48 protein-coding genes and 1 pseudogene (2 of these 49 cut by a window edge) are annotated in these 57,671 nt (G+C 61.5%); 21 read left to right on the top strand and 28 right to left on the bottom strand.

The window, feature by feature from the left end; all coding sequences use genetic code 11:
- Together AC0J5Z_RS07960 and AC0J5Z_RS07955 are read left to right on the top strand one after the other, a co-directional pair.
- Positions 1 to 765: the 3' portion of a sugar phosphate isomerase/epimerase family protein gene (locus tag AC0J5Z_RS07960; RefSeq protein WP_475038594.1), read on the top strand. 96 nt of this gene lie to the left of the window's left edge; 765 of the gene's 861 nt are visible here — the last part of the coding sequence; its start codon lies beyond the left edge, outside the window; its stop codon occupies positions 763 to 765.
- Positions 762 to 1,547 carry a sulfotransferase family protein gene (locus tag AC0J5Z_RS07955; protein WP_475038593.1) on the top strand — a complete coding sequence of 262 codons (786 nt, stop codon included), beginning with the start codon at positions 762 to 764 and terminating at the stop codon, positions 1,545 to 1,547. Before AC0J5Z_RS07960 ends, AC0J5Z_RS07955 begins: the two co-directional genes overlap by 4 nt.
- On the opposite strand, the gene AC0J5Z_RS07950 is transcribed toward AC0J5Z_RS07955, so the two are convergent.
- Positions 1,525 to 2,781, bottom strand: a complete 1,257-nt coding sequence (locus tag AC0J5Z_RS07950) for an ATP-grasp domain-containing protein (RefSeq protein ID WP_475038592.1) — start codon at positions 2,779 to 2,781, stop codon at positions 1,525 to 1,527. The two genes, AC0J5Z_RS07955 and AC0J5Z_RS07950, sit on opposite strands and share 23 nt — an antisense overlap.
- A 98-nt stretch (positions 2,782 to 2,879) precedes the next feature.
- Between AC0J5Z_RS07950 and AC0J5Z_RS07945 the strand changes: the two genes are divergently transcribed.
- The 3 genes from AC0J5Z_RS07945 to AC0J5Z_RS07935 all read left to right on the top strand — a co-directional run bounded on the left by AC0J5Z_RS07945 (position 2,880) and on the right by AC0J5Z_RS07935 (position 6,775).
- Positions 2,880 to 4,151, top strand: a complete 1,272-nt coding sequence (locus AC0J5Z_RS07945; RefSeq protein WP_475038591.1) for an ATP-grasp domain-containing protein — start codon at positions 2,880 to 2,882, stop codon at positions 4,149 to 4,151.
- Positions 4,144 to 5,394 (top strand): MFS transporter, encoded by a 1,251-nt coding sequence (locus tag AC0J5Z_RS07940; RefSeq protein ID WP_475038590.1) that lies wholly within the window; start codon positions 4,144 to 4,146, stop codon positions 5,392 to 5,394. Before AC0J5Z_RS07945 ends, AC0J5Z_RS07940 begins: the two co-directional genes overlap by 8 nt.
- Positions 5,395 to 5,509: 115 nt before the next feature.
- Positions 5,510 to 6,775 (top strand): nucleotide sugar dehydrogenase, encoded by a 1,266-nt coding sequence (locus AC0J5Z_RS07935; protein WP_475038589.1) that lies wholly within the window; start codon positions 5,510 to 5,512, stop codon positions 6,773 to 6,775.
- Positions 6,776 to 6,878: 103 nt separating this feature from the next.
- Here AC0J5Z_RS07935 and AC0J5Z_RS07930 read toward each other — a convergent pair whose 3' ends face one another.
- The 9 genes from AC0J5Z_RS07930 to AC0J5Z_RS07890 form a co-directional block, all read right to left on the bottom strand.
- Complete coding sequence (locus tag AC0J5Z_RS07930) at positions 6,879 to 7,823, bottom strand: ABC transporter permease (RefSeq protein WP_475038588.1); 945 nt, start codon at positions 7,821 to 7,823, stop codon at positions 6,879 to 6,881.
- A complete protein-coding gene (locus tag AC0J5Z_RS07925; protein WP_089595922.1) occupies positions 7,813 to 8,544 on the bottom strand; it encodes an ABC transporter ATP-binding protein in 732 nt (243 codons plus the stop codon). Before AC0J5Z_RS07925 ends, AC0J5Z_RS07930 begins: the two co-directional genes overlap by 11 nt.
- A gap of 95 nt (positions 8,545 to 8,639) precedes the next feature.
- A complete protein-coding gene (locus AC0J5Z_RS07920) occupies positions 8,640 to 9,791 on the bottom strand; it encodes an ABC transporter substrate-binding protein (protein WP_475038587.1) in 1,152 nt (383 codons plus the stop codon).
- 155 nt (positions 9,792 to 9,946) lie between these two features.
- On the bottom strand, positions 9,947 to 10,900 hold the full coding sequence (mmuM, locus tag AC0J5Z_RS07915; protein ID WP_475038586.1) for a homocysteine S-methyltransferase: 954 nt from the start codon (positions 10,898 to 10,900) through the stop codon (positions 9,947 to 9,949).
- Positions 10,901 to 10,999: 99 nt separating this feature from the next.
- On the bottom strand, positions 11,000 to 12,403 hold the full coding sequence (locus AC0J5Z_RS07910) for a sulfate adenylyltransferase subunit 1 (protein ID WP_475038585.1): 1,404 nt from the start codon (positions 12,401 to 12,403) through the stop codon (positions 11,000 to 11,002).
- Entirely contained in the window at positions 12,404 to 13,447 is a 1,044-nt protein-coding gene (gene cysD / locus AC0J5Z_RS07905; RefSeq protein ID WP_475038584.1) for a sulfate adenylyltransferase subunit CysD, read from the bottom strand. It lies immediately after the preceding gene.
- Positions 13,444 to 14,196, bottom strand: a complete 753-nt coding sequence (locus tag AC0J5Z_RS07900; RefSeq protein WP_475038583.1) for a phosphoadenylyl-sulfate reductase — start codon at positions 14,194 to 14,196, stop codon at positions 13,444 to 13,446. Before AC0J5Z_RS07900 ends, cysD begins: the two co-directional genes overlap by 4 nt.
- A complete protein-coding gene (locus tag AC0J5Z_RS07895; RefSeq protein WP_475038582.1) occupies positions 14,193 to 15,935 on the bottom strand; it encodes a nitrite/sulfite reductase in 1,743 nt (580 codons plus the stop codon). The genes AC0J5Z_RS07900 and AC0J5Z_RS07895 overlap by 4 nt, the downstream gene beginning before the upstream one ends.
- A gap of 153 nt (positions 15,936 to 16,088) precedes the next feature.
- Positions 16,089 to 16,856 (bottom strand): sirohydrochlorin chelatase, encoded by a 768-nt coding sequence (locus tag AC0J5Z_RS07890; protein WP_475038581.1) that lies wholly within the window; start codon positions 16,854 to 16,856, stop codon positions 16,089 to 16,091.
- Between AC0J5Z_RS07890 and AC0J5Z_RS07885 the strand changes: the two genes are divergently transcribed.
- The gene (locus AC0J5Z_RS07885; RefSeq protein WP_475038580.1) at positions 16,857 to 17,528 is read left to right on the top strand and encodes a trimeric intracellular cation channel family protein; all 672 of its coding nucleotides are present in this window, start codon (positions 16,857 to 16,859) and stop codon (positions 17,526 to 17,528) included.
- A 13-nt stretch (positions 17,529 to 17,541) separates the two neighbouring features.
- Positions 17,542 to 17,964 carry a hypothetical protein gene (locus tag AC0J5Z_RS07880; protein WP_475038579.1) on the top strand — a complete coding sequence of 141 codons (423 nt, stop codon included), beginning with the start codon at positions 17,542 to 17,544 and terminating at the stop codon, positions 17,962 to 17,964.
- A 135-nt stretch (positions 17,965 to 18,099) separates the two neighbouring features.
- Here AC0J5Z_RS07880 and AC0J5Z_RS07875 read toward each other — a convergent pair whose 3' ends face one another.
- The 5 genes from AC0J5Z_RS07875 to AC0J5Z_RS07855 all read right to left on the bottom strand — a co-directional run bounded on the left by AC0J5Z_RS07875 (position 18,100) and on the right by AC0J5Z_RS07855 (position 22,368).
- On the bottom strand, positions 18,100 to 18,501 hold the full coding sequence (locus AC0J5Z_RS07875; RefSeq protein ID WP_475038578.1) for an endonuclease domain-containing protein: 402 nt from the start codon (positions 18,499 to 18,501) through the stop codon (positions 18,100 to 18,102).
- The gene (locus AC0J5Z_RS07870; protein ID WP_475039624.1) at positions 18,431 to 18,649 is read right to left on the bottom strand and encodes a hypothetical protein; all 219 of its coding nucleotides are present in this window, start codon (positions 18,647 to 18,649) and stop codon (positions 18,431 to 18,433) included. Before AC0J5Z_RS07870 ends, AC0J5Z_RS07875 begins: the two co-directional genes overlap by 71 nt.
- A 472-nt stretch (positions 18,650 to 19,121) precedes the next feature.
- Positions 19,122 to 20,225 carry a polyprenyl synthetase family protein gene (locus tag AC0J5Z_RS07865; protein ID WP_475038577.1) on the bottom strand — a complete coding sequence of 368 codons (1,104 nt, stop codon included), beginning with the start codon at positions 20,223 to 20,225 and terminating at the stop codon, positions 19,122 to 19,124.
- Positions 20,226 to 20,234: 9 nt separating this feature from the next.
- Positions 20,235 to 21,578 (bottom strand): geranylgeranyl reductase family protein, encoded by a 1,344-nt coding sequence (locus AC0J5Z_RS07860; protein WP_475038576.1) that lies wholly within the window; start codon positions 21,576 to 21,578, stop codon positions 20,235 to 20,237.
- Between the two features lie 28 nt (positions 21,579 to 21,606).
- Positions 21,607 to 22,368: a demethylmenaquinone methyltransferase gene (locus tag AC0J5Z_RS07855; protein ID WP_475038575.1), complete on the bottom strand. Its 762-nt coding sequence runs from the start codon at positions 22,366 to 22,368 to the stop codon at positions 21,607 to 21,609.
- Positions 22,369 to 22,459: 91 nt separating this feature from the next.
- Here AC0J5Z_RS07855 and AC0J5Z_RS07850 point away from each other — a divergent pair, with 91 nt between their 5' ends.
- From AC0J5Z_RS07850 to AC0J5Z_RS07835, 4 genes are all read left to right on the top strand, one after another.
- On the top strand, positions 22,460 to 23,815 hold the full coding sequence (locus AC0J5Z_RS07850) for an isochorismate synthase (RefSeq protein WP_475038574.1): 1,356 nt from the start codon (positions 22,460 to 22,462) through the stop codon (positions 23,813 to 23,815).
- Between the two features lie 158 nt (positions 23,816 to 23,973).
- Complete coding sequence (locus AC0J5Z_RS07845) at positions 23,974 to 24,771, top strand: ABC transporter substrate-binding protein (protein WP_475038573.1); 798 nt, start codon at positions 23,974 to 23,976, stop codon at positions 24,769 to 24,771.
- Positions 24,772 to 24,871: 100 nt separating this feature from the next.
- Entirely contained in the window at positions 24,872 to 25,663 is a 792-nt protein-coding gene (locus AC0J5Z_RS07840) for an amino acid ABC transporter permease (protein ID WP_017197162.1), read from the top strand.
- 11 nt (positions 25,664 to 25,674) lie between these two features.
- On the top strand, positions 25,675 to 26,469 hold the full coding sequence (locus AC0J5Z_RS07835) for an amino acid ABC transporter ATP-binding protein (protein ID WP_475038572.1): 795 nt from the start codon (positions 25,675 to 25,677) through the stop codon (positions 26,467 to 26,469).
- Between the two features lie 80 nt (positions 26,470 to 26,549).
- On the opposite strand, the gene AC0J5Z_RS07830 is transcribed toward AC0J5Z_RS07835, so the two are convergent.
- Both AC0J5Z_RS07830 and menD read right to left on the bottom strand, forming a co-directional pair.
- Complete coding sequence (locus AC0J5Z_RS07830; protein WP_475038571.1) at positions 26,550 to 27,485, bottom strand: hypothetical protein; 936 nt, start codon at positions 27,483 to 27,485, stop codon at positions 26,550 to 26,552.
- Positions 27,486 to 27,773: 288 nt separating this feature from the next.
- Positions 27,774 to 29,483 carry a 2-succinyl-5-enolpyruvyl-6-hydroxy-3-cyclohexene-1-carboxylic-acid synthase gene (gene menD / locus AC0J5Z_RS07825; protein WP_475038570.1) on the bottom strand — a complete coding sequence of 570 codons (1,710 nt, stop codon included), beginning with the start codon at positions 29,481 to 29,483 and terminating at the stop codon, positions 27,774 to 27,776.
- Between the two features lie 88 nt (positions 29,484 to 29,571).
- Here menD and AC0J5Z_RS07820 point away from each other — a divergent pair, with 88 nt between their 5' ends.
- The 5 genes from AC0J5Z_RS07820 to AC0J5Z_RS07800 all read left to right on the top strand — a co-directional run bounded on the left by AC0J5Z_RS07820 (position 29,572) and on the right by AC0J5Z_RS07800 (position 35,949).
- The gene (locus tag AC0J5Z_RS07820) at positions 29,572 to 30,663 is read left to right on the top strand and encodes a LacI family DNA-binding transcriptional regulator (protein WP_475038569.1); all 1,092 of its coding nucleotides are present in this window, start codon (positions 29,572 to 29,574) and stop codon (positions 30,661 to 30,663) included.
- Between the two features lie 228 nt (positions 30,664 to 30,891).
- A complete protein-coding gene (locus AC0J5Z_RS07815) occupies positions 30,892 to 32,166 on the top strand; it encodes a sugar ABC transporter substrate-binding protein (protein ID WP_475039622.1) in 1,275 nt (424 codons plus the stop codon).
- Between the two features lie 2 nt (positions 32,167 to 32,168).
- Complete coding sequence (locus AC0J5Z_RS07810) at positions 32,169 to 33,116, top strand: carbohydrate ABC transporter permease (protein WP_475038568.1); 948 nt, start codon at positions 32,169 to 32,171, stop codon at positions 33,114 to 33,116.
- Positions 33,117 to 33,123: 7 nt separating this feature from the next.
- The gene (locus AC0J5Z_RS07805) at positions 33,124 to 33,978 is read left to right on the top strand and encodes a carbohydrate ABC transporter permease (RefSeq protein WP_475038567.1); all 855 of its coding nucleotides are present in this window, start codon (positions 33,124 to 33,126) and stop codon (positions 33,976 to 33,978) included.
- Between the two features lie 60 nt (positions 33,979 to 34,038).
- Positions 34,039 to 35,949, top strand: a complete 1,911-nt coding sequence (locus tag AC0J5Z_RS07800) for a glycoside hydrolase family 3 protein (protein ID WP_475038566.1) — start codon at positions 34,039 to 34,041, stop codon at positions 35,947 to 35,949.
- 105 nt (positions 35,950 to 36,054) lie between these two features.
- Here the strand turns inward: AC0J5Z_RS07800 and AC0J5Z_RS07795 are convergent, their stop codons facing one another.
- From AC0J5Z_RS07795 to AC0J5Z_RS07785, 3 genes are all read right to left on the bottom strand, one after another.
- Positions 36,055 to 38,142 (bottom strand): PhoX family protein, encoded by a 2,088-nt coding sequence (locus AC0J5Z_RS07795; protein ID WP_475038565.1) that lies wholly within the window; start codon positions 38,140 to 38,142, stop codon positions 36,055 to 36,057.
- Positions 38,143 to 38,218: 76 nt separating this feature from the next.
- On the bottom strand, positions 38,219 to 39,235 hold the full coding sequence (locus AC0J5Z_RS07790) for an o-succinylbenzoate synthase (RefSeq protein WP_475038564.1): 1,017 nt from the start codon (positions 39,233 to 39,235) through the stop codon (positions 38,219 to 38,221).
- Between the two features lie 61 nt (positions 39,236 to 39,296).
- Positions 39,297 to 39,470, bottom strand: a complete 174-nt coding sequence (locus AC0J5Z_RS07785) for a hypothetical protein (RefSeq protein WP_475038563.1) — start codon at positions 39,468 to 39,470, stop codon at positions 39,297 to 39,299.
- Between the two features lie 40 nt (positions 39,471 to 39,510).
- On the opposite strand from AC0J5Z_RS07785, the pseudogene AC0J5Z_RS07780 reads away from it, so the two are divergent.
- The 3 genes and pseudogenes from AC0J5Z_RS07780 to AC0J5Z_RS07770 all read left to right on the top strand — a co-directional run.
- A pseudogene (locus AC0J5Z_RS07780) lies at positions 39,511 to 39,630 on the top strand (DUF2510 domain-containing protein); the annotation flags it as partial.
- 69 nt (positions 39,631 to 39,699) lie between these two features.
- Complete coding sequence (locus AC0J5Z_RS07775; protein ID WP_475039864.1) at positions 39,700 to 40,152, top strand: DUF2510 domain-containing protein; 453 nt, start codon at positions 39,700 to 39,702, stop codon at positions 40,150 to 40,152.
- A 67-nt stretch (positions 40,153 to 40,219) separates the two neighbouring features.
- Positions 40,220 to 41,272, top strand: coding sequence for a LacI family DNA-binding transcriptional regulator (locus tag AC0J5Z_RS07770; RefSeq protein ID WP_475038562.1), 1,053 nt, complete (start codon positions 40,220 to 40,222; stop codon positions 41,270 to 41,272).
- Positions 41,273 to 41,880: 608 nt separating this feature from the next.
- Here the strand turns inward: AC0J5Z_RS07770 and AC0J5Z_RS07765 are convergent.
- The 4 genes from AC0J5Z_RS07765 to AC0J5Z_RS07750 are packed head-to-tail and all read right to left on the bottom strand — an operon-like array spanning position 41,881 to position 46,527.
- Positions 41,881 to 43,245: a glycoside hydrolase family 32 protein gene (locus AC0J5Z_RS07765; protein ID WP_475038561.1), complete on the bottom strand. Its 1,365-nt coding sequence runs from the start codon at positions 43,243 to 43,245 to the stop codon at positions 41,881 to 41,883.
- Positions 43,246 to 43,265: 20 nt separating this feature from the next.
- On the bottom strand, positions 43,266 to 44,138 hold the full coding sequence (locus tag AC0J5Z_RS07760; protein ID WP_475038560.1) for a carbohydrate ABC transporter permease: 873 nt from the start codon (positions 44,136 to 44,138) through the stop codon (positions 43,266 to 43,268).
- A gap of 8 nt (positions 44,139 to 44,146) precedes the next feature.
- Complete coding sequence (locus tag AC0J5Z_RS07755; protein ID WP_475038559.1) at positions 44,147 to 45,112, bottom strand: carbohydrate ABC transporter permease; 966 nt, start codon at positions 45,110 to 45,112, stop codon at positions 44,147 to 44,149.
- Entirely contained in the window at positions 45,109 to 46,527 is a 1,419-nt protein-coding gene (locus AC0J5Z_RS07750; RefSeq protein WP_475038558.1) for an extracellular solute-binding protein, read from the bottom strand. Before AC0J5Z_RS07750 ends, AC0J5Z_RS07755 begins: the two co-directional genes overlap by 4 nt.
- A 154-nt stretch (positions 46,528 to 46,681) precedes the next feature.
- Between AC0J5Z_RS07750 and AC0J5Z_RS07745 the strand changes: the two genes are divergently transcribed.
- The gene (locus AC0J5Z_RS07745; protein ID WP_475038557.1) at positions 46,682 to 47,590 is read left to right on the top strand and encodes a phosphatase PAP2 family protein; all 909 of its coding nucleotides are present in this window, start codon (positions 46,682 to 46,684) and stop codon (positions 47,588 to 47,590) included.
- A gap of 127 nt (positions 47,591 to 47,717) precedes the next feature.
- Here AC0J5Z_RS07745 and AC0J5Z_RS07740 read toward each other — a convergent pair whose 3' ends face one another.
- Positions 47,718 to 47,990, bottom strand: coding sequence for a hypothetical protein (locus AC0J5Z_RS07740; RefSeq protein ID WP_475038556.1), 273 nt, complete (start codon positions 47,988 to 47,990; stop codon positions 47,718 to 47,720).
- Between the two features lie 205 nt (positions 47,991 to 48,195).
- On the opposite strand from AC0J5Z_RS07740, the gene AC0J5Z_RS07735 reads away from it, so the two are divergent.
- Positions 48,196 to 49,551 carry an acyltransferase family protein gene (locus AC0J5Z_RS07735; RefSeq protein ID WP_475038555.1) on the top strand — a complete coding sequence of 452 codons (1,356 nt, stop codon included), beginning with the start codon at positions 48,196 to 48,198 and terminating at the stop codon, positions 49,549 to 49,551.
- A 101-nt stretch (positions 49,552 to 49,652) separates the two neighbouring features.
- On the opposite strand, the gene AC0J5Z_RS07730 is transcribed toward AC0J5Z_RS07735, so the two are convergent.
- The 3 genes from AC0J5Z_RS07730 to AC0J5Z_RS07720 form a co-directional block, all read right to left on the bottom strand.
- On the bottom strand, positions 49,653 to 52,400 hold the full coding sequence (locus AC0J5Z_RS07730) for a S8 family serine peptidase (RefSeq protein ID WP_475038554.1): 2,748 nt from the start codon (positions 52,398 to 52,400) through the stop codon (positions 49,653 to 49,655).
- A gap of 302 nt (positions 52,401 to 52,702) precedes the next feature.
- The gene (locus AC0J5Z_RS07725; protein WP_475038553.1) at positions 52,703 to 55,465 is read right to left on the bottom strand and encodes a S8 family serine peptidase; all 2,763 of its coding nucleotides are present in this window, start codon (positions 55,463 to 55,465) and stop codon (positions 52,703 to 52,705) included.
- A 257-nt stretch (positions 55,466 to 55,722) separates the two neighbouring features.
- Positions 55,723 to 57,671, bottom strand: the 3' portion of a protein-coding gene (locus AC0J5Z_RS07720; RefSeq protein WP_475038552.1) for a S8 family serine peptidase. 868 nt of this gene lie beyond the right edge of the window; 1,949 of the gene's 2,817 nt are visible here — the last part of the coding sequence; the start codon falls outside the window, past its right edge; the stop codon is at positions 55,723 to 55,725.

Raw genomic sequence — 57,671 nt, 5'->3', positions numbered from 1 at the left:
TCTGTCTGGGACACGCCACCGCATCTTCTTAGCGATGAGCAGATCGACCGGATAGGTCGAGACTGTAGAGCCGCGGGAGTCCAGATCATCGGAGTTGATTCACCTGTGGGCAAGAGGTCAGTCGAACTCACCGTGGGCGACATCGCTGAAGAGCGACAGAGATTGCAGCGTGCCATCGATACCGCTGTAGCTCTAGATGCGGCATTTGTTCGATGTTTCACTTTTTACCGCGAGAAGCTTCCCCAACCAGAGCATGCAGCAAACTCTTTTGCAAAAGTCAGTAGTGGCATCGACTTCAGAAATCGAAGAGTTCTGATTGAAACCGGAATGCGGACCAATACGCCAACAATTGCTACCCTCCTTCAATTCCTTGAAAAACTTGAACGGAGCGATCTTGGTATTCTATGGGATCCGGGAAACTCTCTATACAGCGGCATGGAGAAACAGCCTTTTCCCAAAGACTGGGAACTTGGCAAGCACAAAATTGAGCACATTCATGTCAAAGACCCAGACGGAGGCCGAGAATACGTGCGATTGGGCGACGGCGACATCGGATGGCAATCGGTCATAGAAAAACTTGCAGCAGAAGGCTACGAAGGATGGCTTTCGCTGGAGACGCACTGGCGCTCCAACCGTATTCTGACCCAAGACATCCGTGACGAGCCTTGGGGACAGTCCTTCTCCGAGGGTGGCAAAGGTGCCAGCTCGGAGTGTATGCAGATCCTGGCCCGGATGGTCGAGTTCGCCTCAGGTCGTTCATCATGAAAGCCCCCCTACTGCTACTAGGTAGTCAACGCTCCGGAACAACTGCTTTAGGCTCCGTACTCGCGGACGCTTACGACTCGTCAAACGGAATTTTCACCGCTAATGGCAAACTTCCGTACTACCTTTGTCGATGGATAACCGACCGGGACATAGAAGCACGGCATTTGCGAGTTGATGAGATCCTTTACTCCATCCGCCGAAAGACCCCGATAGGCCCCCGGGCAGGCGAATGGGTGCTACGCGTAGAGTCAGCCCTGCGCGAGGTGGCCTCTCTCGTAGCAAATGGGCAATGGTCAAGTGGGGCTCTGGCCCTCCGACGGGAAGTGATAGTAAGGACCTATCGCGGATGTGACCGGTGGGGAGACAAGTACAACGAGTACCTCTTGGACTTGGCTGATGTCTTGGAGATGCTGCCAGAAGCACGGATCATCATGCTGTTTAGGCACCCGGAGGCCGTGGCATCTTCAATGCTCAGCTGGTCGGGCGACAGGCCGTGGCGCCCAACCAGCCGCGAAGGCTGCTGGGAAAAATGGCGATACTGGAATCAACAGTGGTTGGATTTATCGGACACAGTTCCGCCGACGAGACGAATGGTGGTTGAATACACAACCGTCTGTGACTCCCCCCAAACTCAGTCCGAGCTGGCCGACTTCGCGGAAATCCCAGTGTCACTTCTCAGGACAAGACTCCGGAGTGTGCGTCCGACTGCAGGCATCGACATCCCGAAGTCCTTGGTTCAAACGTGGGATTCCTTGGTAGCTATGACTGCCGACCGCCCGTGACAATCGTCCACCGAAGCTGTGCCAGTGCACCCTTGGCAAGTTCATAGGCTTCTTTGCTCGTTTCACCACGAGCCCTCACCCATGCCAGCCTGCTTCTACTGTCAGTGGTCAATTTCAGTGTGTCGCCAACTTCGGCCAGCATTTCCACCTTTCGAACACCTTCGAGCTCCAGGACTTTTTCCATCCCTTGGATAGCCTCAAGTTCACCGCTGGCGGGGACCAAGGAATAGGCAATCGCTTCGTAGGAGGCCGGATTCTCGAGCAACGCTGAGTCCAGTTCCTCGAGGACAGGGATGCCCACGCTTTGCCTTGCAGAAGCCAGGACAAGGTCCACCCCCAGGGCATCCTTGACCATCTCAGGTATCTCATCGCCGGCGGGACGCAGGTGCAGCTCGACAATGTGGGCAGTGCCTGTCCGGGGGGCAAAAATTACCTCAGTGTGCGTGATCCCGTCCTCCACACCCAGTGCGTCCAGGCAGCTCTTCACGAGCTGGGTTATGGCCTCTTCGATGTCCGGATCAAGTTTGGCCGGAAGGACGTGCCCGACCTCCACGAACGACTCAGGATCCTTGAATTTCTGAACGATACAAAAGATGCGATGAGTGCCCATTTCCGAAAAGGCCTCAACACTGTACTCATCTCCCTCGATGAACTGCTCCATTAGAACCCTCGGTTCATCGAGCCCCTTCGTGGCCGCAATGCACGCCTTCAACCCCATCCTCAATTCCGTTGAGTCCGCAGCCTTGAATATGCCCAGGCTGGCTACGCCGCGGACGGGCTTGATAATCAACGGATAACCCAGCTTCTTGGATGCCTCCACGACCGAGGCGTCGTCCACTGCTTCGACCGCCCTCGTACTATCTACACCGGTGGCAGACAGCACTTGCCGCATGGCGTGCTTATCGTGAACGAATCGGACCGTATCCGGCGATGGAGCACGCAGCTTCAAAGCTGCACCAATAGCGGCGGCCTTGTCTTGATCTTTCTCACTGTACGTCGCCACGTAGTCGATGGGGTCGAAACTATGAATCCACTCAGCAGCGTCTACCCACTCTTCCGGAGAGCTGTCGTCGCGGAACACCATTGTGCGCTCACTGTCATCGATTGTCCGCACACGCGGTAGCACCTCGGCACGGCAAAAGACGGAAAGCTTCAGCCCAGGCTTGGCCTCAAGTGCCAATGCGGGAACCTCTCTGCCGCCCCCAATAACCAGCAGATGTTGAGTGTTTGTCATCCCTAAAACCTCCGATTTGACTACTGTGTGACCTCACGGTCAATTATTTGTACTACTCTAAAGGCTTACCGGACCAAGTGAATGGACTAGGAGATGAAGTGACACGAATTTTGGCATTAGGCGGTAAGCCAAGACTGCTGGCTAAGGCCGCCACCCTCGGCATTGAAGTGGTGCAATTCGTGAAACCTTCTCAGGTTGATGATGCTGCATGGTCAGTTTGCAGTGAGGTTCATATCGTTGACTTTCAGAACCCCGTACAAGCACTCAATCTCGCTCGGGACTTGCACGAAGATAACCCGTTCACACGTGTTATGACCCAGACCGAATCTGCTCAGCAAATGGCCGCCTTTATCGGCCAGGAGCTCGGCCTGCGTGGAAACGGGTTCGCGTGCGTGGATTTACTCCACAATAAGTTCCTGCTGCGGCAAAAACTCAATGAACTGGGTCTGGGGGTTGTTGCGGCTTCAATTGTGGACAGTCGCTCGGCATTGGAAGACTTCTTCTCGCAGCACGGACCTCTCGTGATGAAGCCCCGCAACGGCTCTGGAAGCTTGGGGGTACGCTTTGTTGATTCGGCTGAAGATCTGGGTGAAGTCTGGGAGTGGGCGGAGGCCTTTGGCCTGGAGAATCCTCTGGTCGAAGAGAGGCTGCGAGGAACGGAAATCAGCGTCGAATCCTTCTCTTCAGCCGGCGTTCATCATGTCTTGGCCATGACCGGCAAGGACACCGCTGGTGGCACGGTCGAGTTAGGACACGTAGTTCCGTTCATTCCAGAAACTGCTCAGCCCGTGGTCGTTCTCGTCAGCGCGATGCTGGACGCGGCAGGATTCGTAGAGGGGGCGGCTCACACAGAGTTGGTGCTAACCGCTTCAGGACCTCGAATAATCGAGTCACATGCTCGCCGAGGTGGAGATCGGATCAACGATTTGGTTCAAATCGCCCACGGAGTTGACATCGAGGAACTTAGTTTCCGGCTTGCTTTGGACCACGAGGTCCGACCGGAAACCAAAAATCTCGGCGCTGCTGCCATAAGGTATTTGGTCGCCGAACCCGGGATCGTAGAGGCGGTCCACGGGTTCGACGAGTGTGAAGCTTCCGATGGCGTCGTGGAAGCTTCAATCCAAGTCTCGGTCGGGGACCGAGTTCACCCCTTACGTTGGTCCGAAGATCGCATCGGCTGGGTCCTGGCGCGAGGGGCGTCTCCCGGAGAGGCGATGCGAGCGGCAGAAGCTGCACTTGCTCGAATCCAGATCAAGACCCGCAAGGACGACTATCAGGTAGACGACACTCTCGGGAGCCTGCTGGCAGGTGTCGACGAAGTACTCGACTCATTTGCAAGCTCCGGTCCGGCCGCTTCGCACGATGATTGATGCAAAGAAAGGTGTGGTTGAAACCTTGTGGGCGGACCCGGTCCGACGCATCCTTTCCCTTAATTCGCTGATTAGCTCGTTCGGTAGCGGACTATTTCTTGCCGGCAGCGTCATATATTTTGTCAAAATTGTAGGCTTCGCTGAAGCCCAGGTCGGCATTGCACTGTCTTTGGCAGCACTGGTGGGCTTCTTGACGACTGTCCCAATTGGGCACATCGCCGAACGCTTTGGACTTCGACGAACACTCGTCGTTATCGCCGTGTACCGCGGCGTCGGCTACTTGTTTTATCTACTTATAACTGAATACTGGCAGTTCCTCGTAGTCGCTTGCCTACTCTATATCGCCGACCGGGGAGGTCCAGCGATAAATCAATCAATGGTTGCTGCCATCATGCCGAGCCAGATCATGACTCGCACGATGGGCTTGATCCGCAGCATTCGCAATGCAGGGCTCACCCTCGGATTCCTTATGGCAGGATTGGCCATCCAGTCCAACTCAGAATTCGCGTTTCGCCTGCTCATCGTAGGAAACGCCCTCAGCTTCTTCATCAGCGCGTTCCTCATCCGGCGCCTTCCGAACCCTCCCGCACCTCGGACGGAGGGGGCGACTCCAACAAGGAATAAGCAGCCATGGCGCAACCCCAGGCTAGTTGGCCTGACACTGATAAACGGCCCCCTCTACCTGCATGACACTCTCTTCATGATCGTCCTACCGTTGTGGATTGTCAGCAACACCCAGGCACCCCTATGGTCTGTCACTATTATGCTTACGCTCAATACCATTCTGGCCGTGACTTTTCAGGTACGCGCGACGAGTTATGCCGACACCTACGGCAAAGCCCGCTGGGCATTGCCAATATCAGGCGTGGCTCTAGCAGCCGCCTGTGCCGCATACAGTGGAAGTGGTCTTGACATTGGCGGGACCAACTCTTTCGTCCTCCTACTTCTCGGCACTCTCCTAATCACTGTCTCGGAGTTACTCCATAGTGCCGCCGGGTGGCAGCTGTCGTTCGAACTTTCTCCCAAGGAAAGCAGGACACCGCATTTGGCATTCTTCGGCCTTTCGTTCTCAGCTGAAGAAATAGCCGGACCCGCACTTGCAATGTATCTGCTGGTAGCGGCTGGTAACTCAAGCTGGCTGATCATTGGCGGATTCGTTCTCCTTGTCTCTCTGATTAGCCCTCTCATTATTCGAGCCGAGCCTAAGAAGGATCACGTTATCACCAACTCCGTGTCGGGCTAGACGCCGGAGAAGTGATCAATGGAAATGTTTTTCCAATGGAATCTGGCATGGGAAATAGAATGCTGCGTCACAACCAAATTTGTTAACGTACACACGCACTAGCATGGGACTGATAATGGAAACGGTAGTCGTTATCGGGCAGGGATATGTTGGCCTGCCGTTGGCACTTGCGGCAAGCAAAGCAGGGTTCAAAGTCGTAGGCCTGGACTTGAATTCTTCGCTGGTCGATGATCTAAATCGGGGAGTTTCGCACATTGACGACATAAGTAATAGTCAAATGCAACACGGCCTTGATCATCACTACTACGCAACGACCGATCCGCGGACTATCAGCGAGGCCGATGTAGTGGTAGTTTGCGTGCCCACTCCCCTGGACGACGACGGCCGCCCGGACCTCGCGTCTGTGATTTCCGCGGGAAGGACAATTGGGAAGTATGCAAAAGCTGAAACTTTGTGCATCCTCGAATCGACCACCTACCCAGGCACCACAGAGGAAATCTTCGCACCGCTTGTCACCTCTGATATTCGACGTATCGGTCAGGATATCTTCATAGCCTATTCGCCCGAGCGCGTGGACCCGGGCAACCAGACTTACAACATAACCAACACACCTAAGATTGTAGGTGGGATGACCGATCGGTGCTCACAACGTGCGATTCAGTTCTACGAGCGCTTCATCTCACCTGTTGTGACCACTCACGGATGTCGCGAAGCGGAAATGGCAAAGCTCATTGAGAACACTTTTCGTCATGTGAATATTGCTCTCGTCAATGAGATGTTGCGGTTCTGCAATGAGTTGGATATCGACGTATGGGATGCATTGGATGCAGCCGCCACAAAGCCCTTTGGGTATATGCCCTTCCGTCCAGGACCTGGTGTGGGCGGACATTGCATTCCAGTCGACCCGTCCTATCTTTCTCACCGTATCAAGGCAAAACTCGGGTACCCCTTCAAGATGGTGGAAACCGCTGAAGAAATAAACCAAGCGGCTCCAACATATGTGGCTTCCCGAATCTGGCAGCGACTCAATGCTGAGAAGACTGCGCTGAATGGGGCGTCCGTACTACTCCTAGGCGTCACCTACAAGGCTAATATTTCGGATGTCAGGGAGAGCCCAGCCTTGCCCATTGCCAGCAAGCTACATTCATGGAATGCCAACGTCATGTATCACGACCCCTTCATTCCTGTCTGGGATTTCGGCAATGAGGGCTTCATCTTGGAACGTGTCGTCGACCCCTACGCAGCAGCCCGGGAAGCCGACATTGTCGTCCTCCTCCAGAATCACGCAGAGTACGATCTCAACAGATTTTCCCGATGCGGGACACCCTTGCTGGATACCCGGGGGTTGCTCCCACGGTCCCCCACCGTCGAACGTCTCTGAGATAGGTCGAAGGACGGAGAGATTTGGTCCAGGGCCCTACCTTCTCCAGGAAGTCTAGGTCTGGCTGCTACGCTCTTTGCCAAATTCGGAACGGGGGTCGGACCTAGCGGCTGCTTCCCGCCAGCAAGCCCCGGCGCTGCAGCAAACGCTTTTCAATGGGCCCGAACACCAGGAGCTCGATCAAGATGCCCACGAACAGGATCAGCAGGATCGCGGACATCACAATGGTCATATCGGAGAGCAAACGGCCCTGATCCAGCAACGAGCCCAGCCCGAACCCGATGGTTCCGCCCACTGCAATGATTTCCGCGGCCATGAGGGACCGCCACGAGAAAGCCCACCCCTGCTTCAAACCGCCGATGTAACCCGGAAGCGCGGCGGGCAGGACAATCTGGAGCGCCATCTGAAGCCGGTTCGCGCCAAGGACTGTGCCCACGCTGCGGTACTGCGGCGGGATCTGGTCCACGCCGGAGATCAGCCCGTTGATGATGGACGGAATGGCGCCCATGAACACCACGAAGTAGACGGTGGCGTCGGTCAGGCCGAACCAGATGATCGCGGCAGGAACCCACGCCACGGAAGGGAGCACCTGCAACCCCGAAATGAGCGGCCCGAACGCGCGGCGCAAGGGAGCTACCTGAGCCAGGATCAACCCCACGGGAGTAGCGATGACTACGGAGATCAGAAAGCCGATCACACCACGTTGCAGCGATGTCCATACCGCTTCCTGGACTTTGCCTTCACCCCACATCGACACGAACTGGGTGAGGACGTCAAGGGGCCCGGGAACGAGGTCGCGCCGTTTGAATTCAAGCGAAACGTAGAACTGCCACGCGAGGATCAGGACCACCAGCGCGGCAACGGGCAGCAGCACGCGCTTCCATTCGATACCGCGCTTGCGCCCGCTGTCCGACTGGAGGTTGTCCAGGCCGGCTTCAAGGTCCCGGAGTTCCGAGGCGTTGCCCTTCAGCGACGGCGAGGTGATGTGCTCTTTGGAATCTGTCACGGGAAGGGTCCGCTCTTCGGTGGTGATGGGGTTACTTGGCATGGCGGCGGATCTCCTCGCGAAGACGACGGGTAATGACACCGGTCAGCTCCCCGGCACGGCCGGCATCGGTACGGTGTTCCTCGGTGACGTCCCATTCGGCCACCACGCGGCCAGGACGCGAGGACAACAGCAGCACGCGCTGACCCAGTCGAACAGCTTCGCGCACATTGTGAGTGACGAACACGATGGTCCGGCCCGTTTCCTTCCAGATCCGCTCAAGCTCGTCATGAAGAAGGTCGCGGGTGATCGCATCGAGGGCAGCAAACGGCTCATCCATCAGCAGCAGTTGCCGGTCTTGAGCCAGGGAACGGGCCAACGCAACGCGCTGCCTCATGCCGCCGGACAGTTCGTGCGGACGCTTATCCCCAGCGCCGCCCAAGTGCACCAGTTCCAACAGCTCGGTGGCACGGGCACGACGGCTCGCCTTGGTGCTGGACTTGTCCGCCAACTGCAACGCCAACTCAATGTTGCCGCGCGCGGTCAGCCACGGGAACAGGGCCGCGTCCTGGAACATAAAGGCAGCGCCGTCGCTGGGTACTTCAAGAGCGCCCGACGTCGGCGGTTCCAGTCCCGCCATAATGTTCAGCAAGGTGGACTTACCGCAACCGGACGCACCGAGGAGGGCAACGAACTCGCCTTGAGCGATGGTGGCGTTGACGTCGTCCAGCACCGGGGCGCCGTCGCCGAAGCGCTTGCCCAGGTTCTCGAGTACGACTGGCATGGTCCCGTCCTTCGTGTTGATTGGTAGAGCTGATGCGGCCAAAGGCCGGTCCGCTCCCCCATGATTCGGAGGGAAGCGGACCAGCCTGTTACTGCTTAGTCCTGGCCAAGACCTGCTGCTGAGGTCTTCTTGCCTTCGACCTCGTTCAAGGTGCGGAGATCGAAGATGCCGTTGATGTCGGCCTGCTTGGTGGTGCCGGCCTTCACACCGTCTTCGAGCAGCTTGTTGTACGTCCCGGCCAGCGGGTCGGTGATGAACTTGATGTTCTGCAGAGCCCGTTCGATCACGTTCGCCGGAAGCGGCTTGCCTGCAGTGTCCTTGAGGACCGCGTTGATGGTGGTCGCCTTCTCCTCAGCCGAAGCCGCGTTGAGCCAGTTCACGGATTCCACATGGCCCTTCAGGAGTGCCTTCACAGTTTCCGGGTGCTCGGCCGCGAACTTCTTGTTCACGATCAGGATGGTGGTGGTGAAATCACCGTTCTCCCACAAATCCTTCTCATCCACCAGGACCTTGGCACCGGCTTCGAGCACCAGGCGGGAGGCCCAAGGCTCAGGCAACCACGCGCCGTCGAGCTTTCCATCCTGGAAGAGCTTCAGCGACTGGGCGTTCTCAGTGGGGTTGATGTTGACGTCACCGCTGCCATCAGTGTTGGTCTTGAAACCTTGATCGCCCAGCCAAGCGCGGAGGGCCACGTCCTGGGTTCCACCGAGCTGCGGGGAGCTGAGGATCTTGCCCTTGAGGTCCGCTGCGGAGTTGATCTCCGGGTTAACCACCAACTGCGCACCACCGGACGCTGCACCGGCGATGATGCTGATGGACTCGCCCTTGCTCTTGACGTAGGAGTTGATGGCCGGGTTCGGGCCGATGTACGTGGCGTCGATGGCGCCGGCGTTCAGGGCTTCGATCGCGGCGGGGCCGGCGTTGAAGACCTGCGTGCTGAGCTTGGTGTCACCCAGTTCCTTGGCGATCAAGCCATTGCTGGTGCCTACCAGCGCCGGGCCGTGAGTGACGTTGCTGAAGTAGCCGAGCTTGAGTTCAGCTGCAGGCGATGTGGTGGGGGCCGGTGCGGCCTGGTTGTTCTGCGACACAGCGGAAGCAACTGCGGCGCCTGCACCGATCAACAGCACAAGGCCGACGGCCAGGGCGATCTCAACAGTGCGGCGACGCTTGGGCTTGGGTGCGGTCTCACCGGCGACGATGCGGGTGGTGCCGGAATCAGGTTTCTGTGACTCGGGAGTGTTCGACATGAGGGTGGGTCCTTAGAAGATGTGGGATGCGAAGGGGGCGAAGATCAGGCCCCGTGACATCGCCCGTCGAGGGCAAGCAAGGACCATTCCGGAGAGGTCATGCCTTCACAGTAGGGACTGTCATATTTCCGCTTCAATCCCGTAGAAACCAAGGTTCACGCAGGTTCACGTGGCGTCATATTCGCCGCGAGGGCTTCAATGTCGCGCGGAGTTGTGCGGCAGCAGCCACCTATGAGGTGGGCGCCCCGGGACAGCCAATCAGCGGCGTTGCCGGCCAGGGTTCCGTTGCCCTGAACACCCTCCGATGGACCCCACGTCTTGGTCACGGCATCGTAGCTTTCACCGGAATTCGGGTAAGCCACCAGCGGCTTGTCGGAGGACTGTTGCAGAGTGCCCAGCGCGTCCGTCACCAGTTCCAGCGGCACACAATTAACCCCGACGGCGGCCACGCGCGGTTCCGCGCGCAACAGCGCAGCGACGTCCGCAAGGGGCGTTCCATCACTGATGTGGCCGCTGTCCCGCAGCGTAAACGTAAACCAGGATTCGACGTCGAACTCCGCCACGAGCGCCAAAAGCGCCTCCGCTTCGGCGAACGACGGCAGCGTCTCGCACGCCAGGAAATCCGCGCCGGCTTCCACCAGCGCCGCAATGCGCAGGCGGTGGAAGTCCCGGAATTCCGCGGCTGAAAGCGTGTAATCGCCGCGGTATTCAGAGCCATCGGCGAGGTAGGCGCCGTAGGGACCCACGGATCCGGCCACCAAAAGCGGCCCACGGACAGAACCCTCCGCCAAAGCTTCCTGGCGGGCTTCGTCGGCCAGCCGGACGCTCAACGCCACCAACTCCAACGACTCATCAACGGACAACCCGCGCCGCGCAAAACCCTGCGGGGTCGCCTGGTAGCTGGCCGTGATGGCTACGGACGCACCGGCGTCGAAGTAGTCGCGGTGGACCTGCTTGATCAGGTGCGGCTGTTCCAGCAGGACCTTGGCGGACCACAAGGCGTCTTCCAGGTCGCAGCCATGCGCCTCGAGTTCAGTGGCCAGGGCACCGTCCAGGACCAAGTCCTTGCCGGAGGCCAAGTAAGTGCTGAGCGTGGTGTTCTGTGGCATGGGTCCTTCCCAAAAAAGAAAACCGCAGCTTGTTCGAAATTCCCGCCGTACAACGTGAGGAGTCGCGAACAAGCTGCGGTTTTGTGACTACGTGTGACCCTAGATGACGTAACGTTCGTCTTCGTGGTCGCCCGGGTGGTCCTTGACCAAACCGGCGGCAAGGGTGTTGCCGTCGATGGGGTCGATCACCAGGAAGGCGCCGGTGCGGCGGTGGTGCAAGTAGTTCTCCAGCGGCAACGGAGCGGACAACCGGAGCTGCGCATGCCCGATGTCGTTGAGCTCAAGGTTGGACGCCGGCTCCACGTTGAACGTGGCCAGGTCCAGCTTGCCCGTGACATTGCGGACCAATGCCTGGACTGTGCGCGTACCGTGCTTCACCAGGACCTTCTGGCCTTCGCGGAGCGGTTTCGGCGAGAGCCAAGCCAGCGACGCATACAGATCTGCAGTGCTTTCGCGGACCGTACCGGCAGCGGCGATGGTGTCGCCGCGGGCGATGTCGATCTCGTCAGCCAGGCGAACAGCCACCGACTGCGGTGCTGCGGCCTCGTTCAACGACTGGCCGGCGAAGTCGATGCCGATCACCGTGGTGGTGCGAGGTTCGTGGCCCGGGCTGATGACACTTACTTCGTCCCCGACCTTCACGGAGCCCTCGGTGATCTGGCCGGCGTAGGCACGGTAATCGCGGTACGCCTCCACATCGAGCCCGGCAGCAACAGCGTCCGGCGCCAGGGCACCCTGCGGACGGATCACCAGCTGGACCGGGAAGCGGAAGCTCTCCAGTTCGGCCTCAAGCTCGTCAGCAGCCGGGAGGGTTTCGAGGACCTCCAGCAGTGCCGGGCCGGTGTACCACGGGGTGCGCTCGGAGCGGTCCACCACGTTGTCGCCATCAAGGGCAGACACCGGAACCACCAGCAGATCAGCCACGCCGTCGGAACCAAGTCCGAGCTCGCGGGCAACCTTCTGCACGTCCGTCTCGATGTCCCGGAACACCTGCTCGCTGAAGTCCACCAAGTCGATCTTGTTGACGGCCACGATCACGTGGGCAACACGCAGCAGCTGCAACACGGACAGGTGACGGCGGGTCTGCTCCAGCACACCCTTACGGGCGTCAATCAGTACGACGACGGCATCCGCAGTGGACGCGCCGGTCACCGTGTTCTTGGTGTACTGAACGTGGCCGGGGCAGTCCGCCAGGATGAAGCTGCGGCGGTCCGTGGCGAAATAGCGATAGGCCACATCGATGGTGATGCCTTGCTCACGCTCGGCACGCAGTCCGTCGGTCAGGAGGGCGAGGTCGATCCCGCCCTTCTCGCCGCCGAAGCCGCGGTCCGCAGAGGTGCGGGCAACGGCGTCGAGCGTGTCAGCAAGAATCGCCTTGGAATCGTGAAGGAGGCGGCCCACCAAAGTGGACTTGCCGTCGTCCACCGAGCCGGCAGTCGCGAAACGGAAGAGGGTGGTGGGCAGGGCTGTTTCCAGCCCGGCAGCCAATGTTTCGGTGCTCATTTAGAAGTAGCCGTCCTTCTTGCGGTCTTCCATGGCTGCCTCGGAGATGCGGTCATCTGCTCGGGTGGCGCCACGTTCGGTCAGGGTGGAGGCAGCGACTTCAACTACGACGTCGGCCACGGTGCGGGCATCAGATTCCACAGCACCGGTGCAGGACATGTCGCCTACCGTGCGGTAACGCACCAGCTTGGTGATGACGTCCTCGTTGGGCAGCGGCTGGGAAACTTCGCCCACAGCACGCCACATGCCGTCGCGGGCGAAAACTTCGCGCTCGTGGGCGTAGTAGAGGCCGGGGAGCTCGATGTTCTCGCGCTCGATGTAGCGCCAGATGTCCAGCTCGGTCCAGTTGCTGATGGGGAACGCGCGAACGTGCTGGCCCACCGTGTGGCGGCCGTTGTACAGGTTCCACAACTCGGGGCGCTGGTTGCGCGGATCCCACTGGCCGAACTCGTCACGGAGGCTGAGGATGCGCTCCTTGGCGCGGGCCTTGTCCTCATCGCGGCGGCCGCCGCCGAACACGGCGTCGAACTTGTTGCGCTGGATGGCGTCCAACAGCGGGACGGTCTGCAACGGGTTACGGGTGCCGTCGGCACGCTCGGCCAGCTCGCCGCGATCGATGAATTCCTGTACGGAACCGACAACGAGCTTCAGGCCGAGGCGTTCAACCGTGCGGTCGCGGAAGTCGATGACCTCCGGGAAGTTGTGGCCCGTATCCACGTGCAGGACGGGGAACGGAACCTTGCCCGGCCAGAACGCTTTGGTTGCCAGGTGCAGCATCACCACGGAGTCCTTGCCGCCGGAGAACAACAGCGCAGGCTTCTCGAACTCGGCAACAACTTCACGAATGATGTGAATAGCCTCGGACTCTAGGGTGTCCAAAGACGAAAGGCGAGTCGACTGCAGAGCCGAAGCAGCAGATGCCGCCCCGGGAGTGGCATCGGGCCTGTCGAAGCTGGACGCAATGCTGCTTGCAGCATTGCCGTCCAGCGAAGGGGCGGGGGCGGCATCTGCTGCGTAGGCGTCCGTTGTGATTTGGGTGCTCATGTGTGTAGTCCGCATTCTGTCTTGTCGGATCCTGCCCAGCGGCCGGCTCGGGGGTCTTCACCCGGGGCCACTTTGCGGGTGCAGGGCTGGCAGCCGATGGACGGGTAGCCCTGGCTCAGGAGGGGGTTGACGGGAAGGATGTTGTCCTCGGAGTACTCGATCAGCTGATCGAAGGTCCAGTCCACCATCGGGTTCACCTTGACCAGGCCGAAGCCCTCGTCCCAGGTGATCACCGGTGTGTTGGTGCGGGTGGGCCCCTCGTCGCGTCGGACACCGGTGAACCACACCTCGTAGCCGGCCAGTGAGCGGCGCAGCGGCTGGACCTTGCGGAGCGCGCAGCATTGGGCGGGGTCGCGGGCGAACAGGTCCTTGCCGAGCAGTCGGTCCTGCTGTTCCACCGTGGTTTCCGGGAGGACGTCCACCACGTTGACGCGCAGGTTCGCCGCAACTTCGTTGCGGGTCTCATACGTTTCCTTGAAGTGGTAGCCGGTTTCCAGGAACAAGACGTCGACGCCGGGGAGCTGGTCCGCGACCAAGGCCGGAAGGACGGCGTCGGCCATGGAGCAGGCGACTGTCACCGCGGGCAGCTCGAAGTTACGGGCCACCCAGGCGATGACGTCCCGGGCCGGGGCGTTCCAGCCGAGCTCGGCAGCTCCGGCCGCAGCCAGCGCTTTGAGCTCTTCGTGTGACCGAAGGGCGGGCCGTGCTGCCACACTGGCGAGGTTGGTAATGGTGACGGGATCTGTCATTGAAGATCTCCTTCATCTGCGGAGTGTGCCCACTCAGCGAAGGTCTGGCCCTCGGCGCCAACGGCGACGAACTTACGGACCACGCGCTCCACATAATCGGGCAGGTCTTCCACCGTGACCTTGAGGCCGCGGACGGTTCGTCCCAAACCGGCTTCCTCGCGCTCGTTGTTAGCCAGCCCGCCACCGAGGTGGACCTGGAAACCCGGGGTGGGGTCGCCGTCGGGCGTTGGCAGCATCATGCCCTTCAAGCCGATGTCCGCTGTCTGGATACGTGCGCAAGAGTTCGGGCAGCCGTTGATGTGGAGGGACAGTGCCGAGGGCAGCTGCTTGGTCTCCACGAGGTCGGCAAGGCGGCGCTCCAGCTCTGCGATGGCCGTTGCTGCAGTGACCTTGGTTTCAACGATTGCCAGCTTGCAGAACTCGATGCCCGTGCAGGCAATGGTTCCGCGGCGGAACACGGACGGACGGGCGGAGAGGCCCAAGGTGTCCAGCTCTGCGATGAGCGGCTCCACCTGCTCCTTGGCAACGTCCAGGATAACGAGCTTCTGGTGAGGAGTAGTGCGCAGGCGGTAGCTGCCATGCTTCTCCAGCGTGTCAGCCAGCGTGACCAGGGCCTCGCCGGATGTGCGTCCGACGGTGGGGGTGACGCCGATGAAGAACTTCCCGTCCTTCTGCTCGTGCACGCCGATGTGGTCGCCGGGAGCCGTGGGCTTGGGAGCGGCGGGGCCGTCCGGGAGCTTGAAGCCGAGGTACTCGTCTTCAAGGATTTGGCGGAACTTGGCCGGACCCCAGTCGTTCATGAGGAACTTCAGGCGGGCCTTGGTGCGCATGCGCCGGTAGCCGTAATCGCGGAAGATGCTGGTGACGCCGAGCCACACTTCAGCGGCCACGTCGGCGGAGACGAACACGCCAAGGCGTTCGGCCAAACGGGGGTTAGTGGACAAGCCGCCGCCAACCCAGAGGTCGTAGCCTGCACCGAGTTCGGGGTGGACGACGCCAACCAAGGCGAAGTCGTTGATCTCGTGCACAACGTCCTGGGACGGGTGGCCCGTGATGGCCGTCTTGTACTTGCGCGGCAGGTTGGCCAGCTCAGGGTCGCCGATGAAACGCTCGGCGAGCTCGTGGATCAGCGGCGTGGGGTCGATGATCTCGTCCTTGGCGATGCCCGCAACCGGGGAGCCGAGAATGACGCGGGGAACGTCACCGCAAGCTTCGGTGGTGGACAGTCCGATCGCCTCGAGGCGGCGCCAGATCTCCGGCACGTCCTCAACGCGGATCCAGTGCAGCTGGATGTTCTGGCGGTCCGTGAGGTCGGCCGAGCCGCGCGCGAAGTCCACGGAGATCTGGCCGATGACGCGAAGCTGTTCGGTGGTCAGCGCACCGCCGTCGATGCGGACGCGAAGCATGAAGTACTTGTCTTCGAGCTCGTGTGGTTCAAGCGTCGCGGTCTTGCCGCCGTCGATCCCTGGCTTGCGCTGGGTGTAAAGACCCCACCAGCGGAAACGGCCGTGGAGGTCGGTCCCTTCGATCGAGTCGAAGCCCTCTTTGGAGTAGACAGACTCAATGCGCTCCCGGACGTTCAGTCCGTTGTCGTCCTGCTTCCAGGTCTCGTTGGCGTTGAGGGGCGCGGTGCCGTCAACCTTCCACTGGCCGTGAGGCTTGGCGGCAGGGCGGGTGCGTGCTGGGCGCGAGGGGACTGCGGTGTCCGCGGACGCACCGGCTACAGCTGTATCTGTCATAACTCGACTGTAGGTCTGGCCAGTTTTCGCCAGCAAAGGTCCGGAAACGCGAAGTCACCTAGGGAAACATTTCGTCACGAACACGCCAGCGGCCTTGTCCGAAGGGCCTGTTTTGTGCAGGTCCGTTTGGCCCCATTTCCGCGTGAATAAAGCTTAGGAGAGCCTTTCCAACACTGCGTCGTAACGTTCCAGCGCGATCTCCGCCAACACAGGAGACGGCAGCAATGGAGCCGCAACAACGTCCGCGCCGGCCTTCGCCAGTTGGTCATGGAAATAGCCGGTAGCTAAGAGGTACGAGGCAATGAAGACCCGGCCGGTCCCACCGTCGGCGGCGAGCTCGGCACACAAGGAGGCGACGCCGTCGGGCACTGTTGGCTGGGCACTGGCGCCATAGGCGACGCGCACCTTGTTGGGCAGCAGCTCCCCAAGGAGTCGCGCCTGCTCTTCCGAGTCAACCGAGCCGTCCGGAAGTGACGATCCTGCGGCTGCCAGCAGCACGCCGTCGTTCTCGGTCAGACCGACTGCACGCAGGTGGGTGGCCAACAACTCAGCCAGCCGCCGATCCGGACCCAACGGCCTGGCGGCAACTACCTCGGGGCGGCTGTTGATGGCTTTGGGCACGTCCACCTTGATGTGGAAGCCGGTAGAGAGCAAAAGCGGTACGACGACGGCGGCAGTCCCCTCGGGCAGGCCCTCCACCACGCCGCCCAACTCGGGTTCCTGGACGTCAACGTACGCTTCAACCACGCGCAAACCGGGGCGGAGAGTTTCAATTTCAGCCATCACGCGTCGGATGGCAGCCTGGCCTTCGGCGTTGCGGGTTCCGTGGGCGCACGCGATCAAAACGGGGCTGTTCATGGGAGCTAGCGTAACGTTGAGCCCGCATCTGTTGTGAAGCACGTTAAGAAAGAACCAGTCCACTTGATTTCCTTTGACATTGTTCTTCTTTGGCTTGACCTCATCGGCGTGTTCTTTTTTGCTGTGTCGGGCTCGTTGTTGGCCGCCCGGAAGCAGTTCGACTTTGTTGGGTCGGTGCTGCTCGCTTCCATCGCGGCGCTGGGCGGTGGGGTGATCCGCGACATCGTGATCAACGCCGGCCCCCCGATCGCCTTCACGAATCCTGCCTATCTGGCCCCGCCCGTGCTGGCTGCCTTGCTGGTTTACTACCTTTTCTCGTCAGTGCAGCGTTTCACGTCCCTTTTGACGCTGTTCGACGCCGGCGGATTGGCGTTGTTTTGCATTACCGGCACCCTGAAGGCCATCAGTGCGGGCATGAACCCGGTGGCTGCGATCCTCCTGGGAGTCACCACGGGAGTGGGCGGCGGCCTGCTCCGTGACATCACCGCCAACGAAATCCCAACCCTGTTCAACAACCGCGACATCTACGCGCTGCCTGCCTTCGTGGGTGCCGGTTTGACCACGTTGATGTGGCACCTTGGCCTGTTCAGCGGGCTTACGGCCTGTGTCATTGCCGGTGTTGTTTTCACTTTCCGGGTAACCGCCTGGCGCCGCGGCTGGTACGTGCCCCTGGCTGTGCGTGGTTGGCATCGCGCAGGCACCGCTGGTGGCGCAATTTCCGGTGCCCGGGATTAGCTAGGATAAGAGCATGACTGACATGCTCCTCGAGAAGTTCCGTGCGCTGGTCCCAAAGTATCTCGAGGATGAATGGCAGGAAGAAGACGGCCTCACGCCCGAGGAACTGGACGACGCCCTCGCCGATCACTCCTTCACCATCCCGCTGGTTCTGCGGGAGTTCTACCTCGCAATCGGCGGTTGCGAGGACCTCATGGAGGCCTACCACTACTTCTGGGACCCCGAGGAACTCGAAGTAGATGACGAAGGCTTCCTCATGTTCCTTGAGGACGAGGACGAACAATTCACCTGGGGCTTCCGCACCGCCGACCTCAGCATCCCGGACCCCATCGTCTGGCGCCGCAACAACGCCCGCGGCCAGTGGAAGAGCGAAGAAGGTACGTTCTCCGAGTTCGTGTTCGACATGTTCGAGTGGGCATTCAACGACGAAGACTAACTTCCAGGTTTCGAGCAGCCCCTTTTCTGACCGTTCTGGTTGTTTTGGTTTTGGGGCCTGTGCGGCCACCACCCACTTTGATTCTTGAACTGCCCTGACACGCCGCTTCGGGGGTGTGTTGCCAGAAAGTTGGGGTCAAAGTAGGTGGTAGCGGTACCACCGAAATGGGAACTCACGACGGCGGTACCACCCAGGCGCGTACCTCGCCGGCGCGTAGCGGCCAACTTCCCTATTGCGCAGGACTGCCATGACTTCGGCGACCATCCTCTCTGGGTGATGAACGACGTCGACGTAGTAGTAATGAAGGGTCAATAGGCCTCTGCGCATGGCTGCGTTGTTCCTATACTGATCCTTCTTGACCTGTTTTCCCTCAAGGTGCGTGCCGCCGTCGAGTTCAACGATCAGGCATTCGTTAAGCAAGCAGTCCACCTCCCCTACGCCCGGGACGTCCACGTGCACCTGGACCTTAAGACCTGCCCTGGTGAAGTGGGTGTGCGCGAGTACTTCCAGGAGTGAGTCGGCCCGAGGCAAAACCAAGTCCAGGGTTTCCCGAACCGTCGGCTCGAAAGGCGGCAACGACGTCGGGGTCTGATTCCCGGGACGTGTAGACGCCGCGATGAAGGCGATTGACTACCCCGTCCCTCACCGCGTTTGCGAGCACGCGGCGAGTAAAGCCGGCAGTCATCAGGGTGGACGTGGTCGCTGCTCCGCGCCGGCTTCGGAGGAAATTGTCGATGTCCATGTAGCCATGCTGAGTTCGGCAGGGACCCTGAGATGGCCGCAAAGTCCGGCGGGTCCCTCTCTTCCAAAATTCAAAGTTGGTGGTGGAGGATCGGCGCTTGGCTGTAAATCGCGCTGCGGGAACGCGAAAACCATTGACGCAAGGAGTTGCATATATGACAGGATTGTCATAAGCTTTTCACGGATCCACTAAATGCCTCCGGTGGGTCTGATGCGAACGGAGATTGTGGTCCCGGTTCGGTGCAGCGTATGACTCGTAACGTTGCAGCGAGCCGGGGCCATTCCGTTTTTCCGGGAGACTAAAAGTTTGGGCGCGTACGGCCACCACGGCTGAGGGCACAAGGCGTGGGGAAACAAAAAGCAGGCGCCCGGCCTATGAAAGTCCGGACGCCCGCCAACCCAAAGAGAAGGAAACGCTAGCTGCTGCGGTCCACCACTGCGTGGGCGAAGTTGGTCAGCGACGCCTTAACCACACCTTCAGGCAGCGGGGCCAAGGCGGCGATGGCTTCCGAGGACCACTGACGGGCAATCTTCCAGGACTCCTCGGTGACGGGGTGCTCGCGCAGACCGGCAACAACCTCAGCCAGAGCCGAGTCGGAGGACAAGTCGCCGTCCACCAGTTCCAGGAGTGCACTGGCCGAGGCATCGCCCGCAGCAGCATCACGGCGAAGCAGCAGGACAGGCAGGGTGGGAACACCTTCGCGGAGGTCGGTGCCCGGGGACTTGCCGGACTTGACCTTCACACCGGTGACATCGATGACGTCGTCGGCGAGCTGGAAAGCGACGCCAACCTTCTCGCCGTATTCCACCAGCAAGTCCTCGTACGATTCGTCGGCGCCGGCAAAGATCGCACCCAGCTGGCCGGAAGCTGCCACCAGCGAGCCGGTCTTGTCAGCAATGACGGACAGGTAGTGCTCCACGGGATCCTCGTCCTCACGCGGTCCTACTGTTTCGTGGAGCTGGCCGAGGCACAAGCGCTCAAAGGTTCGAGCCTGAATACCCAGTGCACGCGAGCCGAGTTCGGACACCAAGATGGAGGCGCGGGCGAAGATGAGGTCGCCGGTAAGGATGGCCACCGAGTTTCCCCATACTTCATGGGCAGTGGGGGCACCGCGGCGGAAGGGAGCGGAGTCCATTACGTCGTCGTGATACAGCGTGGCGAGGTGCGTCAGTTCCACCACAACAGCGGCCTGGACAACCTCGGGACGTGAAGCATCACCGAGGTGGGCACACAGCAGAGTGAGCAGCGGACGGATGCGCTTGCCGCCGGCTTCCACCAGGTGGCGCGACGTCGCGTCAGCCAATGGGTCCGAGTTGGAGATGGCTTCGCGAAGCTTCTTCTCCACCCGGGCGAGGTTGGTGGTGATGGCAGGGCCGAGCTCGGGATCGCCCGCAATGGCGGCGAATCCGGCGGGCAGCTGGAGTCCCGTTGCGATCGCAGTGGTGTTGGGAGCAGGCTCAACAGTCTGCGGCAAGCCGTGCCCGGCATGCGTCCAGCTGTGTTCGGCAGAGTTCGTCACGGGTTAACCCTAACTAGTTGTTGCGGAAACCGCGGAGTCGGTGCCTGCCGGCGTAAGGGCGCTGGCAGGGGAAGTGTTGGAGGTGGCCGGAACCAGCATCTCGAGGACCCGGATCACGCGGTCCTCGAAACCCTTGGCGGACGGATCCGTGAGGTTCGCAAGCATTCGAACCACAAAGCGCATGAGCACAGGAATTGGCATGCCCGTGCGCAGCGCAAGCTTCATCACGGCAGGCTTTCCAATCAAGGAAGCAAACATCCGGCCCAGTGTGAAGTGCGATCCCCACTGGTCCCGCACATAGTCCGCATACCGCGAAAGGTGGGCATCGGCGTCGTGAGTGGACCAACCGGCAGAAGCCGAGCGCGAAGAAGCGTCAATCAAGAACTCTGCCGCGAACCGGGCCGATTCCATCGCGTAGGAAATGCCCTCGCCGTTGAACGGGGACACCATTCCACCGGCGTCGCCCAGCAGGAGCAGCCCGGGCGAGTAGTGCGGCGTGCGGTTGAAGCCCATGGGCAGCGCGGCGCCGCGGATCTCCCCCACCTGGTTTTCGGGCGTGAAGCCCCAATCGGAGGGCATGCCGGCGGTCCATTCGCGGAGAACCTGCTTGTAGTCGAGCTTGCCGAATTCCTTGGAGGAGTTCAGGATGCCGAGGCCAACGTTGGACGTGCCGTCGCCGACACCGAACACCCAGCCGTAGCCGGGTAACGGTTTGCCGGACTTGCCGGGGAGTTCCAGCCAGCCTTCCATCCAGTCGTCGTCGTGCCTGGGCGAGGTGAAGTACGTGCGCACCGCGACGCCCAGTGGACGGTCGTCCCGCTTGTGCAGACCCAGCGACACCGCGGTTCGCGTCGAGTTTCCGTCCGCGGCGAGTACGACGTCGGCGTGGAAGTCGCGCGTTTCGCCCGTCTTGCGTCCGGACTCGTCCAGGATGGAAGCCCGGGCGCCGATCACGCGGCCATCTTCCGCCGTCAACGCGGAGGTAACGCTGTGGCGTTCAAGCACGACGGCGCCCGCGGACTGTGCGTGACGGGCCAGGTCCTCGTCGAACCCTAGGCGGGTCCGGATCAGGCCGTACGTGGGAAAGTCAGCTACCTCGGGCCAAGGAAGTTCAATGGTGCGACCACCGGCAATGAGGCGGAGGCCCTTGTTCCGGCGCCACCCCTCCTCAACAGCGTGAGGCAGTCCGAGCTTCTGAATTTCGCGGACAGCGCGCGGAGTCAGGCCATCGCCGCACACCTTTTCACGGGGAAAGGAAGTCTTTTCCAGCACCGTGACATCGATGCCCTGCTGGGCGAGGTAATACGCGGCGGTGGACCCCGCCGGGCCCGCGCCAACAATCAGTACTTTCACGTCGTCCTAAATAAGCAGGCAGTGCTTGTTAGCCGGCCTGGTGGCGCGGCTTGATCTGGCGGCGAAGCTTGGCCACGGGAACACTTTCGCGGTGCTCTGCGGGCTTCTGCGCGCGGTGCACGGCAACGATGCCGCCGCTGAGGTTGCGGTACGTGATGTCCGTCCAGCCGGCATCACTGAGCCACTGGGCCAAGTGGTCCTGGTCCGGCCAGGCGCGAATGGACTCGGCGAGGTACACATAGGCGTCCGGGTTGGACGAGACCTTGGTGGCGATGGCCGGGAGCGCACGCATCAGGTACTCGGTGTAGAGGTTGCGCCACAGCGGGACCACGGGGTGGGAGAACTCGGCAATGACCAGCCGACCGCCCGGTTTGGTGACACGCAGCATTTCCTCGAGTGCCTTGCGGGGCTCCACGACGTTGCGAAGGCCGAAAGAAATGGTGGAAGCATCAAAGCTGTCATCAGCGAACGGCAAGTTGGTGGCGTCACCGGCAATGAAGTCGATGTCCGGGCGGCGGCGCTTGCCCACTTTGAGCATGCCGAGGGAAAAGTCACAGGCCACTACGTCCACGCCCGCGTCGGCATAGGGTTCGCTGGAAGTTCCCGTTCCGGCGGCGAGGTCCAGGACCTTCTGGCCTACCTTCACATCCATGGCATCAACCACGATCCGACGCCAACGCCGTGTCTGCCCCATGGACAGGACATCATTCACGACGTCATATTTGGGGGCGACATCATCAAACATCGTCGCAACTTCGTCCGGACGCTTTTCCAAGGATGCTCGGTTCACCCTGTAATTGTCGCAGACATTCAACCGACTTTGCTGCGCTGTAGAAGTCGGCTCAGATTCTGGTTCCGGGCGGGAGTACTGTTGTTCCATCATGACGAGCACGCTCCGTACCTTGACAGTCCCCCTCGATGTTGAATCATCCCCCGGGGGGCTGCCGTCGTTTCTGGTGCGGGACGACGTCCTCTGCTGGTCCCGCCGCGAGGCCGGCCTGGTGGGCTACGGCGAGCTGACCCGCTTCAACGCCACCGGCCCCGAGCGTTTCCTCGAGGCCGACATCTGGTGGCGGCACCTCATACTCGAGGCGGAAATCACGGATCACGTGGAGGTCCCGGGCACTGGTCCGGTGGCTTTCGGCTCGTTTGCCTTCTCCAAGACCTCCCCGCACATCTCGCGCTTAATCCTTCCCGAACTGGTGGTTGGCATCCGCGATGGCCGCGCGTGGGCCACGCAGTTAACGTTCGACGACGGCCCCCTCACCGAGGCAGACGTCCTTGCTTCCGTGGACCGCTGGCTTACAGAACCGGAGCCGAATGGCGAGGATTCAGCGACCGGAGGGCCCGACGTCGGACTCTCACCGGAGATTGTTGCGGCGGACGGTTCCGCTGGCCACCTCAGCCGCGGTTCCCTGAGCGAGGCCGCTTGGATGCAGGCCGTTGCCAATGGCGTGGAGGAGATCCGCGCCGGGAAGCTGGAGAAGCTGGTGTTGGCGCGCGACGTCGTCGCTACCCTTCCGGAGGGCGTCAACGCAGCGGAGGTGCTTCGGCAGCTCGCCGCAAGGTACCGCGAATGCTGGACGTACGGTGTGGACGGGCTCGTGGGCGCGACGCCGGAGATGCTGATTCAGGTGGAGGGCCGCACTGCACAGGCCCGCGTGCTGGCAGGAACCTTGGATCGCCGCGATGCCGACGGCATGGACGGCTCCCCCATGGAATACGCGGAACGGGTTTTGGCCGGTTCGGAAAAGCAGCGGCACGAGCACGAGATCGCCATTGATTCACTGACGCGGCAACTGGCTCCTTTCTCCGAAGCGATGAATTCCCATAGCGAGCCGTTCATTCTGGAGCTGCCCAATGTGTGGCACTTGGCCTCGGATGTGAAGGCTGAGCTGGCGGATATCGAGGGACACGTTCCTACTTGCCTGGCGCTGATCAACGCTTTGCATCCCACAGCGGCAGTCTGCGGGACGCCCACGCTGATAGCTGGTGCGCTGATCCGCAAACTCGAACATTTGGACCGCGGCCCGTACGCCGGACCGGTGGGTTGGCTTGATGCCGCCGGCAATGGTGAATGGGGTATCGCGCTCCGCGGGGCAGTCATCGAAGACGCCAACACGGTGCGCCTCTACGCGGGCTGCGGCATCGTTGAAGGTTCCCAGCCGGAAGCCGAACTGGCCGAAACGTGGGCCAAGTTCCGGCCAATGCTGGAAGCACTGGGCATCAAGCGCTGAATCTGGGATAGCAGACTGAGACGCGGCTGACGGGGTTGATAAGTGCGTAAACTTGTTATCCAATAGTGAAACTTCGTTTCCTGTGATGCACATCTCACGTTCGGCGCTACACTAAAACCGACTCAGTTCAGCATCCACCGCAACAAAAGGTAAACAACATGCAGATCTCCCGTTCGGTTCTGTCCGGCACCAAGATTGCCGCCGTGCTCGCAGCCGGCGCACTGGCCCTGACCGCCTGTGGCGGTTCCTCCACCCCGGCTGCCACGGATGCCTCGGGCCTCAAGCTCATCAACGCCGGCAAGCTCACGGTGTGCTCGGACGTTCCTTACGAGCCCTTCGAATTCCAGAAGGACGGCAAGATCGTCGGCTTCGACATGGACATCGCCGCCGAGCTCGCCAAGGACGTCAAGGCCGAGCTGAACGTGGTGGACAGCTCCTTCGAAGCCATCGAGACCGGCACCGCACTGACCGGTTGCGACGTCTCCATCTCCTCGATCTCCATCACGGACGTCCGCAAGAACGTCATGGACTTCTCCACTCCGTACCTGGACGACGACCTGACCCTCGTGGCCACGACCGCCTCCGGCATCACCAACCTCGATGGCGCCAAGGGCAAGAAGGTGGGTGTCCAGCAGGCCACCACCGGCGCCCAGTACGCCAAGGACAAGGGAATTGACGCCCAGCAGTTCGAGGACTCCGGCCTCCTGGTCCAGGCCCTCAAGGCCGGCACCATCGACGCCGCCGTCGGCAACCAGTCCGTCCTCGGCTACGCCATCAAGGACGATTCCAACCTCAAGCGCGTTGAAGACTACGCAACGGGCGAGAAGCTGGGCATCTCCATCAAGAAGGGCAACGCCGCCATGACGGATGCCGTGAACGCCACGCTCAAGCGCATCACCGACGACGGCACCCTGAAGAAGTTCGAGACCACCTGGTTCGGCGAAGCCACCAAGTAGTCCGAGCCCCGGCTCCCCGAGATCCACGCAGGCGGGCCCCGAAGCGATCTGTTCAGGTCCTTTCGGGGCCCCACCTGCGCAACATGAATGTGAGAACCCCATGGCAATGACTGCACGTCAACGAGCCAAAGTCAGTTTGTACGTCCAGGCCGGAATCTTTGTTGTGGCCGTGGCCGCCGTGATTATTGCCGTGGACTGGAAGACGGTAGGCACCAGCGTCTTCAACTTCGCCAAGATCGGCCCGATGTTCCCGGATATCTTCCTGGTGGGCCTCAAAAACACCCTTATCTACACCGCCCTCGGCTTTATTGTGGGCTTGTCCGGCGGCCTCTTGCTCGCCCTGATGAAGCTCTCTTCCTTCCCGCTGTACCGCTGGCTCGCCACCGGCTACATCGAGTTCTTCCGCGGCGTTCCAGCCCTGCTGGTCTTCATCGCGTTCGGCTACGGCGTTCCTTTGGCTTTCGGAATCCAGTGGGACGTCAACATCATCGTGATGGTGTCGCTGGGTATGGTTGCCGCCGCGTACATTGCTGAAACCCTCCGTGCAGGCCTTCAGGCTGTGCCCAAGGGCCAGATGGAAGCCGCCCGCTCGCTGGGCATGCCGCACTGGCGGGCCATGGTGTCCATCGTTATCCCCCAGGCTTTCAAGATTGTCCTGCCGCCGTTGACCAACGAGATCATCCTGCTCACCAAGGACTCCTCGCTGATTTACGTCCTGGGCCTCACCGCGTCCCAGTACGAGCTCACCAAGTTTGGCCGCGACGGCATCTCCAGCCTTGGCGCCGGCCTCACGCCACTCCTCGTGGCCGGTGCCTTCTATCTGGTCATCACCATCCCTTTGAGCCTCCTGGCACGGAAGTTCGAAAGCCGCTCCGCGCGGACTAAGCGATAGGCAGGACAGTCATGAATAACTCCAATGGGAGCACGGCAACCGTTCGCGCCGCTGGCGTAAACATCAAGGACCTGCGCAAGTCCTACGGCAGCAACGAAGTCCTCAAGGGCATCTCGCTGACGGTGGAACCGGGCCAGGTGGTTTGCCTGATCGGGCCTTCGGGTTCGGGCAAGTCCACCCTCCTTCGCTGCGTCAATCTGCTCGAGCAGCCGAACGCGGGCACCATCAACGTGGGCGAGTTCGAGGCCACCGACCCCGACGTAGACCTCAACCGGATGCGCCAGAGCGTTGGGATGGTGTTCCAGCACTTCAACCTCTTCCCGCACCTCAGCGTCCTGGACAACTGCACCATCTCCCAGATGAAGGTCCTCAAGCGGTCCAAGTCGGAGGCCGGCGACGTAGCGCGCCGCAACCTCGAACGTGTTGGCCTTGGACACCTGGCAGACCGATTCCCGGATCAGCTCTCCGGTGGCCAGCAGCAACGCGTCGCTATTGCGCGTGCGCTGTCCATGGACCCGCAGCTCATGCTCTTCGATGAGCCCACGTCCGCGCTCGACCCCGAAACCGTGGGCGACGTCCTGGCTGTCATGCGCAAGCTGGCCCAGGAAGGCATGACCATGCTGGTGGTCACTCACGAAATGGGCTTCGCCCGGGAAGTGGCCGACCGCGTGGTCTTCATGGACGCCGGCGTTGTGGTGGAAGAAGGACCGGCGGAGAACGTCATCAGCGCCCCCACCCAGCCGCGCACCAAGGAATTCCTGCGCCGCGTCCTCGACCCAACGCACATTGGCGTCGAGGAAGACTGACGCCACGCATATTTGTTCGCGCCACTGAAAGGGGAGGGTGACACCTATATTTGGGTGTCACCCTCCCACTTCCGTGTCACCTACGAATTTGGGTGGCCTAGAGAAGCACGACGCCGGCGCGGAACCCCCGCTGCCTCAAGCTCACGTACCAGTTTGCCCACGGTCAGATCGCTCCACACCAACCGGAACACACTTCTGCCTGTGGCACGTATGGCGTCTTCGCGATTCTTCTCCTCGATCACAACTTGGGAAGGCGTACGTCCCTTCAGGTACTCCGGCTTCATATACTTTTCGCGGCCATCGAATTCTCCCACCACCCTGACGTCCTTCCAGTAGTAGTCCGTGTAGACGACCCCTACTTTTGTTCGAACTTCATACTGCAACTCGGGAGCAGCGAAACCGGCGAGATGCATGAGACCCCTGCAGTAGGACTCCCCCGGCGAACCCGAATTTTTGACAGCGAACTGAACAACCGCTGCCACGCGCTTGGCGGCGGCCTTCGAATACCGGGCATCAATCGCATTCAACAGCTCATCCCTCGTTACTGGTTTGCGATGACGACCAAGGGATAGAAGGAAGTCCATGGGAACAACAGCCTCGGCAAATGGCACGGAGGCCGCGATGTCCAGCGCCGTCCTGACCCGACTGGTCACCAGGAAGCCGTTCGTTTCCTGGGCTTCCTGGTGACCATCGCTGACATAGTGCCGTCGAACACCTGCCCGGGATCTTCCGCCGCCAGCGTACGAAGTGAGCGCATGGATAGGCTGACGTCCGAGAATGGTCGGAATCCCGTGGATCGATGCCGCCGAGTGATGCGAGAACACAGTGGCCGACGTGAATGTCTCCGCAGCAGCTTCGACCTTGAGGGCATACCTGTCCCATCTCTCCAAGGCCGCCCACTTTTGTGCGTCCGCGTACACTCCATGCCGGATCCTCACGAGCTTCCCGGCCTTGGCTGCTTCTGACAACTTCCGGGAATCTCCGCCGATGAGTGATAAGTCCTTGGCGAGAATCAATTGGGTAGCCTCCGCATGGAACCAGTCTTGGGCTGTGCACGGCCGTTGAATAGGAGCCCTATGCCGTATGTGGAAATTCTCGGTCACCGCTGACGCGCAGGCGGGCCAACGACACCCAGGTTCGGCCGCCGCGCAGTCCGGTTCACGACACACTTCTCGCCTGCCGACACGCAAATCCGCTGAAGATACTCGGATGCGGGAGTCGCCAGCCCGTTTGCGTGGCCCGGATTGGAAAGGCTGGCGCGCACGAATTTGGGTGTCGCAGGTGCGGGGTAGGACGGGACAGGATCAGCCGGCCGTTAGGACTTGGCCCACTGCGGACGAGATCGCGTCCTTGATCCGTGCATGGAGCGCCCGCAGGCCGGCACGGTCCACGCGCACTTCCACAATGGTGCGTCCCTTCAGCGGCGACTTCAGCGCGTCGGCAAGTTCCGCCGTCGTGCTTACCGCTTGATGTCCGACGCCGTACGCCGCCGCGAGTGACGCGATGTCCACTGAGTGCGGGGTACCAAAGAGGCGTTCGACGGCGGTGCCGTAGGCGCCTGAGTCTTCGACGGCACCGTGCTCGAGGAGATTGAAGATGGCTCCGCCGGCATCGTTGAGCACCACAATGCGGAGGTCTGGGATAGGTTCGCCGTAGCCGAGGAGCAGCCCCCCGGCGTCATGGAGGAAAGTGACGTCGCCCAGCAGGACCGTGGTTTCGCGTCCGCTGCCCAAGGCTATTCCGGTGGCCGTGGCAATGGTGCCGTCGATACCGGCGAGGCCGCGATTGGCGTACACCGTGGCGATGGGTTCAGTGTGAGGTTGTCCGGCGAGGTCGACGTCGCGGATTCCGTTGGAGGAACCAAGCACCAATTGCCCGCGGGAGTGTTCCCAGACGGCGGCCCCAACGGACGGACCGTTGGCGAAACTCTCCCCTGAGAGCACGCCATCCAGGCCGTGCTGGGCGGCAGCACCCGCGAGGAGCCAGGAATCGAGCCATTCGGCGGAGCCACGGCCGGCAAAATCGGCGAGCTCAGGCAGGGTTTCGATAGGGGTTTCGCGCCGCCGGCCTGCCTCATACCAGGCAACCGGAACGGGCTGGTAAATCGCGGTCTCAACGGTGTCGCGTGCCAACAGTGCGGCTACCGGGCGGGACAGTGTTGCTCGGCCAAACAGAACAACGCGCTCTATGGGAGTAGGCGAATCAGGACCGAAGTGTGCCAGCAGTACCCGGTAAGGCCCTACTGCGTTCGGCCCGAAGCGTGCGTTCGATGAAGGTTCCGCCAGCAGGGGCAGGCCATGGGCGCGGGCAAAGGCCTCGGCCACGGGGCCGGCGTCGTGGCCTGCGAGGACCACGGTGCGTCGCTCAGGGAGTTCACTGGATGCTGGCGGAAGGTCCAGCGCTTGGGGGCCGGCGTCGTAATGGAACACGCCGTGTCCCGCGGCGGCCGGGAGAGCATCGCCAGTCGCCGGTACCAGTGGATCGCGGAAGGCGAGGTTCACCTGGACCGGGCCAGGAGGGGTATCTTCGAGGGCCCCGGTGGCTGCGTAGAGCGCGGTGGCAACAGCCTTCTGTGGGTGGTCACCGGCAGGGACGTCGACGGCGAATCGCACGTGCTCGCCGAAGAGGTCCAGTTGGATGGTGGTTTGGTTCGCCCCGGTCCCGTGGAGTTCTTCAGGCCGGTCCGCGGAGATGATGACTACAGGAACAGCTGAATGGTTGGCTTCCATCACGGCAGGTAGGAGGTTGCCCACTGCCGTGCCTGACGTCGTCACGACGGCGGCGGGGGCTTCGGTGGAAAGTGCCAGGCCCAGTGCTGTGAAGCCGGCATCACGTTCGTCGATGCGGATATGAAGCCGAATGCGACCTGTAGCTTCCGCCTCTGCCAGGGCGTAGGCCATGGGCGCTGAGCGTGAACCCGGCGACACCACCACGTGCCGCACACCGCCGTCGAGAAGTGCCGTAACGGCGATCCGGGCGGCGGCGATGGATGTCAGAGAGTCCTGGGAAGTCACCGTTCCAGTCTATTGGCGCCCACCGACGACGAAAGCTCGCTCACGGAATCGAGCTAAGCGCATAGACTCGATGTCGAAGGAGAGTCACATGGCAAAGGGTCCCACCGTCTACCACGTCGCGGAACGGGCTGGCGTTTCGATCGCCACGGTTTCGTTTACCTTTCGGCAGCCGGACAAAGTCAAGGCTTCCACTCGCGAGGCCGTGCTGGCGGCAGCCGAAGCACTGGGTTACGTTCCCAGCGCAAGCGCCCGGGGCCTCGCCCGGGGCAGGACTGGCGCTCTTGGCCTGTTTGCCTACGACTACCTGCTGGACCCCGCCCATGGACGGAGGGAAGAAGGCATTTCTGTTTCCGATCCCGCTTCGATCGAAGGTCTCGGCAACGATGACCTTCGCCTATTCCCCTTGTACGTGGACGAGGTTCAGCGGGGCGTCGAGCTGGAATGCTGGCGGCGCGGCCAGGCGCTCTTCGTGGGAGGCGGCAATCCGGAAAACAACGAGGCCGTGTTGTCCGATATTGCAGGTCGCGTGGATGGGCTGGCAGTGTTTCCCCGCTCGGTACCCAGCGAAGCCCTAGCGCGTATAGCCCGCCGAATTCCCGTAGTAGAAGTCTCAGAGAGTGAGCTTAACCGGGACCTGGACCACGTCACGGTAGACAACGCTTCCGGCATCCGAGCGATGACCGAACACCTCCTTGCCGAGCACGGAATGACCCGGCTGATGTTCCTAGGCGGCATGCCCTCTTCTGACAACGAGCAACGCCTCGAGGCATTCCTTGGCACGCTGCATGACGCCGGGCTATCACCCGCTCGCGAGCCTAGCTATCCATGCGGCAGTGACGAGGGCATCGCGGAAGTCATCCGTACCCTCTGCAACGACGGTGATTTGCCCGACGCCATTGTTTGCGCCACAGATCAGGATGCCCTCATGGTCCTGGATTCCCTGGCCGCAGCTGGAATCAGCGTCCCCAAGGATGTCGCCGTCACAGGATTCGACGGTATTGCGGCGGGCCGCGTGGTCCGGCCGTCCCTGAGCACGGTGCGCCAACCCATGGAGCAGATGGGCCGCATCATGGTCCAACTTCTGCTTGGCCGGCTCGACGACCCTGAAAAGCCTCCCGCCGCCGTACGGCTTCCGGTTCGTCTTGTGGTGCGGGAAAGTTGTGGTTGCCGCCCGGACTAAGCCCGGTCTCCGCTTTCCCTAAAGCCCGGCAGGCGTGATCTGCCGGGCCTTTCTTTGTCCACCCACTTTCGATGGGCTGTTGCCAAAGTCACAATCAATGCGCTTAGATTGAGTTCATTGGCAAATCAAAGCGCTTAGATAGCGTGCTGAGGGGCGCATTCCCGCCCCTGTCCATCCGCGCTTTGCCGGAGTCGGCGAAGAAGGGCGGGAATCACGAAAGGAACAATGATGATCCATCCGAACGCCACCAAGGCAGCTGCGGTAGGCCTTGCCGCAGCCCTGCTGCTTACCGCCTGCGGCAGGGACACCGCAGCTCCAGCCGGCGAGGCATCCGCTGCACCCATCGCCTCAGGACCGGCAACCGGCACCATCACGCTCTGGGCCCAAGGGAGCGAAGGAGAGGCGTTGCCTGCCCTTTTGAAGGAGTTTGAGGCCGAGAACCCCGGCGTCAAGGTCAATGTCACAGCCATTCCCTGGGACGCGGCCCTCAGCAAGTACCAGACCGCCATCGCGGGCGGGACAACCCCTGACGTTGCCCAGATGGGTACCACATGGATGGGTGATTTCAGTGACTCCTTCGATTCCACTCCCAAGGAGATCGACACCAGCACATTCTTCCCGAGCTCAGTGAAGTCAACGGAAGTCCAGGGCACCAACTACGGCATACCGTGGTACGTCGACACCCGTGTTGTCTACTACCGCAGTGATCTGGCGGAGAAGGCGGGTATCACCAAAGCCCCGGAAACCTGGGACGATTTCAAGGCCCTGGCCAAGGGGCTCCAGGAAAAGGCCGGAGCGAAGTTCGGAATCCAACTGCCAACCGGCGTTGCTGGCTCGTACCAGGACACGCTGCCGTTCCAGTGGTCCAACGGTGCCAAGCTCATGAACGACGACGGCACCAAATGGACCCTTGATACCCCAGAGGCCGCTGAGGCCCTGAAGTTCTACTCGGGTTTCTTTACTGAAGGGATCGCGTCCAAAGCAGCCTCCACCGGAACCACGGCCGAGGCTTCGTTCGTGGACGGCTCCGCGCCGATGATGATCAGCGGGCCATGGCACGTGGGACTCCTGAACAAGGCGGGCGGGGAGGGCTTCGCCGACAAGTACAAAGTTGCCACTATGCCTAAGGCCAAGAGCTCCACGTCCTTCGTAGGCGGCTCCAACATGGTGGTGTTCAAGAAATCCGAAAACCGGGACGCATCCTGGAAGCTCCTGCAGTGGCTGTCCAAGCCCGAGGTTCAGCTCAAGTGGTACAAGGCAACGGGTGACCTCCCCTCCCAAGAGAGCGCCTGGAAAGACCCCTCCCTTTCAGGCGACAGCAAGCTTTCGGTCTTCGGGGAGCAGCTGAAATCCACCAACAACCCACCTTCCGTGACGAGTTGGACCCAGGTAGCCGCAGCCGCTGACAGCGAGATCGAGCAGATCGTCAAGGCGGGCAAGGATCCCGAGGAGGCGCTGAAATCCCTCCAGCAGACCGCTGATTCGATCGGGACCGGGAAGTAACTGTGGCAACCACCACAAGCGTCAGGCCTGCCAGGACCAACGTAGCTGGCAGGCCTCCCCTCCGGGGAGGACGCGCACGCCGCCGCCGGAACGGCCTGGTGGCCTGGCTCTTCGCGTTGCCGTTCGTCCTTGTCTTCTCGGTCTTCATGCTGGGACCCTTGGTTTCGTCGTTCCTGATGTCATTCACGGACTTCGCCAGCCGCGATATCGACAACCCACTTGCCGTGGGATTCGTCGGTCTCGACCAATACGCCGCCCTCTTCAAGAACCCCCAGTTCCTGCATTCCGTCGTCAACACGGCGTATTTCGTGGTGGCGGGCATACCCTTGACGATCGTTCTTGCCCTGGCGTTGGCTGTGGCTCTCAACAACGGCATTACCCGTTTCCGCACCGCATTCCGCGTTGGCTTCTACACACCGGTGGTCACCAGCATCGTGGCCGTCGCCGTCGTCTGGCGGTTCATCCTGCAGCCCGACGGCCTGCTGAACGTCATTCTCGGGTGGGTGGGCATTGCCGGTCCTGACTGGCTGAACAGCACCGCATGGTCCATGCCTGCCCTGATCATGTTGGCAGTATGGCGGAACCTGGGAACCCTGATGATCATCTTCCTGGCCGGCCTCCAAAACGTTCCGGCCGACATCCTTGAAGCTGCTGCCGTGGACGGCGCCAATGCCTGGCAGCGCTTCATGCGGATCACGTTGCCGATGCTCCGGCCCACTCTGCTCTTGGGGACTGTCCTGCTTTCCGTGGGCTTCCTGCAGTTCTTTGAAGAGCCCTTTGTAATGACCAAGGGCGGGCCGCTGGACTCCACGTTGTCGGTCAGCTATTTCACGTTCAACCAGTTCGGCTTCGGCAAGTACGGACTCGCTTCGGCTGCCAGTTATGTGCTTTTCGTGGCCATTGCGCTCCTGAGCCTGGTCCAATTCCGAGCCCTGCGATCCAAGGACTGAGGCTTCTATGTCCATCCAAGAAATTACGCGGAAGCCCAAGCGGCGAACACCTGCCGTGCGCCTTTTGACATACGCCGTCCTGATAGTTGCTGTTGCAGCCACTCTCCTGCCGTTCGTGTGGATGTTCCTCGGCGCTTTCAAAACCCAAGGGGAGCTCCTCCGGCGTCCCATCACCTGGTGGCCGGAGCAACCCACCTTGGAAAACTTCCTGGTCTGGTTCAACGAACTTCATATCGGCACGTTCTTTCTCAACAGCGTTGTGGTTGCCGTGTTTACCGTTCTTGGCAACCTGCTGTTCTGCTCGATGGTGGGATATGCACTGGCCAAGATGGACTTCCCCGGCAAGCGATTCCTGTTCCTCCTGGTCATGATCATGCTGATGGTCCCCGGGGTGGTGACCTTTGTGCCCCTGTTCGTGATGGTCAGCAAACTGGGGTTGGTCAGCACCTACCCGGCCCTGATCCTGCCCTTCCTCGCAGCCCCGATGGGCGTGTTCCTCATGCGCCAATTCATCATGGGCATCCCCGATTCCCTGATCGAGGCCGCCAGGATTGATGGTGCAGGTGAGCTGCGCACCTTCCTGCGGATCGTTTTGCCCTTATGCGGACCCCCGCTGGCAACCTTGGGCATCCTGACCTTCCTCGGGTCGTGGAACAACTTCCTTTGGCCGCTTGTGGTGGCCCAAAGCGAGGACATGTACACGCTGCCTGTGGCGCTATCCCTGTATTCCACCGGCCAAAACGCCACTGATTACGGACTGCTCCTGGCCGGATCGGTCTTGGTGATCACGCCAATCCTTCTGCTGTTCATTGCCCTGCAGCGCTACTTCATCCAAGGCGTCGCGGCCACCGGGATCAAGTAGCCAAGCCACCGGGATTCCTGGCCGGCCCCTGCGCAATCGAACACTCTGACGAAAGTACCCATGACTTCACAAACCCACACCAGTTCCGCTCCGGCATTCTCCCTCTCGGACAACGGCACCCAGTACCGGGACCTCAACGGCAACGGGATCATGGATCCCTTCGAAGACCCTTCCCTTACGCCGGAGGAACGTGCAGCCGACCTTACGTCGCGGCTTAGCCTCGAGGAGAAGGCCGGATTGATGTTCCACACGGTCATCGAAACAGGCCCGGATGGCTCCCTTCTGGAGAGACCCGGCAGCATCAGCAAGTCACCCACAAGCACCGTGATTCTTGGCAAGTTCATGAACCATTTCAATATCCATGGTCTTGGTACAGCCCGGGAGGCGGCCCGTTGGAGCAATTCCCTTCAGATACTCGCCCAGCAGACGCCGCACGGTATCCCCGTGACCGTCTCCACCGACCCAAGGCACGCGTTCATCGAGAACTCCGGTGTCTCCTTCACGGCGGCCCACTTCTCGCAATGGCCCGAACCGATTGGGCTCGCGGCCATCGGGAGCTCGGACCTTATCCGCAGGTTTGCCGAGATCGCCCGGCAGGAATACACCGCCGTCGGCATCAGGGCGGCCCTCCACCCCACGGTGGACTTGGCCACCGAACCGCGGTGGTGCCGGCAGGCTGGGACCTTCGGTCAAGACTCAAAGTTAAGCGCCGCGTATGTTGTGGAGTACCTGCAAGGATTCCAAGGTGAGAATCTTGGACCCGGGAGCGTCGCTTGCACCACCAAGCACTTCCCCGGCGGTGGTCCGCAGCGCGACGGCGAAGACGCCCACTTCCCTTACGGTCGGGAACAGGTCTACCCCGGTGGCAGGTTCGACGAACATCTTGCTCCGTTTCGGACGGCCATAGCGGAGAAGACCAGCGCCATCATGCCGTACTACGGTATGCCGGTGGACGTTGAACTGGACGGCGAGCCCTTGGAAGAGGTTGGCTTCGGCTATAACAAGCAAATCATCACCGGCCTGCTCAGGGACAAGCTCGGCTTCGACGGGGTGGTGCTCAGCGATTGGGAACTGGTCAACGACAACCTCGTGGGAGAGCAGGTGCTGCCGGCACGGGCTTGGGGCGTCGAACATCTCACTGCGCCGGAGCGGATGCTGAAAATCCTCAACGCCGGTGTTGACCAATTCGGTGGCGAAGAATGCACGGAATTGCTCATCGGCTTGGTTCGGGATGGCTCGGTCAGCGAGGAACGAATCGACGAATCCGTTCGCCGCCTTCTGCTGGTCAAATTCCAGCTGGGCCTGTTCGACAATCCCTTTGTGGACGAGGATGCGGCAGCCGAAATTGTTGGGAAGGCAGAGTTCCGGCGTGAGGGTCACAGAGCACAGGCGCGATCCGTCACGGTGCTGGCAAACAGCACCGACGACGGCGGGACCTGCCTTCCGCTGGCAGGTTCTCCCTCCATCTACGTGGAAGGTATGGATCCGGTCAGTCTCGCTGGCTTCGGATCCCCTGCAAAAGACCCGGACGGTGCGGACATTGCCGTCATCCGACTGCACGCCCCCTGGGAACATCGCGATGATCTATTCCTCGAGAAACACTTTCACGCCGGCAGTTTGGACTTCCCACCAGGGCTGGTTTCGCGTCTCAAGTCACTGGCCGAACGTGTTCCCTTGATCATTGACATACGTCTGGACCGGCCAGCTGTCCTAACACCGTTGGCTACCATCACTTCAGCTTTGGTAGGCACGTTCGGTGTCTCGGACACTGCACTCCTCGACGCATTGTTCGGTCGAATCCTGCCCGAAGGAAAACTTCCTTTTGAGATTCCAAGGTCCATGGATGCCGTTCGAGCGTCCCGATCGGACGTAGCCGGGGACACCGTGGATCCACTCTTTCCCTTCGGCTACGGCCTTTCCCTGCCCGTCCATAACCCTTCGACCGAAACCGAAGGTTCCTCCGCAACCTAGCAAGGGCTCAACCAGCCCCACGACGAACGCTCTCTCACCTCCGCACCGGCGAGCGGCGGGAGGTAAGAGAGCGTTCCCCGCAAGCACGCGGGATGTGAGAGAGGGTTACTTGCGGAAGACCTGCACCACCGAGGGGCGCGGAGCCCTCGCCGCACCCGCGGCGGGGGTAGCTCCAGCCGGAACGTAGTCCGGGAAGTAGGAGTTCTGGGCGGCGAATGAGCCGTCTTCACCTGGGTGCTGGACGGCGACGAACACGGTGCGCTCTTCGTCGTGGATGATCGGACCACAGGTCTCGGCATCGCGGGGAACGGCGAGGAACTGCTCCACCTTGCCGCGCTCAGGACCTTCAAGGGTGACCTTGAAGAGACCGTCCGCGTAGCCAATGGTTCCGGGAGCGCCGTCGGTGGAGATCCAGAGGTTGCCCACGGAGTCGAAGGCCACGTTGTCCGGGCAGGAGATCGGTGAAACCTTGTCCACCGGGAATCCTGCGAAGTACGTGGAGGTGTTCTTAGCCGGGTCTCCGGCCACCAGCAGGAGGTTCCAGTTGAACTTGGTTCCCGTCTGCTCGCGTCCTTCGGTGATTTCCACGACGTGACCGTCACGGTTGAGCGTGCGCGGGTTGACCTCCGTGGCGCCTTCCTTGCCCGGCTTGCCGCGATCCGTGTTATTGGTGCAGGCAACGTAAACCTTGCCGGTACGCGGGTTCGGTTCCACGTCTTCGCAGCGGTCCATCTTGGTGGGGCCAACCTTGTCTGCGGCCAGACGGGTGTAGACAAGGACCTCGGGCACGGTCATGCCAGGGACAGCCGAGGTTCCGTTGACCACCAGCGGCAGCCATTCACCAGTGCCATCAAAGGCACCATCTGCCGGGAGCTTGCCCGTGCCGTCGATATCCGCGGGAGAGTCTCCCGTGAACCGAGCCACGTAGAGGTCGCCCTCGGAAAGCAGGTTCATGTTGTTCTTGCGGGCTTCTTTGGAGTCCCCGGCCTGGTACTTGCCCTTGGAGACGAACTTGTAGAGGTAGTCGAAGCGCTCGTCATCGCCCATGTAAGCGACAACCCGCCCGTCAGGAGCGACGATGACGTTGGCGCCCTCGTGCTTGAAGCGGCCCATGGCGGAGTGCTTCTTGGGGGTGGAGGTGGGGTCGAACGGATCAACTTCCACAATCCAGCCGAAGCGGTTGGTCTCGTTGGCGTAGCCGGAGTTGCGGGTGTCGAAGCGCGGCTCGTCGAGTTCCCACTGACGGGTTGTCGGCTTCGCGGAAATTCCGTAGCGCTTGTCGCCATCGCTGGTGCCCGGCGCAGCGAAGTAGCCGTTGAAGTTCTCCTCGCCGGAGAGGATGGTGCCCCAGGGGGTGGTTCCGCCGGCACAGTTGCCCAGCGTGCCCTTGATCCAGCGGCCAGCGGGGTCATCAATGGTCTTGACCAGGTTGGTCCCGGCGGCAGGACCAGTCAGCTCGTAGACGGTGTCCGTGAGGAAGCGGCGGTTGAGGGGTGCGCCCTGAACGTAGCTCCACGGCTTGTTCTTGTTCTTGCGCTCAAGTTCCACCACGGCAAGGCCATGCCCGGCGCGGCCGATCGCGCGTGCTTCAGCGGCGTCGAAGCCCAGTGGGAGCATGATGTTCTCGTTGGTGTACTCGTGGTTGCTGAACAGCACCGCACGGCGATCCTTGGACCCGGGGATGGGGAGGATGTCCGTGTAGTCGTTGTTGTAGCCGAACTGGCGGGCCTGCGCGGCAGCGGTCTGCGCGTTCAGGTCGAAGGCCGGCGAGTCAGCGAAGAGGGGGTCTCCCCAACGGATGATGGGCTTCCAATCGAATCCCTCCGGAACAGTGAAGGCATCCACTGCTGCGTCTACGGGCTTGATGGCGGTGAACTTGAGCTTGGACTTGTCGAAGCCCTTCTTCGCGGCATCGGAGAGTCCGTTGCCCGAGTCCGCCACGGCGGTGTCACCACCAGTCACGGCACCACCGAGTACGATGGCGAGCGCTCCGGCGGCACCGAGCCCCAGGGCGGCACGGCGGGACATGGCCGTTGAAGCAATGTCGCGGAAGTAGCCGTTTGCGCTGGTGTTGCATACATCGCCCGAGCAGGCGTTGTCGCACTTCAAAGCACAGGTAACGGCGCTTCGCTTGCCTTTGGTGTGGCCGAGCATGGGGAGCAGCGGAAACGTGCGTCCGGTGGTTTCAGACATGGGAGGACCTTCCAGAGGATGTACGAGGTTCCCGCTGAGCCTTTCAGCGGAAACCGAATCTGAGAGGTCTCTCTGGTTAAGAGCCGGTGAACAAACCGTGCTGGTTTCGCAACAGTACCGAGTGCACCCGGCGGAGTCGGTCCAGCCACCATTCCCGACGCTCCCCCGATGCCGCGTACTGCTCAAGCAGCCCGGGATCGGCGACCGTTTCGCGCAACTGAATGGCGCCGTCGTCGGCCACCAGCGGGTCCATCGTGATGTCCGAAGCGAACAGCGAGACGGTGCCAAGACCACAGGCATAGGGAAGGGACGGCAGGGCGGCCGCGAGCGCCAGCCCTGCACGGATGCCCACCGAGGTGTCCAATGCAGAACTTACGACGGCGGGTAGCCCGGCTTGGTCCACGATGTCCAATGCCCGCGCGACGCCCCCAAGTGGCGCGACCTTGACCACGATGAGGTCGGCGGCACCAGCCCGGGCGACACGCAAGGGATCTTCTTCTTTGCGTACACTCTCGTCCGCGGCGATGAGGACTGGCGTACCTACAGCACTTAGCCGACGACGGACTTCGGCCAAGCCCTCAATGGTGGGGACGGGTTGCTCCGCATACTCAAGCCCAGCAGCGGAAAGTTTGCCCAGGGCTTCCACGGCCTGCTCCGTGTCCCATCCCCCGTTGGCGTCCACCCGGATGGCGGCGTCAGGAAGGGCCTCGCGTACTGCATTCACCCGGGCGACGTCGTCCGCCAGTTCCTGGCCCCGCTCGGCAACTTTGATCTTGACAGCGTCCACCCTGCCGAAGCGCGCCAGCACCTCAGGGACGCGCTCTGCCGGGACGGCAGGAACGGTCGCGTTGACCGGGATACTGTCCCGCAGTGGCGCGGGGAAACCTAGCCAACCCGCTTCCAAGGCGGCGGCCAGCCAGCGGGAGGATTCGTCGTCGTCGTATTCGGGGAAGGGACAGAACTCCCCCCAGCCGAGCGGTCCTCGCAAGAGGAGTGTTTCGCGCTCCATGATGCCGCGGAACTTCACGCGCATGGGCAGCGAGACCACGTGGGCGGAATCGAGGAGTTCTTCGAGGGAGGGAAGTGCAGGCATATTGCCACTGTACCGGCGGCCTCCCACCCCACCAGCAAGCCAATTCGGCTATGTGGAAAAGCTACTCAGTCCAGTATTTCTGCACGCTCTCCAGCGCCTCGCGGAGCTGCCGCCCGGGCAGGACGAGCGAGCTCTCCGGAATGTCCAGCGCATGCCACTGAGCTACCAGCGTCGTATCACCCTCCACCGCCACGAGGCGTCCGGGGAGGGTCTCCTGGCAAGCGAGAGACCGCAATCGCGATATTCTCAGAATCACGACTCAATGCGGGGGAATTATGACTCAATCAATGCCAGGTTCGACGACGCCTCCCGGCTGGTACCCGGACCCTTCGGATCCGCGGAACGTCCGGTGGTGGGATGGACGCGCGTGGACGGCGCACCAGGCGCCCGCTCAGTTCCAACAGTCCGCCCAGTTTCAACCGCCTTTCCAGGCGCCACGTCCTAAGCTCAGCCCGCAAACTCCGGTGTACAACTTGTTCATCTGGGCCATCACCTTGATGCCGCTGATCTCAATCCTGCTCCTGTTAACCTGGCAGCCCGAGTTCAGGATGATCACCACTCGGCAGGGCGTTAGCACCATTGACCCTTTGTCCATATACACCCCCGGCTATTTCCTCTTGATGGGTACCAGTTTCCTTTTCTATGGTCTCTCGGTTTTCTTCGCTTACCTGGACCGCCAGCGACTGCTGAAGTCCGGCGTCGTACGTCCCTTCCACTGGGCCTGGGCGTTCCTCAGCGCGCTCGTGTACGTGATCGGCCGCTCTGTGATTGTGAACAAGGTAGCGCCTAAGCGAGGGCTATGGCCGATATGGGCCACCATTGCCGTGTTTGTTATCAGCATGGTTATTACCGGCATCTGGATGTCCAACTTCATGCAGTCGATGTACTCCCAGTTTGGCTACTCAATCACCACCTGAGGCTTCGGGACTAAACCTCACACGCGTTAGGTAGACTGCTGACAACAAAGCACGGAAGGACTCTCCCATGAACCGCAAGGCCACCGCACTGGACGTCGCCAAAAGGGCGGGTGTCTCCAGGAGCGCGGTCTCGCTGGTTCTGAACGGGCGCGGCGATGGGAACGTGGCCAAGGAGAGCCAGGACAGGATCCGGCAGGCGGCCGAGGAACTCAATTACTCGCCCAACGCCATCGCCTTGAGCCTGCGGAACCAGCGGTCGCGGGTGATCGGCATTCTTTCCGACGAAGTAGTGGTCAGCCCTTTTGATGGCAACATCATCGGCGGCGCAGATGACGTGGCCCGCAGCCGCGGATTCGTCACCGTTGTCATGGATACCGAGCGAGATGCTGCGAGGGACGCGAGCGCGATTGAGACCCTCCTGGACCGGCAGGTTGACGGGCTCATGTACGTGACCGTGGGCTTGAAACCTATCGATGTTCCGCACGGAATGCTGCGTGTCCCGTCGGTCCTGGCCAACTGCTATGACAACCACCCCCAGCCTCAGTTGCATCACGTCATACCGGACGAACTCACTGGTGGCAGGGAGGCCACGGAGCACCTCTTGGCCCTTGGCCACCGGGACATCGCGCTGCTCGCCGGGTCAGAGGATTCGCCCGCAGCCCCTTTGCGCGTTCAGGGTTACAGGAACGCGCACTCAGCGGCCAACGTCCCGGTCCGTAATGACCGGATCTTCATGGCCGGCTGGGACATCGACGCCGGCTACCGGGGCACCATGAAACTGCTCGACGGCGTGTCCCCGACTGATCGACCCACCGCCATCATGTGCGCGAACGACCGCCTGGCCGTCGGCGTCGCCCTCGCTGCCGCGCGCCTGGGACTGAGCGTTCCCGAGGACCTGTCCATCATGGGCTACGACGACGAAACCCGGATCGCCGACACCATGGTCCCGGCTCTAACCACCATGGCGTTGCCGCTGCGGGAGATTGGCCGAGCCGCCATGACCGCGTTGCTGGACGCGATCGAAGGTACGGAAACAGCAGGAAAAGGAACCACCTTTGAGACGATGGTCCCCTGCCGCCTGGTCGCTCGCGAGTCCACGGGCCCCGCACCCACCCGCTGACGCACGTTGCGAGGCCCACTCTGCGCCCCAAAACACCCCCCAAACACGCACACCAGGCCCCACAACACACCCCACTCACGTTGCGAGGCCCACTCTGCGCCCCAAAACACACCCCAAACACGCACACCAGGCCCCACAACACACCCACTAACGTTGCGAGGCCCACTCTGCGCCCCAAAACACACCCCAAGCACGCACACCAGGCCCCACAACACACGGCACCCCACGTTGCGAGGCCCACTCAGCGCCCCAAAACACACCCCAAACACGCACACCAGGCCCCACAACACACCCACTAACGTTGCGAGGCCCACTCAGCGCCCCAAAACACACCCCAAACACGCACACCAGGCCCCACAACACACCCACTCACATTGCCAGGCCCACTCTGCGCCCCAAAACACACCCCAAACACGCACACCAGGCCCCACAACACACGACACCCCTCGTTGCCAGGCCCACTCTGCGCCCCAAAACACACCCCAAGCACGCACACCAGGCCCCACAACACACGACACCCCTCGTTGCCAGGCCCACTCTGCGCCCCAAAACACACCCCAAGCACGCAAAACGGGCCCCACAACGCGCGCACGACGACGGCCTGCCGCCTATGCCGGAAGCGTCAACTCCCATACGTCGGCAGTCGCGCCGACGGGCAAGGTGAGCTGCCATTCCTCCCCCGGAGCCGGGTAGGCCCGAAGGGTGGTGGCGACGGAACCCGAACGGTACACCTCAACAAGGGATGCATCGACGAAGATTCGCAACTCTTCGCCCGCTGCCAAGGAACATGAGTAGACCACCTGAGCATCGGCTCCCGAACCAAGCACCAGCTCCACGGAACCAGAAGCACCCCGAACCAGCACCTCTGCGAACCCCGGAACCACAACGGAACCAGCAGCACCCGTAACCACAGAGGCACCCCGGTACGCCTCAACCTCCGGCGCAGGAGAAACAGCCAGCGCCCCGTCAACCACCGACAAAACGCGAGGATGCGTCAACACGCCAGCCCAGCCGGCGTCGTCGATTTCGTCCTGGGTCCGGCCCCGGCGACCATCGCGTCCGGGACCTTCGTTGGCCCACCCCCACAGGAGGGCTCGAGGCGAGGAACCGGAAGTAAGCTGCAGGATCTGCGGGGCATAGAAGTCCCGGCCGAGATCGGACTTTCCACCAGAAACGGGTACAAACACAGGCAATCCGGAGACTGGATCTTCGGACAAGGAACCGATCAGGTGCCCTACACCGTTGGCGTGCTCGTGGTCATCGCCCGAGAGCCATAGAGAGAACATCATGACCCATTCACCGGAAGATACCTGCACCAACTGCGGGCACTCCCAGATTTCGGCCGGAGTATAAGCAGCGGCCACGGGATCAGCAGTGGTCAGCCAAACTCCTTGGTATTGCCAGGAGTTCATGTCCTCCACTGTGTACAACAGCAAGGCGGCGCGTCCATCGGAGAGACCCGCCCCCTGCATGGCATATCGAGCACCGTTGAAGCGGAAGATGAAGGGATCCCGCACAGCGGTCACCAGAGGATCAGAGGGCATCGACGCAGCAACGTGGCCGTCCTGCTCCCATGTCACCAGGTCAGAGGAACCGCGGGCAATGACAACCTGCGAGTGCCCGCCATGATCCTTCACGCCCGAGTACGCCGCCGTGGGCACTCCACCATCAGAGGTCACCACGCCGGTCCAGCACCCGGCGGAATCGGGCCCACCGGGCTGCGGCGAAAGGGCCACGGGGTGTTCTTCCCAGTGCACTAAATCACCAGAGCTCAGGTGCCCCCAGTTGATTTGCGAATGTCGCGGGGACAAAGGGTTGTACTGGAAGAACACGTGGTAACGGCCGTTGATGTAGCTGATGCCGTTGGGATCGTTGATCCATCCCTGTGCCGGGCGCGGGTGGAAGCGCGGGAATGCGGGATCCGGGTGCGTGGCCGCCGCGGCGAGAGAATCAAAAAGTGCAAGGTCCGTCAACGGAACCCCTTTCAAAAAAGTTACTTGCCCGTACCGGCGGTGAGCCCGTCCTGCAGCGCGCGCTGGCCGAACATGAACACCACCAGCGCGGGAATCATGGAGAGGACAACGCCGGCCAGGACAACGGAGATACTCCCGGTACCGAGGTTGCCTTGAAGCGACACCAAGCCCAGTGGCAACGTGAAGTTCTGCTCGGAGATGGTCATGATGAGCGGCCTGAAGAATTCGTTCCAGTGGAAGTTGAACGCCAGAATGCCCACGATCGCCAGGCCCGGCATTGCCAGCGGCGCGTATACGGAACGGAACGTCCTCCACGGCGAGGCGCCGTCGATCGCGGCAGCTTCAGCGAGCTCACCCGGCAACCCCATGAAGTACTGGCGCATCAGGAAGGTGCCGAACGCCGTCGGGATGGCCGGAATGATCAGCGCGAGCAGCGTGTCCGAGAGCCCGACGCCGCGGATCAGCATGAACACGGGGACGATGGTGACTTGCGCGGGCACCATCATGGTGGCCAGCACGATCGAGAACAGGGCGCCCCGCCCCCGAAAGCGAAGGTGCGCGAACGCATACCCAGCCAAGGCGGCGGTCACCATCTGCCCGACAGCGATCAGCCCGGTCACCAGCGCACTGTTCACCACCAGCGCCACGATGTTGAGCTGCTTGAACACTTGCTCGTAGGAAGTCAGGTCCGGGTTCAGCGGCAGGAATGCGGGCGGCAGCTGGAAGGATTCCGACGGCGGACGCAGCGAGGTGGACAGCGTCCACAACACGGGCCCCAGGACAAAGACGGACGCGATCAGCAAGACGATGACGCGGACGGCCACTGACCAGTCGCGCTTCTTCCGCGTTACTACAGGCGCCGTGGTGGTGACACGTTCTTGAATGGTAGTCATGGCGGGCCTTACTGGTAGAAGACGAATCGTTTGCTGAGCCGGAACTGCGCGGCCGTGATGGCCATGATGATGAGCGTCAGGATCACGCCGATCGCAGAGGCCTGGCCGAACTCGAGGCGTTGGAACGCGGACTCGAAGATCACCATCACGGCTGTGCGCGTTGAGTCGCCAGGCCCGCCGCGGGTAAGCACGTAGGGCTGGTCGAACACTTGCAGCGCGTTGATGATCGCCATGACCGAGGCCACCAGCGTGGTGGGGCTCAGCAGGGGCAGCGTGACAAACCAATGCTTGCGCCAGCCTGTAGCGCCGTCGATCGACGCCGCCTCGTAGGTTTCCACCGGAATGGAGGCCAGCCCGCCGATGAACAGCAGGAACGAGAACCCGAAGTTCTGCCATACATACACAAGAATCACGACGGCGGCCGACCCACTTGGCGTCGTCAGCCACGGAACCGCGGGGATGCCAACTATGGACAGCAACCAGTTCACGACGCCGAATTGTTCGTTGAACAGGTACCGCATGAAGATCGATACCGACGCCGCGGACAGGATCAACGGGAAGAAGAATGCCGAACGGAAGAACACCCTAAGCCAGGCCGGGAGCTTCTCCTGCACCATGATCGCCAAGCCAAGCGCCAGTCCGAGCTGGAGGGCCACGGCCACCACCACAAACACGATGGTGTTAACGAACGACACCCGGACGGTGGGGTCCTGGACTACCTCGGCGAAGTTGTCGAAGCCCACGAACGTTGGCGCCGAGATAATGTCCCATCGGAAGAATGCGAGCGCGATCGAGGCGACGATCGGCAGCAAAGTAAAGATACCCATGCCCACGATGGTCGGTGCCAGGAAGGCCCAGGGAAGCCAGCGTTGCTGCACGCGTCTGCGCTTGGCGCCTTGTCCGTTCTTCTTGGCGGCCTGACGATAGCCCGGCTCGCTCCCCGTCCCCGTAGGTGTACTGGTTGCCGTGCTCATGGCTGCCTCCTCAGGGCCAGTTCAAGGTCGCGCTGCATGGAACTGAGGGCGTCCTTGAGTTGACGCTCGTCTCCACTGACAGCCAGGCTTACGTTTTTCATGAGGGCGGTTTCGACGGCGGCCTGCTGGGGTGGCGCTGGAATGGGACCTGTGGTGGGGAACTTGTCCAGGGTGTCGTAGAAGACCTTCCAGTTCCGCGGACCGGTTCCGGCGTAGAGCTGCTCGTTGACCATGGAGCGGCGGGCGGGTGTGGTGTTCGGCGTGGGGAACACGATCTGCATGGCTTCGCGGCTGGAGCTGAACTTCACCCACTCCCAGGCGGCGTCCTTATCTTTGGCGGTCTTCATGATCGCGTAGCCTGCCGTGCCGAACTGGTGGCGCTGGGTCCGCCATTTCGGGAAGAACTGGACGTCGAAGTCGCTCTCGGTCATCCCCGCCTCGTGGAGGCCTTGGACCCAATAGCCGCCTGCCGGCGTCGTACCTATCCTGTTGGAGGCAAAGAGGCCGATCAGCGCGCTGCCGCCGCCTTCCTCAGGCCGGACACCCAGTCCGTCCTTCACGAGTCCGCGGAGGTAGTCGAAGGATTCGAAGACCCGGGGATCGTCGGCGTTGGGTTCAAGCCACTGGTAGCCGCCGGATCGGAGGCTGCGTGTGGGGTCGTTGGCGTAGAAGCCGTCCCACAGCCATTCGCCGCCCGGGGACTTGGTTTCCTTGAGGAAGCTGGTGTCGTTCGCGTACAGCCACGGCACCACTCCGCCGAAGAGACGGTTGGTCCAGTAATAAGGGGTGAAGTCGGCGGGCTTGGCCTTCTTCATTGCAGCGAGGGTGCTGCGGAAGTCCGTGTGCGTCCAGTTGTCGGACGGCCGTTCCAAGCCCGCCGAGCGGAGTGACGCGGTGTTGTAGTACATGTTGGCCGCGTTCCAGTCGATGGGGAGCTGGAACAGGCTGCCTTTGTACATGAACGCTTCCACCAGGCTGGGGTGGACGTCCGCGAAGTACTCCTTCATGTGGTCGGCGTCGCGGCGGAGGTATTCGTCCAGCGGGTGGGCCAGCTTCTCGGCGAAGAGCTGGGCGCCCTCCGTTGCCACATACACCACGTCCGGCGGGGTGCCTGCGGCAACCATGGTGAGGATCTTGGTGAAGAAGTCCTTCCAGTCCACGGCTTGGATCGCCTGGACCTTGACCTTGATTTCGGGGTGGACCTTGGCGAAAGCGTCGATGACCTTCTGGCGGGCTGCGGCGTCCGCGGCGGTGCCCATGATGGCGATGCTGAGGCTGTTGTCTCCCCGGCCTGGAATGTCGGCCCCTGTCAGGCGCGGCCACGATGCAGCGGTGACTCCCACAATTCCGGCGCCGAGGGCTGTGAGGGCACTTCTACGTGTGAATTCACGCAAAGCCCCGTTGGTTCCCGACATGTGAATTTCCTTCCCTAACACGTGTTAGGAAGCCTAAACCTCACGCCTAACACGTGTCAAGCGTCACAGGAATGTTGCAGAGGCCTCACTTCGGCCCGCCACGCTCAAGGGGACTCACACGAGCCACCCAGAGAACTGTGGCAGTCTAGTCAGAATGAGTTCCCAGCAATTCCGCACCAGCGGGAGGTCGAGCAAACGGCCGCTTAAAGGACGCGACGCAGGCGCCGGCACAGGCTTTCTGTTCTGCCTCGCCACGATTGCCAGCGCCGTGGGCTTGGCTGCCACGTACTACTTCTTTGTGCGCACCACGGCAGGCCAGTTCATCGACGAGTCCGCACTAGTTGAAGCCACCGTGCTGGGCGGAACAGCCGGCAGGGCCTCCACCGACTTCCTGGACATGCTTCCCATGCTCTCGCTGGCTATTGCCGCGATCATGGTGCTCTTCGTGACCGTCGCACGCCGCCGCTGGACTGCTGCCGGAATCGCTGTAGCAGCGTGCATCGCCGCCAACGCTGCCACCCAGATCCTCAAGCTCCTCATCCCGGACAGGCCCGACCGCGGCGTCCAGACACTGGAACTGAACTCACTCCCCTCCGGGCACACCACACTTGCCGCCTCCGCTGCCGCCGCCGTTTTCCTGATGGTTTCGCCCCGCTGGCGGCCCCTGGCAGGCTTCCTTGGCAGCACCTTCGCGGTAGCCACGGGCGTCTCCACTCTTATCAACCAGTGGCATCGCCCGGCCGACGTCGTGGCCGCCTTCCTGGTGGTGGCAGCCGTCATGCTCCCGGCAGGCTGGCTCATCCTCCGCACAGGCAACAGCTGGAACGTCTGGAAGGGGTACGGCGAGCACTGGGCCGCCTCGCGCCTGTGGGTCTGGCTCACTGTTGCGGCGCTTGTGATCGCCGGCTTCGTGGCGGCCTACTCATTACTGCAGGTGCCCGGCCTCAGCACAGACAGCACCATCGACTACTTCTGGGCCGGCACTGCCTTCATTGTGATCGCCGGCTACCTCTCAGCCCTTGGCGGCACGTGGCTCTTCGGCCTGGCGGCGCGCAAGAACTAGCGCGCTTTCTCGGTGCGCGGCGCACCCGTACGCGCACCACGCACACGACGGCGGCGCTCCGTTACGCGCCCCGCGCACCAGCTGCTATAGGGGCAATCGGCGCCAAAGAGTGAGAAGGTGCGAGAGCTTAGTCCTCCGGACCAACCGAGTCGAAGAACTTCGGCTCTTCCGCAGATGCAGCCCCGCGCCCCCGGGCCTGCTCGTGAATGAAGTGCCGATCCTCGTCCGTGAGGTGCGTGCCACCGTGCCCATCAACGCCATCATTCTCCCCCGTTTCCCCATTGATGATCGCGGTGACTGTCCGCGGCACAATCATGGTTCCCGGGTTGTCAATGAGCCATTGCTGCGTGTCCGGAGAAAGCTGGTCCCAGAATTCTTTGATGTGCACAACTATCAGCACTGCCCTTCATTGGTGGGGTGGATTCATGGAATGCGCCATATGCGCCGGAGACTCGGGTATCGAGGTCTTTTCCAAGGCTACGCCCGCCATGCCGATCCTGACCCGGACGCAGCAACTTTTCTGAGGATTACTTCGACCGTCCGTTCTGCATGCGCTACTGTTAGTCCAATCGATGGATAAATGCTGTTTAGCCTCAGGAGCCTCCATGTCATCCACCCTCAGGTCCGCCTCGCGCCGAAGCAAGGCCCCAGGTGTCGCCGTTCCCGCTTCCCGCGATGTGGTGGTCGACTTCATCCGCGTCGCGTGCATGTTTGCCGTGGTTGCCGTCCACTTGCTCATGATGGGGATCAGCGTGGACGAGTCCGGCATCGGCGTGGGCAATCCTCTGACATCCCTGAGCTGGTTTGCCCAAGGGACGTGGTTCGGCCAGGTCATGCCGCTCTTTTTCGTGGTGGGCGGCTTCGCGTCGCTGACATCGTGGCGCAGCCTGCAACGCAAGGGTGGAGACGCCGGCGACTACCTCAGGAACCGGGTGCTGCGACTGGTCCGGCCCACAGTTGCGTTGTACATCTTCCTCGCTATTGCGCTGTGGAGCGCGACGGCGGCTGGTGTCCCCGCTGATCTGCTCGCCGTTATCGCTGCGGGCGCCGGCGTGCAGCTGTGGTTCCTGGCCGCGTACCTGATCTGCCAGGCCATGGTTCCTACGATGGCCCGGTTTCACGAGGCGGCGCCCTACCGGACCATCGCAGCGCTGGCTGCGGGCGCCGTCGTCGTTGATGTTCTTCGTTTGGGTTTGGAGCGAAACCCCTGGGGGTTCGACTCAAACCCGATCGGCCTGCTGAACATGGTTTTCGTATGGGGCCTTCTGCAGCAGCTGGGGTTCTTCTACGCCGACGGGTTCTTTGACCGCGTCGCCAAGTGGAAGCTCGTTCTTGCCGCCGCCAGCTGCTACGCCGCGATGGTTCCGCTCACGCATGCTGGACCGTATCCCATGGACATGCTGACCAGCCAGAATCCGCCCATGTTCCCGCTGATCCTAGTGGGACTGGCGCATATTCTCTTGGTAAAAGCCGCGTATCCGGTGCTGCAGCGATGCGTCCACATCGGCTGGGTGCAGAAGGTGATGTTCGTGGTGGGGAGCCGGGCAATGACCATCTACCTGTGGCACCTGCCGCTGATCATCGCCATGTTCGGGCTCGCGCTGGTCCTTCGCCTGCCGTTCCCCGAGCCCGCCAGCACCGAGTGGTGGCTCAGCCGGCCGCTGTTTTATGTGGCTGCGTGGGCACTGGTGCTCTTGGTCTCAACCCCGCTGGTCCGGCTGGAACTCGCCAGCACTGCGCTGGCGCCCGGTGCGGTCCGGCCTGCTATGTGGCGCATCGCTGCCGGAACTGTCCTGGCCATCATCCCGCCGTACGTGGTGATGAGGTCGGCGCTGGACGTTGTAAATGCGACGTGGGGGTTGGTGCTGCTGGTAATCGCCGTAGCACTGGTGTCCGGTAAGGTTCCCGACCGGGTGTGGAAGACCCCTCGGGCTGTTTCATCGGGGTCAGTGGCTTCCTGACCTTCTTTAAAGGCCGGACGGCCGCAGAACAACCTTGTGGGGTTGTTCTGCGGCCGTTGTTGGTTCAATAAGGGTCAGATGCAGCGGCCCCAAACGGACAGCTATGGCATGCGGTAGAGGAATGCTGCCATGGCGTCGCGGTTGATTGGCGAGAGCGGCTTGTAGCTACGCGAGCCATTAGCTTCCAGCCAACCTGTGGAAATTTCCATTTCCAGCATCCAGGCCATTTCCTTGTAGAACTGCTGCGTGGTGAGCACATCCTGGAATGGTGACGTATCGGGCTCCTGGAAGTCCGGCTTATCAGCCAAGCGGTAAAGGAATGCCGCCATGGCATCGCGGTTGATCGGGGTCAAGGGTCTGTAGGTTTTGGACCCATCGCTTTCGGTCCAGCCCGAGGAGATTCCCTTTTCCGCCAACCAGGCCATCTCTTTGTAGAACTGCTGGGTGGTGGATACGTCCTTGAACGGGGACTTGGCCGGTGCAGTGTAATTCGGGGAACCGGCGATGCGGTAGAGGAAGGCTGCCATCGCATCGCGGTTGATCGGTGTCAGCGGCCGATAAGTGACGGACTTGTCCGCTTCAACCCAACCCTTGGAGATTCCTGCGTCAGCCATCCATGCCATTTCCCGGTAGAACTGCTGAGTTGTCAGCACATCCTTGAAAGGCGATACGGCGGGAGGCACGAAGTCCGGGCCCTTGGCGCTGAAACGTTCCGTCCATTCCGCCGTTGAACCAGCTTTGAGGGCGTAACCGTCTTTGGCTGCTGCCGTGACCGTTATCCGACCCGTGGCCGGATGCGTCCCCGCTGTAACTACCCCACCTGCGACGCGATACTCAACACCCTCCGTTTCAGGGATGGTGTAGGTGTCCTGGTCGGTGTGGGGGGCGTCCAGGAACTCAACTGCCCCGGGGGTTACAGCCTTGTCAGCCGGCAGAACTGCAGCAGTCGGCTCGCTTGTCAGGGACTCCGTCGCGTAGCCAAGCTTGGTGCCCGTCACTGTCACGGTGATCGTCGCGCCGATATCGGTTCCCTTGACGCTGTATTCGGAACCTGTAGCTCCGTCAATCGCAACACCGTTGCGCTTCCATTCGTATCCAAGGGCTACCGGAGCCGGCCCCCAGGGCTGCACGTCTGCTTTCAAGACACTGCCAACGTAGGCTGGGCCGGTGATCTTCGGGGCGACGGAGTAGATGTCCGCAGGGGTTATGGGAGCTGTGGGGGCTGAGGTTGCCGATACGCTCGAGGCATACGTCTTTTGTCCGGTTACCCTCACCGAGATGGCTGCGCCTGCGTCTTCGGGAGCAAGGATGTACTTGTCAAGCATTTGATAGGGAATGGGATCCCCGTTGCGCAGCCATTGGTAGCTGTTGGCTATCTGGCCGGGGGTCCAGTTTCCCGGATTGGCTGTCAGCATCCACCCGACCTTAGTTTCACCAAAAATGGTGGGCGTTCCTGGAGTAATGGGTGCTACATCTGCAGCGAGCATTTTGAGGGCGTTGTCGGCGTCCACTAAACCTGCCCCACAGTTACATTCGTAGACCGGCCGGGCTGTCTCCTTCATTCGGTACTCGATGTCGGCGGGTGTCAGCGCGGGCAGCTTGGAGTACATCATTGCGGCCACCGCAGCTACATGCGGGGCAGCCATGGAGGTGCCTTCTTTGAGGTAGTAGTCCTCCGTCGTGGCTATGTCCAAACCAGCGTTCAGCGTTGACACGATGCCGTCGGCCCCGGAGAACCTCATGTCGCCACCCGGAGCAGCAACATCCACATTCACACCGAAGTTGGAATAGTAGGCAGGGTTGCCGTCCTTCTTCGTCGCTCCAACCACCAAGACGTTCTTGCAGTTCGCGGGCCTGACCTGCGATGCGTCAATGTTCTCGTTGCCCGCAGCGACTACTACGGAAGCACCCTTGCCGCGGGCAAAATCTGTTGCGTTCTGGTACGAGGCCGGGCAAACTCCGCGGCCGCCGAGGCTGAGGTTGATAACGCGTGCGGGATTGGCGTTTGCCGGGACTCCGGCAACAGTTCCACCGGCGGCCCAGACGATCGCGTCGGCGATGTCTGAAATGTAGCCGCCGCAGATACCCAAGGCTCGAACTGGAAGGATCTTCGCCTTGGGTGCTACGCCCGCAACGCCCTTGCCATTCCCGGCAACCGCACCAATGATCCCCGCTACATGCGTTCCGTGCCACGAGGAGGCTTCGGAAGGCGAGCCGACGCCGCACTGCCCGTAGTACGTCCCGTCGCCTTCATCACGCGGGTTTGAGTCACGGCCGTTGCCGTCGCGGGCGGTTTCCGGCTCGCTGATCATGTCGTAGCCGGGAAGGACGTTCGCGTTCAGGTCGCTGTGGCTCAGGATGCCGCTGTCAATAACCGCAACCACACTCCCTTCACCTTGGCTTACATCCCAGGCACCAAGTACGCCCATGCCACCGTTACCTGTGCCGTGCGCCCACTGAAGGTTGTAATAGGTGTCATTAGGCGAGGCCGCAAACGGCCGCATGATGGAGTCCGGCTCGGCGTACTCAACGCTCGGGTCAGCCGCCAGGGTGGAAACGAGCTCGCTGGCTTCCGCAAGGGCGAGTTTCCGGTCAGTCCTTACCACCTCTTCGCCCGTGGCCATAGTGCGTACAGCTTGTACAGGCACTCCCACGGCACTGGCCGCCCGGCCGAACGACGACTTCCGGTCGGCGGATTGGATGCCGTCCCGTTCCTTGAACTTCACGATGAACTGGTCAGTCGGAATTTCCTCGGAAACAGTGGACATCGCACGCGGTGCCGCGCTGGGCATTGGCGCCGGAGTGTCATCGGCCACGGCCGGAAGCGCCGGGAGAGCGGCTCCAACCATCGCAATAATGCCAGCAAAAATTACTTGAGAGCGCACACTGGCTCTCCGTCGGATCTGCATAAAACAGCGCCCTCTACTCAAACGCCCCATGAGCGCGGAAAAATGGCCGCGAGAGTGCGGCCAGCATGAGTTTAGCCACAGTTTGGACTTTCCTGCGAAATCGCTGTGAGTCTTCCACCGTTTGGGGCGAGGCGGCTTGACCCTCTTGGAGATGGATACCGCAGCAATCCAACTTCTTTAGGTTTCAGAGGCTCTCTTGAACAGCCAAGAGAGGTCAGGAAACAGCGACCCCAAACGGACAGCTATGGCATGCGGTAGAGGAATGCTGCCATGGCGTCGCGGTTGATGGGTTCCAAGGGCTTGTACCAGTAGTTGTTCTCCCCCATCTGCCAGCCAGAGGAGATCCCCGCAACGCTCATCCAGACCATCTCCTTATAGAACAGCTGGCCAGAGTCCAGATCCTTAAAGGGTGCAGAGGCCGGTGCTTCGTAGTCGGGCTTGTTCGCCAACCTATACAGGAAGGCGGCCATGGCGTCGCGGTTGATTGGAGTCAGCGGTTTGTAGAAACGCGAACCGTTCTCGGTCCATCCGGACGAAATGCCGGTTTCTGCCAACCATGACATCTCCTTGTAGAACTGCTGCGTGGTTGCAACGTCCTTGAAGGGGGACTGCGCAGGAGGTGCGTAGTCCGGCGAACCGGCCATGCGGTACAGGAATGCCGCCATTGCGTCACGGTTGATGGGCGTCACGGGCCGGTAGGTGACGGACTTATCCGCCTCAACCCACCCCGTGGAGATCTTCCGGTCAGCCAACCAGGACATCTCCTTGTAGAACTGCTGGCTGGTGATGACGTCCTTGAACGGCGAAGCCGCAGGCGCAGTGAAGTCCGGTCCCTTGCTGCTGAAGTAGGCCTTCCACTCGGATGCGGCACCGTTGAGCAGTGCCCATCCGTCCTTGGGCATCGCAGCAACCTTGACCTGCCCGCGGGCAGTGTAGGTGCCGGCGTTCACCGTTTTACCGTCAATCTGGTAATCAACGGACTCGGACTCCGGGACGGTGTACTTGTCATCCGCCATATAGGGGGCCTCCGTGAAGACCACCGGCTCCGGGGCGACTGCTTTGTCCGCGGGAACCACTGCGGGTGTCGGCTTACTGAACATCTTGGACAGCCCGTAGAGGTCCTTGACTCCGAGCACGTCTGCCGAGATTGTCTTGCCTACGTCCTCGCTTGTCACGGTGTAGGTGGCAAGACTCGATAGGTGATGTCCTGTGGTGCCCGGGTCATTTCGCGTCCATGTGTATCGCAATTCGACGGGAGCAGGTTCCCATGTACCCGGGTCAATGGTGAGGGTGCTTCCAACGTAAGCGGAGCCGATGATGGTCGGGACGCTCCCTGTCAGGGTCCCCTGCCCTACTTGCTGGGTTGCCTCGGACGTTGCCGAAACGGCGGGGACGTACTTTCTGGCCGCGGTCACTGTAACCGAGAGCGCAGCGCCGAAATCGGATTCCTGTGCGGTGTAGCCCTGCGTAATGGCCCCTGGAATGGCGATACCCCACCGGTTCCACTGATATGTCCACTCGGCCGATTCCACATTGGTCCACGTCCCATGTTCGGCAACCAACGATTGACCTACAGCCGCTTCTCCAACAATGGTCGGCGTCCCGGCAACAATGGGAGCCGCGTCCGCTGCAACCTGCTTGACGGTGGCGTTGGCGTCCATAAGGCCGGCCCCGCATCCACCGGTGCAACCAGCCATGGAACGGGCATTGGCTTTGAGTCGCTGCTCAACTTCGTCAGGGGTCAAAGCCGGGAGTTCGGCCACCATCATGGCCGCAACGGCAGCTACGTGCGGGGCTGCCATGGAAGTACCGGACTTGAGGTAGTAGTCCTCAGCGGTGGCAGTATCCACACCACGGTTGAGGGTTGAGACGATGCCGTCCAGCGGGGCCTTGGTCATGTCCCCGCCGGGAGCGGTGAGGTCAACGTTTGCGCCGAAGTTGGAGTAGTACGCCTTGCTGCTGTCCCGGGTGCTTGCACCTACCGTGATGACATTGCTGCAGTTCGCCGGGCTAACCAGGGACGCGTCGATGTTCTCGTTACCCGCCGCGACCACCACGGTAGCCCCCTGGTTCCGGGCGAAGTTCAGGGCATTCTGGTAAGTGCTGGAGCAGGACGCACGCCCACCGATGCTGAGGTTGATGACCCGGGCAGGGTTGGCATTGGCAGGGACTCCGGACACGGTGCCGCCTGCTGCCCACCTGATGCCATCCGCGATGTCGGAGCTGTAACCCCCGCACGTCCCGATGGCTCGGATCGGCACGATCTTGGCCTTAGGGGCAACGCCGGCCATACCTTTGCCATTGTCCGCAACGGCCGCAATGATGCCGGCCACGTGGGTTCCGTGCCATGAAGACTGGACGCCTGGTCTTCCGGCGGCGCACTGTCCGTTGTAAGTGATATCGCCTTCGTCGCGGGCATTGGCGTCACGACCGTCGCCATCACGGGCAGTCTCAAGATCGTTGATCATGTCGTAGCCCGGCAGGACGTTGGCGTTCAGATCGCTGTGGTCAAGGATGCCGGTGTCGATGACGGCAACGGTGCTTCCTTGACCCTGGTTGACGTCCCAAGCACCCAGGACGTTGATGCCCCCGGCACCGGTTCCCAGGCCCCACTGCATGTTGAAGTAAGTGTCGTTGGGAGCGAGTGCCAGCGGCTGCATGATGGTGTCCGGCTCGGCGTATTCCACGCTGGGGTCCGCGGAGAGGGCAGCCACCAGCTCGGTGGCTTCTTCAGCCCCAAGCTTCTTGTCAGTTTTGACCACGTTTTCGCCGGCGGCGGTGGTTCGAACGCTCTCAACGGGCGATCCCACAGCGCTGGCCGCGTCGCTCAAAACATCTTGGCGATCGACGGACTGGATCCCAACCCGTTCCTTGAACTTCACAATGAACTGGTCCGTGGGGACCGCTGCGAGGTCCGTAGTCACCGGCAAGGGTGCCGCGCCGGGAAGTGGCGGGGCGGCGTCGTTGGCTGATGCAGGCAAGGCAGGCAGAGCTGCGCCCACCATGGCTACAACGCTCAGAAGGATTAAACGAGAACTAACCACGGCTTTCCGCTGGTTACGCATGTACAGTCGCCCTTTACTCAAAACGCCCCCCAAAGAGCGCTGAAAAATGGCCGCGATGAGCAGCCAGATCGAGTTTAGCCAGAGAGTTGAGTTTCCTGCGAATTCCCTGTGAGTCGTGCCTGCCAGGTGCGGCAACGCCGAGGGCCGGCTGCAGAAAGTCTGCAACCGGCCCCGGTTGTTTATTGCTTTTAGCGACGCTACGGCATCCGGTAAAGGAAGGCTGCCATGGCGTCACGGCTGATAGGTGACAATGGCTGATAGGTGCGGCCACCGTAAGCGTCCGTCCACCCAGAGGAAATCTTCATTTCGGACATCCACGCCATCTCTTTGTAAAACAGCTGGTAGGTCTGGACGTCCTGGAATGGGGACACGGAGGGAGCGCTGTAATCGGGCTGGTTTGCCAGCCGGTACAGGAAGGCAGCCATAGCGTCACGGTTAATCGGTGTCAGGGGTTTGTATAGCCGCGAACCATCGGGCTCCGTCCATCCCGAGGAGATACCGGTCTGAGCCAGCCAAGCCATTTCCTTATAGAACTGCTGGGTGGATGTCACGTCCTTGAAAGGTGACTTGGCCGGAGGTGTGTAAGCCGGTGAACCAGCCATCCGGTAGAGAAAGGCCGCCATCGCGTCACGATTGATCGGTGCCAGAGGACGGTACGTGACGGACTTGTCCGCCTCAACCCACCCCGTGGATATTTTGCGGTCAGCCATCCACGCCATTTCCTTGTAGAACTGCTGCTTGGTCAGCACATCTTTGAAGGGCGATACCGCGGGAGCTGTAAATGCCGCGCCCTTGAAGCTGAAGTAAGCCGCCCACTCTGTGCTGGCACCGTTGGCCAACACGTAGCCGTCCTTGATCTTGGCTGTTACCCTCGTCTGTCCCCTTGCGGGGTAGGTTCCAGCAGGGACGGACACCCCTCCTACCTGGTACTCGGTGCCGGTGGACTGCGGAATCGTGTACTTGTCATCCGCTACGTTGGGAGCTTCAGTGAAGACGACTGAAGCCGGGGTCACAGCTTTGTCTGCCGTAACCACCAGTTGCGTAGGATCACTCGTTTTGATCGAGTCGCTGTAGCCCTGCTTTGCTCCCGTAACCCGCACGGTCAAAGACTTGGCGGCATCAGCATCTACTACTGAATAGCTGGTCCCCGTGGCTCCCTCAATGATCGTTCCTGCCCTGTACCACTGATGTGACAGCGCTACTGGCTCTGGTCCCCAGTTTCCTGGATCCACCGTCAGCACATTCCCAACGTAGGCCGAGCCCGTGATCAAGGGAATGCTTGAGGACAAGGTCCCAGGCTTGATAGCGGCAGTCGGGGCCGACGTGGCCGAGACTGCGGGGACAAACCTCTTGCTGGCCTTGACCGTGAAAGTGAGCGCCGCACCCAGATCTTCCGGCTGCAGCCAGTACTCGTAGCCGGTTGCTTCGGGAATCGCGACACCATTGCGATGCCACTGGAGTTCCCAATTACTCAAGGCTGCGACACCCCAGGTTCCGGGCTCTCCCCAGATCGGGTGTCCTACTGACAGCTCGCCGTAGATGAACGGTTTGCCAGCGACGATGGGGGCGGCTTCCGTCTGGATGTCCCGCAGCGCCTGGGTCGCGTTGACAAGTCCTTGACCACAGCCGACACAAGTAAGCGGCCCGGCCGTGTCCTTCAACTTCTGTTCCACATCCGACGGCGTCAATGCCGGCAGTACCGACAACATCATTGCGGCCACACCTGCAACGTGGGGAGCTGCCATGGATGTTCCGGCTTTGAGATAGTAATCCTCGGTGGTAGCGCGGTCAGTGCCGTTATTGAGGGTGGACACGATCCCGTCAAACGGATCGACGCTCATGTCGCCTCCGGGTGCCGTGAGGTCCACGGCCGTGCCAAAGTTTGAGTAATACGCCTTACCGTTCGCCTTGGTGCTGGCGCCTACTGCAATGACGCCGCGACAGTTGGCTGGACTCACCCGCGAGGCATCCACGTTCTCGTTGCCTGCCGACACCACTACGGAGGCTCCTAGTTCGGCGGCGAAGTCCACTGCATTCTGGAAAGCCCTGGGGCACGTGCCTGGGGCACCAATGCTGACGTTGATAACTCGGGCCGGATTCTCATTATCCGGAATTCCCTCCACTGTCCCTCCCGCTGCCCAAGCGA

It is taken from the genome of Paenarthrobacter sp. TRD_SC_7 (assembly GCF_056156245.1).
This window is presented reverse-complemented; position numbering and strand designations above follow the sequence as displayed.

Coding starts and splice junctions, on each gene's coding strand:
- AC0J5Z_RS07735 (WP_475038555.1), top strand. CDS start 48,196: ATGTCATCCACCCTCAGGTCCGCCTCGCGCCGAAGCAAGGCCCCAGGT.
- cysD (WP_475038584.1), bottom strand. CDS start 13,447: ATGAGCACCCAAATCACAACGGACGCCTACGCAGCAGATGCCGCCCCC.
- AC0J5Z_RS07725 (WP_475038553.1), bottom strand. CDS start 55,465: ATGGTGGGCGCAGCTCTGCCTGCCTTGCCTGCATCAGCCAACGACGCC.
- AC0J5Z_RS07800 (WP_475038566.1), top strand. CDS start 34,039: ATGACTTCACAAACCCACACCAGTTCCGCTCCGGCATTCTCCCTCTCG.
- AC0J5Z_RS07790 (WP_475038564.1), bottom strand. CDS start 39,235: ATGCCTGCACTTCCCTCCCTCGAAGAACTCCTCGATTCCGCCCACGTG.
- AC0J5Z_RS07930 (WP_475038588.1), bottom strand. CDS start 7,823: ATGCCAAGTAACCCCATCACCACCGAAGAGCGGACCCTTCCCGTGACA.
- AC0J5Z_RS07730 (WP_475038554.1), bottom strand. CDS start 52,400: ATGGTTGGAGCCGCTCTCCCGGCGCTTCCGGCCGTGGCCGATGACACT.
- mmuM (WP_475038586.1), bottom strand. CDS start 10,900: ATGCCACAGAACACCACGCTCAGCACTTACTTGGCCTCCGGCAAGGAC.
- AC0J5Z_RS07940 (WP_475038590.1), top strand. CDS start 4,144: ATGATTGATGCAAAGAAAGGTGTGGTTGAAACCTTGTGGGCGGACCCG.
- AC0J5Z_RS07795 (WP_475038565.1), bottom strand. CDS start 38,142: ATGTCTGAAACCACCGGACGCACGTTTCCGCTGCTCCCCATGCTCGGC.
- AC0J5Z_RS07955 (WP_475038593.1), top strand. CDS start 762: ATGAAAGCCCCCCTACTGCTACTAGGTAGTCAACGCTCCGGAACAACT.
- AC0J5Z_RS07815 (WP_475039622.1), top strand. CDS start 30,892: ATGATCCATCCGAACGCCACCAAGGCAGCTGCGGTAGGCCTTGCCGCA.
- AC0J5Z_RS07925 (WP_089595922.1), bottom strand. CDS start 8,544: ATGCCAGTCGTACTCGAGAACCTGGGCAAGCGCTTCGGCGACGGCGCC.
- AC0J5Z_RS07920 (WP_475038587.1), bottom strand. CDS start 9,791: ATGTCGAACACTCCCGAGTCACAGAAACCTGATTCCGGCACCACCCGC.
- AC0J5Z_RS07770 (WP_475038562.1), top strand. CDS start 40,220: ATGAACCGCAAGGCCACCGCACTGGACGTCGCCAAAAGGGCGGGTGTC.
- AC0J5Z_RS07745 (WP_475038557.1), top strand. CDS start 46,682: ATGAGTTCCCAGCAATTCCGCACCAGCGGGAGGTCGAGCAAACGGCCG.
- AC0J5Z_RS07750 (WP_475038558.1), bottom strand. CDS start 46,527: ATGTCGGGAACCAACGGGGCTTTGCGTGAATTCACACGTAGAAGTGCC.
- AC0J5Z_RS07950 (WP_475038592.1), bottom strand. CDS start 2,781: ATGACAAACACTCAACATCTGCTGGTTATTGGGGGCGGCAGAGAGGTT.
- AC0J5Z_RS07835 (WP_475038572.1), top strand. CDS start 25,675: ATGAATAACTCCAATGGGAGCACGGCAACCGTTCGCGCCGCTGGCGTA.
- AC0J5Z_RS07820 (WP_475038569.1), top strand. CDS start 29,572: ATGGCAAAGGGTCCCACCGTCTACCACGTCGCGGAACGGGCTGGCGTT.
- AC0J5Z_RS07870 (WP_475039624.1), bottom strand. CDS start 18,649: ATGACTGCCGGCTTTACTCGCCGCGTGCTCGCAAACGCGGTGAGGGAC.
- AC0J5Z_RS07900 (WP_475038583.1), bottom strand. CDS start 14,196: ATGACAGATCCCGTCACCATTACCAACCTCGCCAGTGTGGCAGCACGG.
- AC0J5Z_RS07755 (WP_475038559.1), bottom strand. CDS start 45,112: ATGAGCACGGCAACCAGTACACCTACGGGGACGGGGAGCGAGCCGGGC.
- AC0J5Z_RS07845 (WP_475038573.1), top strand. CDS start 23,974: ATGCAGATCTCCCGTTCGGTTCTGTCCGGCACCAAGATTGCCGCCGTG.
- AC0J5Z_RS07895 (WP_475038582.1), bottom strand. CDS start 15,935: ATGACAGATACAGCTGTAGCCGGTGCGTCCGCGGACACCGCAGTCCCC.
- AC0J5Z_RS07935 (WP_475038589.1), top strand. CDS start 5,510: ATGGAAACGGTAGTCGTTATCGGGCAGGGATATGTTGGCCTGCCGTTG.
- AC0J5Z_RS07880 (WP_475038579.1), top strand. CDS start 17,542: ATGACTGACATGCTCCTCGAGAAGTTCCGTGCGCTGGTCCCAAAGTAT.
- AC0J5Z_RS07840 (WP_017197162.1), top strand. CDS start 24,872: ATGGCAATGACTGCACGTCAACGAGCCAAAGTCAGTTTGTACGTCCAG.
- AC0J5Z_RS07760 (WP_475038560.1), bottom strand. CDS start 44,138: ATGACTACCATTCAAGAACGTGTCACCACCACGGCGCCTGTAGTAACG.
- AC0J5Z_RS07910 (WP_475038585.1), bottom strand. CDS start 12,403: ATGAGCACCGAAACATTGGCTGCCGGGCTGGAAACAGCCCTGCCCACC.
- AC0J5Z_RS07850 (WP_475038574.1), top strand. CDS start 22,460: ATGACGAGCACGCTCCGTACCTTGACAGTCCCCCTCGATGTTGAATCA.
- AC0J5Z_RS07805 (WP_475038567.1), top strand. CDS start 33,124: ATGTCCATCCAAGAAATTACGCGGAAGCCCAAGCGGCGAACACCTGCC.